Origin of the sequence: Serratia sp. UGAL515B_01, from assembly GCF_033095805.1 — a bacterium.
In the GTDB taxonomy this organism is placed as follows: domain Bacteria; phylum Pseudomonadota; class Gammaproteobacteria; order Enterobacterales; family Enterobacteriaceae; genus Chania.
The window spans coordinates 2,995,018-3,052,688 of the sequence record NZ_CP109901.1 but is presented as its reverse complement, the minus strand read 5'-3'; the positions used below and the strand labels follow the sequence as shown (position 1 = coordinate 3,052,688).

At 47.2% G+C, this 57,671-nt stretch carries 57 protein-coding genes and 1 pseudogene (2 of these 58 only partly in view); 39 read left to right on the top strand and 19 right to left on the bottom strand.

From position 1 onward, the window contains the following. Nucleotides 1–720: the 3' portion of a glycosyltransferase family 4 protein gene (locus OK023_RS13745; RefSeq protein WP_317693270.1), read on the top strand. It extends 504 nt beyond the left edge of the window; only the last 720 of its 1,224 coding nucleotides appear in the window; its start codon lies beyond the left edge, outside the window; it ends in the stop codon at nt 718–720. Nucleotides 721–1,200: 480 nt separating this feature from the next. Beyond that, nucleotides 1,201–1,605 (top strand): WbuC family cupin fold metalloprotein, encoded by a 405-nt coding sequence (locus OK023_RS13740; protein WP_317693269.1) that lies wholly within the window; start codon nt 1,201–1,203, stop codon nt 1,603–1,605. A gap of 297 nt (nt 1,606–1,902) precedes the next feature. Here the strand turns inward: OK023_RS13740 and OK023_RS13735 are convergent, their stop codons facing one another. The 5 genes from OK023_RS13735 to cysG all read right to left on the bottom strand — a co-directional run bounded on the left by OK023_RS13735 (nt 1,903) and on the right by cysG (nt 6,790). Next, on the bottom strand, nt 1,903–2,220 hold the full coding sequence (locus tag OK023_RS13735) for a DUF3561 family protein (RefSeq protein ID WP_317693268.1): 318 nt from the start codon (nt 2,218–2,220) through the stop codon (nt 1,903–1,905). 145 nt (nt 2,221–2,365) lie between these two features. After that, nucleotides 2,366–3,061, bottom strand: a complete 696-nt coding sequence (gene cysC / locus OK023_RS13730) for an adenylyl-sulfate kinase (protein ID WP_317693267.1) — start codon at nt 3,059–3,061, stop codon at nt 2,366–2,368. After that, nucleotides 3,000–4,430 (bottom strand): sulfate adenylyltransferase subunit CysN, encoded by a 1,431-nt coding sequence (gene cysN, locus OK023_RS13725; RefSeq protein ID WP_317693266.1) that lies wholly within the window; start codon nt 4,428–4,430, stop codon nt 3,000–3,002. Before cysN ends, cysC begins: the two co-directional genes overlap by 62 nt. A gap of 11 nt (nt 4,431–4,441) precedes the next feature. After that, nucleotides 4,442–5,350, bottom strand: coding sequence for a sulfate adenylyltransferase subunit CysD (gene cysD, locus OK023_RS13720; protein ID WP_317693265.1), 909 nt, complete (start codon nt 5,348–5,350; stop codon nt 4,442–4,444). A 9-nt stretch (nt 5,351–5,359) separates the two neighbouring features. Further along, nucleotides 5,360–6,790, bottom strand: a complete 1,431-nt coding sequence (gene cysG / locus OK023_RS13715; protein ID WP_317693264.1) for a siroheme synthase CysG — start codon at nt 6,788–6,790, stop codon at nt 5,360–5,362. A 1,047-nt stretch (nt 6,791–7,837) separates the two neighbouring features. Between cysG and OK023_RS13710 the strand changes: the two genes are divergently transcribed. The 18 genes and pseudogenes from OK023_RS13710 (at nt 7,838) to OK023_RS13625 (ending at nt 21,952) form a co-directional block, all read left to right on the top strand. Next, entirely contained in the window at nt 7,838–8,239 is a 402-nt protein-coding gene (locus OK023_RS13710) for a hypothetical protein (RefSeq protein ID WP_317693263.1), read from the top strand. Between the two features lie 184 nt (nt 8,240–8,423). Next, nucleotides 8,424–8,672 (top strand): hypothetical protein, encoded by a 249-nt coding sequence (locus OK023_RS13705; RefSeq protein ID WP_317693262.1) that lies wholly within the window; start codon nt 8,424–8,426, stop codon nt 8,670–8,672. 87 nt (nt 8,673–8,759) lie between these two features. Continuing rightward, complete coding sequence (locus tag OK023_RS13700) at nt 8,760–9,062, top strand: urease subunit gamma (RefSeq protein WP_317693261.1); 303 nt, start codon at nt 8,760–8,762, stop codon at nt 9,060–9,062. A gap of 34 nt (nt 9,063–9,096) precedes the next feature. Then, on the top strand, nt 9,097–9,537 hold the full coding sequence (gene ureB, locus OK023_RS13695; protein ID WP_411569361.1) for an urease subunit beta: 441 nt from the start codon (nt 9,097–9,099) through the stop codon (nt 9,535–9,537). A 30-nt stretch (nt 9,538–9,567) separates the two neighbouring features. After that, nucleotides 9,568–11,286 (top strand): urease subunit alpha, encoded by a 1,719-nt coding sequence (locus tag OK023_RS13690; protein ID WP_317693260.1) that lies wholly within the window; start codon nt 9,568–9,570, stop codon nt 11,284–11,286. 39 nt (nt 11,287–11,325) lie between these two features. Then, a pseudogene (ureE, locus tag OK023_RS13685) lies at nt 11,326–11,971 on the top strand (urease accessory protein UreE). Beyond that, nucleotides 11,955–12,665 carry an urease accessory protein UreF gene (locus OK023_RS13680; protein ID WP_317693258.1) on the top strand — a complete coding sequence of 237 codons (711 nt, stop codon included), beginning with the start codon at nt 11,955–11,957 and terminating at the stop codon, nt 12,663–12,665. Before ureE ends, OK023_RS13680 begins: the two are co-directional and overlap by 17 nt. 17 nt (nt 12,666–12,682) lie before the next feature. After that, on the top strand, nt 12,683–13,306 hold the full coding sequence (gene ureG / locus OK023_RS13675; protein WP_317693257.1) for an urease accessory protein UreG: 624 nt from the start codon (nt 12,683–12,685) through the stop codon (nt 13,304–13,306). Between the two features lie 8 nt (nt 13,307–13,314). Next, complete coding sequence (locus tag OK023_RS13670; protein WP_317693256.1) at nt 13,315–14,265, top strand: urease accessory protein UreD; 951 nt, start codon at nt 13,315–13,317, stop codon at nt 14,263–14,265. Nucleotides 14,266–14,788: 523 nt separating this feature from the next. Continuing rightward, entirely contained in the window at nt 14,789–16,378 is a 1,590-nt protein-coding gene (locus tag OK023_RS13665; protein WP_317693255.1) for an ABC transporter substrate-binding protein, read from the top strand. A gap of 11 nt (nt 16,379–16,389) precedes the next feature. Beyond that, nucleotides 16,390–17,388, top strand: a complete 999-nt coding sequence (locus OK023_RS13660) for an ABC transporter permease (RefSeq protein ID WP_317697718.1) — start codon at nt 16,390–16,392, stop codon at nt 17,386–17,388. Further along, nucleotides 17,388–18,200 carry an ABC transporter permease gene (locus tag OK023_RS13655; RefSeq protein WP_317693254.1) on the top strand — a complete coding sequence of 271 codons (813 nt, stop codon included), beginning with the start codon at nt 17,388–17,390 and terminating at the stop codon, nt 18,198–18,200. The genes OK023_RS13660 and OK023_RS13655 overlap by 1 nt, the downstream gene beginning before the upstream one ends. After that, nucleotides 18,194–19,000, top strand: a complete 807-nt coding sequence (locus tag OK023_RS13650; protein WP_317693253.1) for an ATP-binding cassette domain-containing protein — start codon at nt 18,194–18,196, stop codon at nt 18,998–19,000. Before OK023_RS13655 ends, OK023_RS13650 begins: the two co-directional genes overlap by 7 nt. Then, nucleotides 19,000–19,593: an ATP-binding cassette domain-containing protein gene (locus OK023_RS13645; protein ID WP_317693252.1), complete on the top strand. Its 594-nt coding sequence runs from the start codon at nt 19,000–19,002 to the stop codon at nt 19,591–19,593. Before OK023_RS13650 ends, OK023_RS13645 begins: the two co-directional genes overlap by 1 nt. A 61-nt stretch (nt 19,594–19,654) precedes the next feature. Further along, nucleotides 19,655–20,041, top strand: a complete 387-nt coding sequence (locus tag OK023_RS13640) for a lysozyme inhibitor LprI family protein (RefSeq protein ID WP_317693251.1) — start codon at nt 19,655–19,657, stop codon at nt 20,039–20,041. Nucleotides 20,042–20,074: 33 nt separating this feature from the next. Beyond that, on the top strand, nt 20,075–20,242 hold the full coding sequence (locus tag OK023_RS13635; RefSeq protein WP_411569360.1) for a hypothetical protein: 168 nt from the start codon (nt 20,075–20,077) through the stop codon (nt 20,240–20,242). A gap of 169 nt (nt 20,243–20,411) precedes the next feature. Beyond that, entirely contained in the window at nt 20,412–21,599 is a 1,188-nt protein-coding gene (locus tag OK023_RS13630) for a hypothetical protein (RefSeq protein ID WP_317693250.1), read from the top strand. A 2-nt stretch (nt 21,600–21,601) separates the two neighbouring features. Continuing rightward, nucleotides 21,602–21,952, top strand: coding sequence for a hypothetical protein (locus tag OK023_RS13625; RefSeq protein ID WP_317693249.1), 351 nt, complete (start codon nt 21,602–21,604; stop codon nt 21,950–21,952). 237 nt (nt 21,953–22,189) lie between these two features. On the opposite strand, the gene OK023_RS13620 is transcribed toward OK023_RS13625, so the two are convergent. Then, nucleotides 22,190–22,375, bottom strand: coding sequence for a hypothetical protein (locus OK023_RS13620; protein ID WP_317692802.1), 186 nt, complete (start codon nt 22,373–22,375; stop codon nt 22,190–22,192). After that, entirely contained in the window at nt 22,375–23,187 is an 813-nt protein-coding gene (locus OK023_RS13615) for a hypothetical protein (protein ID WP_317693248.1), read from the bottom strand. Before OK023_RS13615 ends, OK023_RS13620 begins: the two co-directional genes overlap by 1 nt. A gap of 664 nt (nt 23,188–23,851) precedes the next feature. On the opposite strand from OK023_RS13615, the gene mutS reads away from it, so the two are divergent. Then, nucleotides 23,852–26,407, top strand: coding sequence for a DNA mismatch repair protein MutS (gene mutS / locus OK023_RS13610; protein ID WP_317693247.1), 2,556 nt, complete (start codon nt 23,852–23,854; stop codon nt 26,405–26,407). A 192-nt stretch (nt 26,408–26,599) separates the two neighbouring features. Further along, entirely contained in the window at nt 26,600–27,037 is a 438-nt protein-coding gene (gene tnpA / locus OK023_RS13605; protein ID WP_317697714.1) for an IS200/IS605 family transposase, read from the top strand. An 81-nt stretch (nt 27,038–27,118) separates the two neighbouring features. Here tnpA and rpoS read toward each other — a convergent pair whose 3' ends face one another. From rpoS to ftsB, 8 genes are all read right to left on the bottom strand, one after another. Beyond that, entirely contained in the window at nt 27,119–28,117 is a 999-nt protein-coding gene (gene rpoS, locus OK023_RS13600; RefSeq protein WP_317693246.1) for an RNA polymerase sigma factor RpoS, read from the bottom strand. Nucleotides 28,118–28,171: 54 nt separating this feature from the next. Then, the gene (nlpD, locus tag OK023_RS13595) at nt 28,172–29,146 is read right to left on the bottom strand and encodes a murein hydrolase activator NlpD (RefSeq protein WP_317697712.1); all 975 of its coding nucleotides are present in this window, start codon (nt 29,144–29,146) and stop codon (nt 28,172–28,174) included. A gap of 425 nt (nt 29,147–29,571) precedes the next feature. Then, the gene (locus OK023_RS13590) at nt 29,572–30,198 is read right to left on the bottom strand and encodes a protein-L-isoaspartate(D-aspartate) O-methyltransferase (RefSeq protein WP_317693245.1); all 627 of its coding nucleotides are present in this window, start codon (nt 30,196–30,198) and stop codon (nt 29,572–29,574) included. Continuing rightward, entirely contained in the window at nt 30,192–30,953 is a 762-nt protein-coding gene (surE, locus tag OK023_RS13585; RefSeq protein ID WP_317693244.1) for a 5'/3'-nucleotidase SurE, read from the bottom strand. Before surE ends, OK023_RS13590 begins: the two co-directional genes overlap by 7 nt. A gap of 664 nt (nt 30,954–31,617) precedes the next feature. Further along, the gene (truD, locus tag OK023_RS13580; protein WP_317693243.1) at nt 31,618–32,664 is read right to left on the bottom strand and encodes a tRNA pseudouridine(13) synthase TruD; all 1,047 of its coding nucleotides are present in this window, start codon (nt 32,662–32,664) and stop codon (nt 31,618–31,620) included. A gap of 3 nt (nt 32,665–32,667) precedes the next feature. Continuing rightward, complete coding sequence (gene ispF / locus OK023_RS13575) at nt 32,668–33,141, bottom strand: 2-C-methyl-D-erythritol 2,4-cyclodiphosphate synthase (RefSeq protein ID WP_317693242.1); 474 nt, start codon at nt 33,139–33,141, stop codon at nt 32,668–32,670. A 9-nt stretch (nt 33,142–33,150) separates the two neighbouring features. Next, nucleotides 33,151–33,858, bottom strand: coding sequence for a 2-C-methyl-D-erythritol 4-phosphate cytidylyltransferase (ispD, locus tag OK023_RS13570; RefSeq protein ID WP_317693241.1), 708 nt, complete (start codon nt 33,856–33,858; stop codon nt 33,151–33,153). A gap of 3 nt (nt 33,859–33,861) precedes the next feature. Then, on the bottom strand, nt 33,862–34,182 hold the full coding sequence (gene ftsB / locus OK023_RS13565; RefSeq protein WP_317693240.1) for a cell division protein FtsB: 321 nt from the start codon (nt 34,180–34,182) through the stop codon (nt 33,862–33,864). A gap of 334 nt (nt 34,183–34,516) precedes the next feature. Between ftsB and OK023_RS13560 the strand changes: the two genes are divergently transcribed. From OK023_RS13560 to OK023_RS13540, 5 genes are all read left to right on the top strand, one after another. Continuing rightward, on the top strand, nt 34,517–35,431 hold the full coding sequence (locus OK023_RS13560) for a LysR family transcriptional regulator (protein WP_317693239.1): 915 nt from the start codon (nt 34,517–34,519) through the stop codon (nt 35,429–35,431). Nucleotides 35,432–35,687: 256 nt separating this feature from the next. Next, entirely contained in the window at nt 35,688–36,185 is a 498-nt protein-coding gene (locus OK023_RS13555; protein WP_317693238.1) for a TspO/MBR family protein, read from the top strand. A 347-nt stretch (nt 36,186–36,532) separates the two neighbouring features. Continuing rightward, on the top strand, nt 36,533–37,516 hold the full coding sequence (locus tag OK023_RS13550) for a glycosyltransferase family 9 protein (RefSeq protein ID WP_317693237.1): 984 nt from the start codon (nt 36,533–36,535) through the stop codon (nt 37,514–37,516). 276 nt (nt 37,517–37,792) lie between these two features. Further along, nucleotides 37,793–38,914: a cupin domain-containing protein gene (locus tag OK023_RS13545; protein ID WP_317693236.1), complete on the top strand. Its 1,122-nt coding sequence runs from the start codon at nt 37,793–37,795 to the stop codon at nt 38,912–38,914. A 307-nt stretch (nt 38,915–39,221) separates the two neighbouring features. Further along, nucleotides 39,222–39,800 carry an ATP-dependent Clp protease proteolytic subunit gene (locus tag OK023_RS13540; protein ID WP_317693235.1) on the top strand — a complete coding sequence of 193 codons (579 nt, stop codon included), beginning with the start codon at nt 39,222–39,224 and terminating at the stop codon, nt 39,798–39,800. Between the two features lie 250 nt (nt 39,801–40,050). On the opposite strand, the gene OK023_RS13535 is transcribed toward OK023_RS13540, so the two are convergent. The 3 genes from OK023_RS13535 to OK023_RS13525 all read right to left on the bottom strand — a co-directional run bounded on the left by OK023_RS13535 (nt 40,051) and on the right by OK023_RS13525 (nt 43,285). Beyond that, a complete protein-coding gene (locus OK023_RS13535; RefSeq protein WP_317693234.1) occupies nt 40,051–41,199 on the bottom strand; it encodes an NDP-sugar synthase in 1,149 nt (382 codons plus the stop codon). A gap of 19 nt (nt 41,200–41,218) precedes the next feature. Further along, nucleotides 41,219–41,566, bottom strand: a complete 348-nt coding sequence (locus tag OK023_RS13530; RefSeq protein ID WP_317693233.1) for an STAS domain-containing protein — start codon at nt 41,564–41,566, stop codon at nt 41,219–41,221. Nucleotides 41,567–42,352: 786 nt separating this feature from the next. Then, nucleotides 42,353–43,285, bottom strand: a complete 933-nt coding sequence (locus tag OK023_RS13525; protein ID WP_317693232.1) for a LysR substrate-binding domain-containing protein — start codon at nt 43,283–43,285, stop codon at nt 42,353–42,355. 423 nt (nt 43,286–43,708) lie between these two features. On the opposite strand from OK023_RS13525, the gene OK023_RS13520 reads away from it, so the two are divergent. The 7 genes from OK023_RS13520 to OK023_RS13490 all read left to right on the top strand — a co-directional run bounded on the left by OK023_RS13520 (nt 43,709) and on the right by OK023_RS13490 (nt 52,245). Next, nucleotides 43,709–44,314 (top strand): ankyrin repeat domain-containing protein, encoded by a 606-nt coding sequence (locus tag OK023_RS13520; protein WP_317693231.1) that lies wholly within the window; start codon nt 43,709–43,711, stop codon nt 44,312–44,314. A 59-nt stretch (nt 44,315–44,373) separates the two neighbouring features. Beyond that, nucleotides 44,374–45,228 carry a DUF2877 domain-containing protein gene (locus tag OK023_RS13515; protein WP_317693230.1) on the top strand — a complete coding sequence of 285 codons (855 nt, stop codon included), beginning with the start codon at nt 44,374–44,376 and terminating at the stop codon, nt 45,226–45,228. Continuing rightward, nucleotides 45,206–46,753 carry an acyl-CoA synthetase FdrA gene (fdrA, locus tag OK023_RS13510; protein ID WP_317693229.1) on the top strand — a complete coding sequence of 516 codons (1,548 nt, stop codon included), beginning with the start codon at nt 45,206–45,208 and terminating at the stop codon, nt 46,751–46,753. The genes OK023_RS13515 and fdrA overlap by 23 nt, the downstream gene beginning before the upstream one ends. Continuing rightward, entirely contained in the window at nt 46,753–48,171 is a 1,419-nt protein-coding gene (locus tag OK023_RS13505) for a DUF1116 domain-containing protein (RefSeq protein WP_317693228.1), read from the top strand. Before fdrA ends, OK023_RS13505 begins: the two co-directional genes overlap by 1 nt. 123 nt (nt 48,172–48,294) lie before the next feature. Further along, nucleotides 48,295–49,845 (top strand): xanthine permease, encoded by a 1,551-nt coding sequence (locus OK023_RS13500; RefSeq protein WP_317693227.1) that lies wholly within the window; start codon nt 48,295–48,297, stop codon nt 49,843–49,845. A gap of 41 nt (nt 49,846–49,886) precedes the next feature. Next, nucleotides 49,887–50,837: a carbamate kinase family protein gene (locus OK023_RS13495; RefSeq protein WP_317693226.1), complete on the top strand. Its 951-nt coding sequence runs from the start codon at nt 49,887–49,889 to the stop codon at nt 50,835–50,837. Between the two features lie 13 nt (nt 50,838–50,850). Further along, nucleotides 50,851–52,245 carry an amidohydrolase family protein gene (locus tag OK023_RS13490; protein WP_317693225.1) on the top strand — a complete coding sequence of 465 codons (1,395 nt, stop codon included), beginning with the start codon at nt 50,851–50,853 and terminating at the stop codon, nt 52,243–52,245. 103 nt (nt 52,246–52,348) lie between these two features. Here the strand turns inward: OK023_RS13490 and OK023_RS13485 are convergent, their stop codons facing one another. Then, nucleotides 52,349–53,209, bottom strand: coding sequence for a MurR/RpiR family transcriptional regulator (locus tag OK023_RS13485; protein ID WP_317697710.1), 861 nt, complete (start codon nt 53,207–53,209; stop codon nt 52,349–52,351). A 224-nt stretch (nt 53,210–53,433) separates the two neighbouring features. On the opposite strand from OK023_RS13485, the gene murQ reads away from it, so the two are divergent. The 5 genes from murQ to OK023_RS13460 all read left to right on the top strand — a co-directional run. Next, the gene (gene murQ, locus OK023_RS13480; protein ID WP_317693224.1) at nt 53,434–54,342 is read left to right on the top strand and encodes an N-acetylmuramic acid 6-phosphate etherase; all 909 of its coding nucleotides are present in this window, start codon (nt 53,434–53,436) and stop codon (nt 54,340–54,342) included. 2 nt (nt 54,343–54,344) lie between these two features. Then, nucleotides 54,345–55,796, top strand: coding sequence for a PTS N-acetylmuramic acid transporter subunit IIBC (gene murP, locus OK023_RS13475; protein ID WP_317693223.1), 1,452 nt, complete (start codon nt 54,345–54,347; stop codon nt 55,794–55,796). 603 nt (nt 55,797–56,399) lie between these two features. Continuing rightward, nucleotides 56,400–57,002 carry a lipid IV(A) palmitoyltransferase PagP gene (pagP, locus tag OK023_RS13470; RefSeq protein ID WP_411569359.1) on the top strand — a complete coding sequence of 201 codons (603 nt, stop codon included), beginning with the start codon at nt 56,400–56,402 and terminating at the stop codon, nt 57,000–57,002. 57 nt (nt 57,003–57,059) lie between these two features. Next, nucleotides 57,060–57,329, top strand: coding sequence for a DUF333 domain-containing protein (locus tag OK023_RS13465; protein WP_317693222.1), 270 nt, complete (start codon nt 57,060–57,062; stop codon nt 57,327–57,329). Between the two features lie 269 nt (nt 57,330–57,598). After that, nucleotides 57,599–57,671: the start of an ABC transporter ATP-binding protein gene (locus OK023_RS13460; protein ID WP_317693221.1), read on the top strand. It continues 182 nt past the right edge of the window; the window shows 73 of its 255 coding nt (coding positions 1–73); its start codon is at nt 57,599–57,601; its stop codon lies beyond the right edge, outside the window.

The following is a 57,671-nucleotide window of genomic DNA, read 5'->3' as shown; positions in this document are numbered from 1 at the left end:
GGCTTGATGTCAGAAAAAAATCTAGAACTATTTAGTACCAAAAATCAGCATTATTCATGCGAAGTTTTACGCAACTGGACAAGTATTTCCCCTGTATTTAGCCAACATGTTGATTATACTTCTATCCGAGAACGCCTTAGCCTTCAAGATAAAATTATTTTTTTCTACGGTGGCAACATTGGCCATGCACAAGATATGGCCAACCTAATGCGTTTAGCTAGAAATATGCAAAACCATGAGAATGCCCATTTTCTGTTTGTTGGCCAGGGTGATGAAGTTGAATTGATTAATTCATTAGCGACTCAGTGGGGATTGAAAAACTACTCCTACTTACCATCGGTGAAGCAAGAGGAATTTAAGTCTATCCTCGCAGAAATTGATGTTGGCTTATTCTCGTTATCTGCACAGCACAGCACACATAATTTCCCTGGTAAGTTACTAGGTTATATGGCGGAGTCATTACCTATTCTCGGTAGTGTAAATTCAGGAAATGATTTACAGGACTTGGTAAATAACCATGGCGCGGGATTCATACATATAAACGGTGAGGATGAAAAATTAGTTTTATCTGCTGAGAAACTTTATTTTGATGAGTTATTACGCCACTCCATGGGCGATAATGCCAAGCAACTGATGATTGATAAATTCTCAGTTAAATCTGCCGTACAGCTTATAACTGCCCGTTTAAAGGAACTCACGGAAAAGCCTCATAATGCCTAATTGCGTAGATAACAATGTGACTGATTTGAAAAAATCTTTCTGGGAAAATTTGTTAGCAACAGATTGAATACCACAAAAATAGTGGCCCGAAGGGAATTACAGTGATGTTATTTCTAGGCTGTGTCCTTTAACTGTCCGTGGTGCCGTCGCAGACCCAAAAGCCCGTTATCAAGGCGGACGGGGAAGGGCAGAGTGGTCCTCTGTTCAAGCCCGACAACACAGAGAATGGGCTTTTTGGGCGAGACCCTACGGGTTGACGTCATTGGCGTGCATTGCTGCGTTATTGGGTCCACCCAACCTCTCGGCTCACGCCCTGCTCTGCGCGCACGGCGCTCGCGTACAGTTAAGGGACACAGCCTAATAGCTCCTTGTCAGTCCTTCCAGAAAGGTCACTCGTTCGGATAGGCTGAGTCACAGACTAGCAATTTGAAGCATTATGGTGAGTCTACAACAAATTTAACCAATTGAAGACATTAAAAAATGCGATTAATTGATAAAGATTTTATTAATAACCTCTATAAACAAGCTTTTCTTTCAGAACGAAAACGCTCGCATCATCTACTGCACAACTCTCATGATGACAAAGTTCAACGTATACTGATTGCTTTAGTCAAAGGTAGCTACGTTGAGCCTCACTGTCATAAACTTCCACATCAGTGGGAGATGTTTAGCGTCACTGAGGGCCGCATTAAGGTATGCATTTATGGTAAAACAGGTGAGATTATAAATGAGTTCTTTGCTGGCCCAGAAGATCGTAGTGGACTTGTCGAATTTTCTCCAGATGAGATCCACAGTGTCGAATGTGTTTCAGATAAAGCTTTAATGCTTGAAATCAAGGAGGGGCCTTTCGACCCTAATTTTGCTAAATCCTTCCCACAATGGTGAATAAACTATAGGGAAACGAGGCTATGTCTCTTTATTGCACGTAATTGCCACTGGCGTTCATTTGAGAATAAAGCGGAAGCCATGCGATTTGGTGAACCAAATAAGTGCTGAGCAACGTCGAATGCGATCCAATGGCCTTGGCTGTATGGACTGCGTTTTTTATCGTTCAATGGACCGTTCAGAAAGAATGGCACACGCCAGAAATCCCCACCTAAGCGTTCGGCGTATTCAGACATTTTTGAGTGACATTTAGCATTGTGTTCTATCAGCCACAGTTCAAATTTTGTGTTTTATTCTCTACCAGCCGCTAAGAAATCTGAATACTAGCCAAAACAAGAAAATCACGCTGGCACTGGTTACAAACAGAGTAGGAATCAAACGATCGTGCAATAGAACGCTGATGATAACGCCTAAAATTACGGAGACTGGCATCAAAGCGAGGAAAAGTGGCCACGTATAGAGCAGGAAAAACAACGTATTAGAACCATAAAGAATGAAGGGGATCAAGAGTGCCAGCCAGTAGAGCACAAAGCCGCTAACCCCACCGAGAAACGAGTAGGAAGGGTCATCTTCCTCAGGTTGAACATCGAAACATGTTGGTGTGATATTTTGCATAGCTGTCCCTGTTGTTCAATTTTTATAACCAAATAAACATCAGGTTGTAGCTTGTTATTCATCATGAGTAACAAGCTACAACCCACGCGATAAAGCGCACTTGGCATAAAAGGTGCGTGCTGAAAAACACCACACGCTTTTTAACTCAGGATCCGATAATAGCCCGACCACGCAAAACATCTAACAATTGTGCTGTCAAATTTGTTACTAATTGTTCACCATCCAAGCACACATCGGGGTGTTCTGGTGCCTCGTAAACCGAGTCAATACCAGTAAAATTGCGCAGTTCTCCGGCTCGTGCTTTCTTGTAAAGCCCCTTAGGGTCCCTAGCTTCACAAATTGCCAACGGTGTATCGACAAATACTTCGATAAACTGGCCTTCATCGAGCATGTCTCTCACCATTTGCCGTTCAGCACGATGGGGGGAGATAAACGCTGTCAATACCACCAACCCTGCATCCAACATCAGTTTGGCAACTTCCCCCACCCTGCGGATGTTCTCGCGCCGGTCACTCTCCGAAAATCCCAGATCATGACATAAGCCATGGCGCACATTGTCCCCATCCAACAAATAAGTACTCACACCCTGCTGATACAAAGTCTGTTCCAGTTCTCCGGCAATCGTCGATTTGCCTGAACCCGAAAGGCCGGTAAACCACAGCACCACGCCCTTGTGGCCATTAGCTGCTTCACGCTCTACACGGGTTACTGCATGCGAATGCCATACCACGTTTTCATCATCCACCCCGTCCGGGCGTAACGTAACCTTCGCCACACTATTATTCCCCTTTGAGCAAATCACGTACTCCCCAATGGGGAAAATGTTTGCGTACCAACGCATTGAGCTCTAGTTCAAACGCACTGAAATCCTCTGATACTCCTGGTTTATCGCTATACAAAGCCTCTCGAACCAGCCCTGCGCCGACAGTTACGTTGCTTAAGCGATCAATAAAGATCAAGCTACCGGTCTCATGATTCTGTTGATAGCTATCCAGTAGCAGCGGCTCGTCGAAGGTCAGTTCCACCAATCCGATACCATTCAATGGCAAAACATCAGCACGATGCTCAGCTAATGAGTTGATCTCCATCTGATGACGAATACTCTCAACACGAGCACGCGTTTTCTTACCCGCGATTTTTATGTCATAACTTTGGCCCGGTAATAGCGGCTGCTCAGCCATCCATACAACATCAACCAAGGCACTCTGTGCTGACTGTAAAGTTTCACTAGCCTCTACCAGCAAATCACCACGGCTAATATCTACTTCATCTTTCAGCACTAGCGTGATTGCCTCACTAGGCCCCGCTTGCTGCAGATCACCATCAAAAGTCACAATACGAGCCACCGTTGACACCACTCCAGACGGCAACACTTTAATCCGCTGCCCAACACGAACAACGCCAGAGGATAACGTACCGGCATAGCCACGAAAATCAAGATTCGGGCGGTTGACATACTGAACCGGGAAACGCAGAGGCTGGTTTTCCCTGTGCGTTTTCACATCCACACTCTCCAGAACTTCCAGCAACGTTGGGCCGCTGTACCAGGGCATTTTCGTACTCTGTGCAGCCACGTTATCGCCATCCAATGCGGAAAGTGGGACAAATTTAATATCCAAGTCGTTTGGCAATTGCTCAGCAAACGTTAGGTAATCCTGTTTGAATCGTTCAAATACCGTTTCACTGTAATCCACCAGATCCATTTTATTCACCGCTACAACCAGATGGCGAATGCCAAGTAAAGTGGCGATAAAGCTATGACGACGAGTTTGATCCAGCACACCTTTACGTGCATCAATCAGCAAGATCGCCAAGTCACAGGTGGAGGCACCGGTAGCCATGTTACGGGTGTACTGCTCATGCCCCGGCGTATCTGCAATAATAAACTTACGTTTTTCAGTCGAGAAATAGCGATAGGCAACGTCGATGGTGATGCCCTGCTCTCGCTCTGCCTGCAAACCATCGACCAGCAACGCCAGATCGAGTTTCTCGCCTTGAGTGCCTATGCGTTTACTGTCGGTATGGAGTGTCGATAGCTGGTCTTCATAAATCTGGCGGGTATCGTGCAGCAACCTGCCAATAAGCGTACTTTTACCGTCATCAACGCTGCCGCAGGTCAAAAAACGCAGCAAGCTCTTATGCTGTTGCGCGTGCAGATAAGCCTCTACTCCACCCTGTTCAGCGATTTGTTGTGCAATAACCTTGTTCATCTGGCAACTCCTTAGAAATACCCTTGGCGCTTTTTCAACTCCATAGAACCAGATTGGTCACGATCGATCATCCGCCCTTGACGCTCACTGGTTGTAGATACCAGCATTTCTTCAATAATTTCCGGCAGCGTCTGCGCCTCAGAATCTACCGCCCCGGTCAATGGCCAGCAGCCTAGGGTACGAAACCGCACCATGCGTTGGTTAATCACTTCATCTGGTTGCAAATCGATACGATCATCGTCCACCATCAACAGCATCCCGTCACGCTCAACCACAGGGCGCGGTTTAGCCAGGTACAACGGGACAATGTCGATCTTTTCCAGGAAGATGTATTGCCAAATATCCAGTTCTGTCCAGTTTGAGAGCGGAAACACACGTATGCTTTCGCCTTTGTTAATCTGGCCGTTATAGTTATGCCACAATTCAGGGCGCTGGTTTTTAGGGTCCCAACGATGAAAGCGATCGCGGAAGGAGTAGATACGTTCTTTAGCGCGGGATTTTTCTTCATCACGGCGAGCCCCGCCAAAAGCGGCATCAAAACCGTATTTGCTCAGCGCTTGCTTTAGACCTTCGGTTTTCATGATATCGGTGTGCTTGGCGCTGCCATGAACAAAGGGGTTAATCCCCATTGCAACACCTTCTGGGTTTTTATGTATCAGTAATTCAAAACCATACTCTTTGGCCGTGCGATCGCGAAATTGATACATTTCGCTGAATTTCCAGCCAGTATCGACATGCAACAACGGAAATGGCAATGTGCCTGGGTAGAACGCCTTGCGTGCCAGATGCAGCATCACGGAAGAGTCTTTGCCGATGGAATAGAGCATCACCGGATTGCTAAATTCAGCGGCGACTTCTCGGATAATATGGATGCTCTCCGCTTCCAATTGCTGCAAATGAGTGAGTCGTTTTTCGTCCATAACAGATCCTTAAGCCAAATTCACGACGGCCGGGCGCACTGCACTCGCCATCTGCTGTTGATGCCCAAACCAGGCGATTTGATGATGTAGAGCCACCACTTCACCGATCACCAATAACGCCGGTAACGGAGCCTGCTGAGCTAATTGATCGAGTTGTTGCAAGTTACCTGTCTGAACCCATTGGTCCATTCGCGTACCGCGGCTGATAACAGCCACCGGCGTATTAGCATCACGACCATGGGTAATGAGATTACGGCTAATATCGGCCGCTTTCATGGTGCCCATATAAATCACCAATGTCTGACGTGCCCGCGCGAGGTTTACCCAGTCCAAACCGTCGCTATCCGTGCGGCAGTGGCCGGTAATAAAAGTCACGCACTGTGCATGGTCACGGTGCGTTAGTGGAATACCGGCATACGCTGTAGCTCCTGCCGCTGCGGTCACTCCTGGTACTACCTGGAAAGGAATTCCGGCAGCAGCGGCCACTTGCAGTTCCTCGCCACCACGGCCGAATATGAAAGGATCACCACCCTTAAGCCGAACCACCTTTTTGCCTTGTTGCGCCAGCGCTACCATCAGGCGATTGGTTTCATCTTGAATCACAGAGTGTGCACCTGCGCGTTTGCCCACGCAGATACGTTCAGCATCACGGCGAACCAAATCCAATGTTTCTTCACTCACCAGAGAGTCATACAGCACCACATCAGCCTGCTGCATCACCTGCAAACCCCGTAAGGTCAGCAAACCGACATCGCCAGGGCCTGCACCAACCAGTGCGATTTCGCCTTGGTTCGCCTCTTTTCCCTGCGCAAAGGTGGTTAAATCCTGTTCCAATTGCTGCTGTGCCTTTACCATTTGATCACTGGCTACCAACGAGGCAAAACGACCACTGAACACTTTCTCCCAGAAACGGCGTCTCGCACCGACAGATGAGAGTTGCTGCTTCACCTTACTGCGGAATCCACCGGCTAAGTCAGCCATCCTCCCAATGCTAACCGGAAGTAATGCCTCCAGCTTTTCGCGCAGCATCCGCGCGAGCACCGGAGCCTGGCCGCTGGAGGAAACAGCAACTACCAACGGTGAACGATCGATAATTGACGGAAAAATAAAGGAACAGCGAGGCTGATCGTCCACCACATTAGCCAACACGCGGCGTTTGTCTGCCTCAGCATACACCTCTGCATTCAGAACATTGTCATCGGTGGCAGCAATAACCAAAAAGACGTCGTCCAGTTGCTGTGGCTCAAAAGCCCGACAGAGCCAATGAACCCGAGCTTCCTGGTGAAGGTTTTCAAGTTCCGGGGAGAGTGCCTGCGCAACTATCCGTATTTCAGCTCCGGCACGTTGAAGAAGGTCAACTTTGCGTGCAGCCACTTCACCGCCACCAACAACCAGCACCGGGCGTTGCTTCAGATCAGCAAATAAAGGTAGATAGTCCACAACGGCCTTTTCATATAACCAAAAGATAGAGTGACTATACGGGGTGAAATATGGCCTCTGAAATGACGAAAAGGCATGAGTAGTTACTTTCTGGAATATAGGCCACAGTTACTAACGCTAAAGATGACCAGGCTGTGTCCCTTAACGGTACGCGAGCGCCGCTGGCGGCCATTTGCGCGCAGAGCAAGGCGTGAGCCGCGAGGTTGGGTGGGCCCAATAAGCGGCTAACAACGCAGCATTTTGTTAACAATATGAGCCCGCTGGGCACTTAAATTTTTAATATATTTAAGTAACATTCTTTTTTGACTTTTTCATGTTTCTTACAAGACGTTTTTATTTTTCCTAACAAAACCTCTGATGAGGATAATCAACTTTGCCATTAGAGAGGGTATGCTCCGTGGGAGTATACTTTTAGCTTCTTGCATCTATTACCGTACTTTTGGTCAGTAGTTTTCAACGGGGAACTATAATAATTTAACATCTGCGAAACTTGTCGAATCCAAACCAGCTTCATTGAGTTATAAGATTTCAGTCAGCGCCAAAGATTCATAATAGACACAGCTAATACCCGTACAGATTAATCAAGTGTTAATGTTTTTAAATAATTTACATTTGAAATTAAATTAATAACATTATCATAACAAAGGTATCTTGAGCAAAATACCTTAGATAAGGCGTCACCATCGCTTTAACTCATACTAATGTATTAAGGAAAATATGAACATGTGAAAACAACACCGTTTAACAAGCATGTCACTGTGAATTTTTTAATATGTTATGGTTGTAATTTATTGATTTATAATTACTTTATCTCAACACCAACCTTGAGGCATGAAGGGGAATGCTTTATTTTTTGCTTTATTTTGTAATTTTTTATTTGAATATTTATATAAAAGGAGTAAAAAAACAACACACTTCACGTCTAGGAAGTCTATCCTATTTGGATATAAGAAATTGGGCGTTGTGTGATTTCTATTCGTCATAACTCCCGGAGAGTGTGCATTCTGAGGAGTTATTAGTGCTTTAAAAGACGGTAAGGAGAGCGATATGGATCATGGACTTTTAGCCATTCAATTATTAGATGTTCCAAATACGATTTTTATGCTGCTCTGTGTCTGTCTTATTATGCTAATAACGCCCAGTCTTGCATTTTTTTATGAAGAACTGTTATCCCGCAGAGGCATTGTGACAATAACGTCCCAAAGCTTTTTCTCTATGGTATGGGCAGCAATCCTCTGCTTTGTTGTGGGTTACTCGCTTAGTTTTGGTCCAACGATGAACGGTATTATCGGCGATCCGTTCTATTATGCCTTTTTGAATAACAGCTATCTGCAAACTACCCTTATAGGTAAACCTAAACGGGTTGGCTTTCTAACAGGCGCAGTTTCAGGCCTAGCAAACCATAACACCTGCCGTGGGTTATGGATCCATTCAATCAGTAGCGCTTAATTGATATTGTCGTCAGCATCGTCTGTTATTACGTGTTGCTACTTGTAAGGTGCCATCTTGACGATGCATTGGATGTGTTTCGCGTTCATGACGTCGATGAGATAAACGGCTCAATTCTGTCGGGCTTTTTGCCTCTACCGCCTGCAATACTAAAGATCCTGATAGCTTGCTGGAGGATAATGGAATGCAAATCGTTAAACAATTAACCGCTGTTATATTGACCAACGACTGTTCGTTTATCTTTGCGCTCACTATCTTGTGGCTAATTAATCATTTTATGCCAGTCAACGTTGAACAGGAAAATATCGGGCAGAGCGGGATTATACACTTTTCAGCAAGGATACTTATTCTGAGCGGAATTAATATCGCTAAATATCTTTTATTCGCAGGGACAGTCTGGCGGCGATACTGCCATAACCCTGAGATGACATAAGCTTCGGGGTTAATATTTTAAAGGGCATAACTGGACTTTGTAGCCCGGCAGAAATCAACGTTAAAGAGAGTTAGAAATGGAGAACTTATGCAACTCACACCCAGAGAAATCGAAAAGCTAATGGTTTACACGTTAGCTGACGTTGCCTTGAAGCGGAAAAATAAGGGACTGAAACTTAATTATCCAGAGGCTGTCGCCATTATTACCGTCACCGCAATGGAAGGGGCCCGCGAGGGAAAAACCCTGGAAGATGTTATGGCAGAAGCGCGTACAGTTCTCACCAAACAAGATGTGATGGATGGCATTGGTGATTTAATCCCTAATGTGCAGGTTGAGGCCATTTTTACTGATGGCAGCCGACTGGTTACAGTTCATGATCCGATTCAATGAGTAAAGGACGCTTTTGAACTACGAAGGATTGTTTATGAAAAAGAAATCCAACATGACGGAAACCTTGTCTGAAATCAATGAGATAGCAGTGCCATTCGGTGGTTATGTCTTGGCTGATACGCCTATTACCTTTAACGAAGATCGTCCCATCACCAAAGTGAGTGTTAAAAATACAGGCGATCGCCCAATTCAGGTCGGGTCTCATTTTCATTTTTTTGAAGCCAATAAAGAACTGGAGTTTGATCGCAAAAAATCGTTTGGCAAGCGGCTTAATATCACCGCAACTACCGCGATACGCTTTGAACCAGGCGATGTGATTGCGGTGGAGCTGATTCCTTTCACCGGAAAACAAACGGTCTACGGATTTAATAATTTGGTTGATGGCTGGGTCGGGAATGCTTATGGCAAACAAGATGATGTGCCTGTTGGCATTCTCGAAAATGCCATCAAACGTGGATTTAAATCCTCTCATTAAGATCCCGAATGAAACGCAATTGGGGGAAGCATGCCAACAATTTCAAGAAAAGAATATGTCAGCCTGTTTGGACCAACGGTCGGTGATAAAATTCGCCTTGGCGAGACTAACCTATATATTGAAATAGAAAAAGATCTGCGCGGTTACGGCGAGGAATCCGTATACGGCGGTGGTAAATCGCTACGTGATGGAATGGGCGCAGATAACACATTAACGCGCGAAAACGGCATTCTAGATTTGGTTATTACCAACGTCACTATTGTTGATGCCAAACAAGGAGTGATTAAGGCCGATGTGGGCATTAAAGACGGCTTGATTGTGGGCATTGGTAAAAGTGGCAACCCGGGAATAATGGAAAATGTGATGCCAAATATGATTGTCGGAGTTAGTACCGATGCCATTTCCGGCGAGCACTTAATCCTGACCGCTGCTGGTATCGACACTCATATTCACTTTATCTCTCCCCAGCAGGCTTATGCAGCGTTGTCCAACGGTGTTACGACCTTCTTTGGCGGTGGCGTTGGTCCAACAGATGGTACCAACGGCACCACGGTAACACCTGGTACCTGGAATATCCGCAACATGTTGCGTGCCTTTGAAGGACTGCCTGTCAACGTAGGGCTGTTGGGTAAAGGCAGTTCTTCAGGCCGAGCCCCTTTGGTGGAGCAAATTATTGCCGGTGTCGCGGGGTTTAAGGTGCACGAAGACTGGGGTGCTACGCCAAACGCGATACGTCATTCATTGCGCATCGCGGACGAAATGGATATTCAGGTATCTGTGCATACCGACAGCCTTAACGAAGCGGGTTATGTAGAAAACACGATTGAAGCTTTCGAGGGCCGTACAATCCATACCTTCCACACCGAAGGTGCAGGCGGTGGACACTCGCCGGACATCATCAAAGTCGCCAGCCAGTTAAATGTGTTGCCAAGTTCTACCAACCCGACGCTTCCTTTTGGCATCAATACGCAAGCTGAACTATTCGATATGATCATGGTTTGTCACAACCTGAACCCGAACGTAGCGGCAGATGTTTCCTTCGCGGAAAGTCGCGTACGTCCGGAAACTATCGCTGCGGAAAACGTCCTTCATGACATGGGGATTATCTCTATGTTTTCAAGCGACTCTCAGGCAATGGGGCGTGTTGGGGAGAACTGGTTGCGTGTCGTACAGGCGGCTCATGCTATGAAGGAGACACGCGGTAAATTGCCGGAAGACAGTGACAGTAACGATAACTTCAGGGTATTGCGCTATGTCGCCAAAGTGACCATTAATCCAGCAATTACGCAAGGCGTAAGCCATGTTATTGGTTCAGTTGAAGTAGGCAAAATGGCTGACCTGATACTGTGGGAACCGCGTTTCTTCGGCGCGAAACCAAAGCTTGTGATTAAAGGGGGAGTGATCAACTGGGCGCTGATGGGTGATCCTAATGCGTCGTTACCAACCCCGCAGCCAGTCTTTTACCGTCCGATGTTTGGTGCGATGGGTAAAACTCTGCAAGACACCTGTGCCACGTTCGTTTCTCAGGCCGCTATGGATGATGGCGTCAAAGAGAAAGCGGGACTGGAACGTCAGGTTATTGCTATCAAAAACTGTCGTTCAATTACCAAGCATGATTTGGTGCGCAACTCGGCCACTCCGCATATTGATGTCAATCCAGAAACATTCGCCGTAAAAGTTAACGGGGTGCATGCAACCTGTGAACCGATTACTACCGCGGTAATGAACCAGAAGTACTTTTTTGGCTAAGCGTACTACCCACGCATTCTGATGTAAGGCGATTACAACATGATACTGATTGAAAATATTATTGGTAACGCAAAGGATGATCCATCTTGGCTGGAGAAAACTAAGGGATATCAGCACGATGTGCTAGCGCTTGAGCAGTGGGAGGCTCAAAAGAGTCGTTGTCGTAAGCAAAGTGAACAGGGGATTGATATTGGTATTGCGTTGGATCGCCACGTGCGATTAACGGATGGGGATATTTTGTTATGTGATGATGAAAAAAAGTATCTGTTAACCATTCGTATCAACCTGCGCGAGGTAATGGTTATCCATCTGGAAAGCCTGGAAAAAGTCAGTTTCGAAGCTTCTATTAAGCGCGTGTTTGAACTTGGACATGCCTTAGGTAACCAGCACTGGAAGTCAGTGATTAAAGGCGTTCAGGTGTATGTGCCTTTAACTGTCGAAAAGAAAATGATGAATTCAGTGATGAAAACACATGGTTACAGTGAGTCTGAATATCGCTTTGTTTCTGGTGAAACGGTACTACCATTTCTTACCCCTTCTGAGTCGCGTCTGCTATTTGGCGGTGCGGAAGATTCCCATGTGCATGTCAGCGTTGTCCGCGAGCATTCACATGACGATCGTGCTCTCCCTAATGAGCATTACGACCACGTGCATCCTGGAAAAGATGCATGAGCATAAGCATTGATGAGCCACATCGGCTTCTTCATTTAGCCAGGGTGCTTCAATTCGGTGACTCTGTACTACCGGTGGGGGCATTTTCCTTTTCCTGTGGGGTTGAATCAGCCATTCAGGTGGGATTGGTTCACGATGTTGTGACGTTAAAAACGTTTGTCGAAACCTCGCTGAATCAGGCCGCACATTGCGATGCCATCGGCTTGGCTCATGCTCATCGGGCATTACTTGATGGCAACTTTGACCAAATTCTGGTTGTTGATCGTGAAATTATTAATCGCAAACTCAACGATGAGTCGCGGGTTATGACTCAGCGTATGGGCAAGAAACTGGTGGAGATGACCATCAAAGTCTTCGAGTCTGAACTGCTGGAGCGGTGGGTTGATAAAATCAAGGGCGGTGAAACGGCAGGCACCTTTCCGGTAAGCCAAGCATTAATTATGGGATTACAAGGTGTTAACGCCCAGGAAACCGTCGCCATGCATCAGTATGGCGTTGCCATGACAATCTTAAGTGCTGCCCAACGGTTAATGCGAATAACGCATTTTGATAGCCAGCGAATTCTATTTGAGGTTAACAAAAGCATTCCCGAATTTTGCCAACAGGCCGTCAACGCAGATATCAGCGAGATGGCGTCGTACACGCCTCTCATCGATATTCTGGCTGCCGTACACGTTGATGCGCATGTGCGTTTATTTATGAATTGATGAAAAAGGACGTAATAATGAAAAAAATAACTCGCTTAGGGATAGGCGGCCCGGTCGGTTCAGGTAAAACGGCCATTATTGAAGTGATCACGCCAAAATTAATCGAGCGGGGTTATAAGCCGCTTATCATTACCAATGATGTTGTGACCACCGAAGATGCCAAACAAGTAAAACGAACACTGAAAGGCATTCTCGACGAGGACAAAATTCTGGGTGTTGAAACCGGTGCCTGCCCGCATACTGCCGTGCGCGAAGATCCCAGCATGAATATTGCTGCGGTTGAGGAAATGGAAGATAAATACCCTGACAGTGACCTGATTATGATTGAAAGCGGCGGCGATAATTTAACGTTAACCTTTAGCCCGGCGCTGGCTGATTTTTATATCTATGTTATTGATGTGGCCGAAGGGGAAAAAATCCCACGTAAAAATGGGCCTGGTTTAGTACAGGCCGATATTCTGGTTATCAATAAAATTGACTTAGCCCCTTACGTAGGCGCTAGCCTCGAGGTCATGGAGCACGATACCAAAATTGTGCGTAGCGGCCGTCCCTATATTTTAACGAATTGTAAAACCGGTGAAGGCGTTGATACCTTGGTAGACATGATCGAAAAAGACTTCCTGTTTACGCACTCTAAATAGGTGTCACGATGCAGAACAATGATGAAGGGCCTCTGGCACTCGATTCTCTCTCTCTGGGTGCGTTAGCGCCAGAGTTGTCGAAATATCAACAAGAACCACCACAAATGGCCAGTGCCTCCGTTGGTAAACATGGTTATTTGCGACTGAGATTTGCCCATAGTGGAGCCAAAAGTATCCTGCATGAAATGAAAAGAAAGGTTCCGTTACTGGTGCAAAAAGCGCTCTACTGGGATGAGGAAATGCCATTTTTACCCTGTGTGCCGATTATTTCCACCTCCGGATGCATTTTGCAGGGGGATCGTTTAACCGTAGAGATCATCGTTGACGCTGGAGCATGTGCCCACGTCACTACGCAATCCGCGACTAAAATTCATTCAATGGATAATAACTTCGCTGCGCAAACACAGCATATACGCACCGGAAAACAGGCTTATCTTGAATTTATGCCAGATCCGGTTATTCCGCATCGCGATTCACGGTTTATCAGTGATACTGTGATTGAATGCGACAGGACAGCGACCGTCATTTATTCGGAAATTTTAATGTCTGGGCGCAAACATCATCATCAGGATGAACGCTTTGGCTTTGATGTCTACTCTTCCCGCATCACGGTGAAAAATGAAATTGGTAGTATCCTGTTCACCGAAAAACTAGTTTTGACTCCTAAGCAAAAGCCGCTGGATGTGGTGGGCGTGATGGGGGTATTTGACGTTTACGGCAACGCCATCGTATTAACCCCTAAAGCGAATCAGGATGAAATTATAGCCTTGTCCCCGTCATTTTATAGCGAGCAGTTGTGCTATGGCGTCAGCCGTTTACCCAATGAGTCAGGGCTTATTTTCAAAGCGCTTTCGTGTGACAGTACTGGTGTAAAAAGTGCTATCCGCGCATTCTGGGAAAAGGTTCGTAAAGTCTCGACAGGGTATTCATTACCCACGCCATTTCTTTGGAAAATATGACCGTTACTTATTTTTAATAATCAGTTTGATCGTGTGGTTATGTACTGTTTCATCGACCCTGACGGGCAGGGCGCAAGACAATTATCAGGAAGGATGGCTAGCATGCATGTCTCATCAAATATATCACCTAAGTGGAATTATTTTACTGATTAAAATAGCGCGATTAAATTTATCGACGTCATCTTGCGCGGATACGCGCAGGTAACGAAAGGGAGATCAGAAACATGATCAGCGAGGAGTTTTTACGTGATTTTGAACAGAAGAATTAAGGTATGAAAAAAGATATACCCTAAATAATTCGAGTTGCATGTAGGCGGCAACTGAGTGAAGCCCTGGGAGCATAGATAAACTATGTGACCAGGGTGAACGATAGCAGCCAACACCCATGCAACTTGAAGTATGACGGGTATAGAAGCTCCATATTTGATCTCATCGTCCAGGGATACATTGTTTCAGTTTCATTAGGTGTTTTTTATATTTTTCTCTTTTTTGTCATACAAGTAACGGGGGGCAAGGACATTACATGCCACTAAATTTGAAAACACTCGCTTATGCTCTGGCTTTTATCGTAAGTACATTGCCGTTTTATTCCCATGCCGATAATTCGGCATCATCCCAGCGCTTGCTCATGTTGGCGATTGGTGATGAACCAACCGAAGGCTTTGATCCGTTGTTGGGCTGGAGTCACGGGAGCTACTTGCTGTTACACAGTCCGCTGCTAAAACAACGAATCGATTTAAGTTGGGATAATTTACTGACCGAAAATGTAGTTAATGAAGCTGACGGAAAAACCTGGGCAATAACACTAAAACCCGATTTAAAATTCTCTGATGGTTCCCCTCTTACGGCCAGAGATATTGCTTTCACTTATAATCAGGCTGCGCAAGGTGGCGGTAAAATTGATATGGGTAATTTTGCTTCAGCCAAAGTTTTAGACGATCGTCACGTTGAAATTTCCTTATCGGCCCCACAAAGCACATTCGTCAATGTATTAGGGTCGTTAGGGATCGTTTCTGAAAAAAAATATGATGCTAAAACCTACGCGCAGAATCCTGTCGGCGCAGGCCCGTACCGTCTTGTCGATTTTCAGCCGGGGCAACAACTCATTGTCGAAGCTAATCCTTATTACTCAGGCCACAAAAACGATTTCGACAAGCTGATATTCGTCTTTTTAGATGAGGACAGTGCGTATGCGGCAGCACAAAGTGGTCAATTAGGGGTAGTCAAAATTGCGCCTTCTGTATCTGTAACACCGCAGCAGAGTTTAAAACTGTGGGTTCGTCCGAGCGTAGAAAACCGAGGGATTGTTTTCCCCACAACGCATGCCGGAAAAAAAGACGCGAACGGTTACCCAGTCGGCAACGATATTACTGCTGATGTTGCTATCCGCCGTGCCATTAACTACGCCATTGACCGTCAACTGCTCGCCGACCAACTGATGGAAGGCCACGCCACCCCAGCTTACACCGCGGTGCAGGGTTTGCCCTGGGATAACCACCAGGCATCATTTCAAGATGGTGATATTGTCCGAGCGAAACAGATCCTGGATGATGCGGGCTGGAAAGTCGGCGACGACGGGATCCGTCTCAAGAATGGTCAAAAAGCGCAGGTAACGTTGTGGTACGCCAGTGGTGACAGTACACGTCGCGATTTGGCACAGGCCGTTCGTGCGATGTTGAAGCCCCTGGGTATCGCTATGGATCTGAAATCCGGCAGTTGGGAAACTGTCGAGCGAAATATGCACGCCAATCCAACACTGTTTGGATGGGGTAGCTTGGATCCAATGGAACTTTATCATCATTACAGCAGCAAAGCCGCTGGTGTTGGGTATTACAATCCGGGCTACTACAGCAATCCAACTGTTGATCAGCACCTGCAACAGGCATTAGACGCTCCAACATGGCAGCAAGCGCTTCCTTTCTGGCAGCAACTGGAATGGGACGGTAAAACGGGAGTCGGCGTACAGGGCGATGCGGCCTGGGCCTGGCTACTTAATTTACAACATATTTATCTTGCCAATCCTTGTGTCGATTTAGGCAACGCTGCGCCTGAAATTCATGGCAGTTGGTCGGTACTGAACAATCTGCAAGACTGGAAATGGACGTGTCACTAATACGGTTGGTCATGGCAAGACTGAGCGTGGCCCGGTTTAACGGACTACGGCAAGTGTCGTATTTATTATTCAGGCTAGCACTCCTGCTAATTCTGGTATCGGCAGGAACTTTCACGCTACTCAGCTTTTCCCCGGTTGACCCCATTCGTGCCTACATCGGTAACGATTTGCTGTATGTTCCCCCGCAACAGTATGCATTGATTGCCGCTCGTTGGGGATTAGATCAACCCTTATGGCTACGATTCTGGCACTGGTTCTCGCAAGTGTTAAAGGGCGACCTCGGTTATTCGATGTTGTATAACGCTCCCGTCGCTGAAGTGATTGGTCAGCGTTTCTCCCTCTCTTTTGCCTTGTTAAACAGTGCGTGGTTGCTGTCGGGCATATCAGGTATCCTGATGGGATTTACCGCCGGGCGTTACCTGAACCGCTGGCCGGATCGTTTAATTTGCCGCATTAGCTATTTGTTATCTTCGCTACCAACGTTTTGGGTGGGATTATTATTACTGGTGATTTTTGCTGTGCGTTGGCAATGGTTTCCAGTTTGCTGCGCTTGGCAACCGGGCAGTAACGCGCAGGACGCCAGTATTAGCGACCGCATCCATCATTTAATTCTACCAATGATTGCGCTGAGCTTGATGGGCTTCGGACAAATCGCGCTACATACACGGGAAAAAATTGCTGAAGTAATGAGCAGTGATTTTGTGCACTATGCTCGGGCTCAGGGCGATAAAGGTTGGTCATTATTACGCGTGCAAGTATTTCGCCACGCGCTGACTCCTGCTTTGTGCCTGCAGTTTGCTTCGATAGGTGAATTTTTCGGCGGATCTTTACTGGCAGAAAAAATATTTGCCTATCCCGGCTTAGGGCAAGCCACTATTGACGCAGGGCTACGCGGCGATATTCCTCTGCTAATGGGGATCGTGCTGTTTAGTACCTTGTTGGTATTTTGTGGCAATACTCTCGCCACGCGGTTATTGGCAAGAATGAACCGCATCTTGGAACATAAATAATGTTAAATAATCCCGTTCCAGCCTTGCTACGCGTTACTTTGTCCGCCTTACTGCTCTGTCTGTTGACCGCATATGGTATTTCTTTGCTGTCAGCAGACATACCGATCGATCTTCTAGCGCGCTATCAGCCACCGAGTGCTGCGCACTGGTTTGGCACCGACAATATGGGACGTGACCTGTGGTTGCGTTGCTTTCAGGGCACATTGACCAGTTTGCAAATTGGTATTGGCGCAGCATTATGCAGCGGGATCATTGCGATGTTGGCCGCCAGCCTTACCTTAATCCATCACTCTATCGATCAGACGCTACGGTTAGTTATCGACACTTTGCTTTCATTACCTCATTTATTATTACTTGTCTTAATCTGCTTTACCGTTGGTGGCGGTAAGCAAGGCGTGGTTATAGCCGTCGCCTTAACCCACTGGCCAAAGCTGGCGTTAATACTTCGTGCAGAAGCACAACGCATTCGCACCAGTGATTACATAACGCTGGCTCAGCGGATAGGGAATAGTCGTTGGTACTGTTGGCGAACTCATTATCTACCGGCGTTATCGGCGCAGTGGTTCGTTGGCACTCTTCTGATGTTCCCTCATGCGGTCTTGCATAGTGCCGCGCTAAGTTTTCTGGGTTTCGGGCTGGCTCCTCATGAACCATCGCTGGGGATTTTGCTGTCAGATGCTTTGCGTTTTCTCAGTAATGGGAGCTGGTGGTTGGCTGTGTTTCCCGGCCTGATGCTTTTGTTGATTGTTTTACTGTTTGATCAATGTGTTCGTGCGATCCACTACCTGTGGTTGAGGAATCAATCATGTTAAATTTCAGGCATGTCTCTGTTGAAAATGTTTACTACAACTGGTTCGGACATAAACAGCTATCACCGATCCTCAGCGATATTAATCTGAGCTTAGAGCGCGGTGAAATTACAGCCTTGGTGGGCGGCAGTGGCGAAGGCAAAAGCCTCTTGCTGCAAAGTGCTTTGGCCCTACTGCCGGAAAATTTGCGTATGAGCGGAGAGATCAGGCTCGAAGGTAAATTACTTAATTTGGAGCAGTGTAAAAAGCTACGTGGAAACACGCTGTGCTACGTACCACAAGGGGTAAGTTCGCTCAATCCTTTACTGAAAGTGGGCACCCAGTTGAAGCGTAGTCTGCAATTGAGCGGAAAGCATTCTTGCGTGCTAGCGCTTGAGCAACAGATCAAACACTTTCAGCTTCAGACAGATATTCTGCTGAAATATCCCAAGCAGTTATCCGGTGGAATGGCAAAGCGTGTGTTGGCCTGTAATGCAGCATTAGGTGGCGCGCACTACATCCTGGCGGATGAAATTACCGCATGGCTTGATGAACCATTGGCATGCCAGCTATTACAACAACTACGCGATCTGAGTGCTCAAGGGGCAGGCGTATTATGGGTAACACATGATTTGTCATTGGCGGCGCGTTATGCCGACCGCATCGTCGCGCTCAATGGAGGTCGGATTAGCGATGATATCTCGATTTCTGAATTAAAAAACGGAGGCGGAAGTGTGACGCTACGTCGGCACTGGTTGGCCCTACCGGAATACTACAGCTTGTTTCCTGATGAGAGCCTGTCAGGTTGTGCAGGGAGTACGTAATGTTTTGTGTTTCTCAACTAACAATTGAGCAGGATGAACGCCTGCTCTGGCAAAATTTTTCTTTTAGTTTAGCAACCGGTGAGCGGTTAGGTATTTCCGCACCGAGCGGTTACGGAAAAACAATTTTAGGCCGCGTGTTAGCGGGCTGGCAGACATATCGACAGGGACAAATTACTCTGGATGGTCTCCCTTTGCCGAAGCAAGGTTATTGTCCCGTCCAGTTAGTACCCCAGCATCCTGAACAGACATTTAATCCCTATCGCACCACAGGAGAGGCGCTAGGCGACGCCTGGCATCCAGATGAGAAGCAGATGGGATATCTCCATGTCAAACCAGAGTGGTTGATGCGTAAACCCGCCCAGCTTTCTAGCGGTGAACTGGCACGCATAGCGCTTTTGCGTGCACTTGATCCGCGTACGCGATTGCTGATTGCTGATGAAGTCACTGCGCAACTCGATCCCCCTATTCAAAAAGACATCTGGCAGCGATTGATTATCGAATCCCAGCAGCGCAAGCTGAGCATAATTATTTTCAGTCATCAAATGGCATTAATGAGGCAGATCTGCTCACGCATCATTGTTACTCCGGTTTGAGTACGCTACCACTAAATGATGAACCGGGAAGGCAAAGAATTAAATACTTGGAGAGTATGAGATGAAGAAATTTATAATTATATGCTTTTTTTCCTTTGGGGTTTACGCTCAAGACGATTGTAATAACATTACTGATTCCAATCAGGCTTATGTATGTTCTTATCAAAAAAAAGATGAGGTTAGTTTAAAGCTAAAAAAAGAGTACGAGTTATATATTAGTGAGATAAACAAAAGCTATTCTGCGGATATTGTTTTAGGAAATAAATTACTGGAAAAAGTTAAGATGTCACAATCAAAATGGATTGAATACATGAATTCCACATGTGATGTTTACGCTTTTCATATAGAAGAAAACAGCCGAACTCATTCATTTGCAATAAACAACTGCATTTCTGACATGACTGAAAAAAGAATACATGAGATATCACAGATGATTGGTAATATATAATAAAACTCTACATATCAGAACATACGCCGAACAGTGCGTACTGGCTTGGCACGTCTTGGATGTCCCAGTGAGGTCGCTGAAGCCGTTTTAGGCCATTCACGTAAGGGTATCGAAGGCACTTACGATCTCTACCGCTACGAGGCTGAGTGTAAGGTTTGGCTGCAAAAATGGGCGGATTATCTCGATACGTTGAAAAAGTGATTTTGTGTTGATGTGTTTAAGTCAATGAGTTAAGAAGGTCATTGACTCGCAGCAGGACTAATGACAGCGTGTTACTACCTGATACCCTAACGATGTTTTATGATTTTCCAGGCTTTCTGAGTGTGCTAGTGTTAAGTCCATTTTACGAATGCTTAACACGGAGGTAACAGTGAGCCTGAGTTTGCCCGGTATCTATTTGTACTATCTACCGAACGATAATCTTGCCCCTGAAGAGTTTGAACGCATAATCAGTGCTCATAGGGCTTGGTCACGGATTTGTCGAGAGTATGTGTTTGATGAGGGTTATGGTACGGGTCGCTATATCATCAATATGCGTGAAGATCGTACTGTTCAGCACCGCACTGCTTCACGCGGCCTACGTGAAAAAGAGAAACTGGAAAAAATGGTGTTTTCCGGTGATGTGGTGATGTTGAGTGATATCTACGGCCCGGCAAACCTGTTTTATATCAATGAAGGCGGTAAGCTGGTTTGCACTGACCCTATGGCTTTTCGTTTTGAGGGGACAAAAAAGATTATTGCTCAATACGATCAGTCAGTCCTTAGGCGAGACTACCGGACAACAAACGGAAAACCGCGTCCAACACCAATGAATCAATTCAGGCGCGGAGAAAGCCCAGTACAAGCACAAGCGCCGTTGAGAACGATAAACAGCGCTAATGCAGGTCGCTTACTGGCTGCTGGAGGCATTTATAACCAGAACCCTGAAATGTTTGCAGATACTGCTAAAAAGCTGGGGGGTGATGCTGCTAAAGGGTTCGATCAGGTACTGAATGAGAAAACGGCAGGTGCTGCAGTGGCTGCTAGTGCCCTACTTGGTGCAAGGCGCATGGGTTCAAAGCTATCACTCACCAAGAATGCCGATGGGATTAATGAAACAAAAATAAACTCCACTCCTCTGGAAAGCCAAAAACGCTTGAATACACCAGATATAAATGGCAATGGGAAGTACAATCCAGCAGAAGCCGCGGCTGCGGCAAGACTGGAAAATAAGCTAGGGCCCCTAGAAAGAGCACCTGATACTGGGGGGAAAACTGCTGATTTTATTATAAGTAGTGGTCCTAATGCAGGAAAAACTGTTGATTTTATGTATACAACAAAGAACTTATCCCAAAAAGAAGTTGATGGACTAAACAAGTTCTTTGAGAAAAACATGACTGTGACGAGAACTGATGGGGAAATCCCAATTGGTCAAAAACAAATCCTTGACCATTTAGGGAAAGCGGACATAGTTCCTGTTGATTTTAGTGTATTGACACCATCTAACCAGAAAGTGTTTATGGATTACATAAAAACATTACCTAAAAATCAACAAGAAAAATTTATTATTATGAGGTGATTATGGGTTCTTTTTTTGATATAGGGTGCAAGGCATATAATAACAACTATGGTGAAAGGGGTCTTACGGTAGGACTTAACCGAACGGCCTCTAATGCTTTAGAAACATTGTTCGATGAGGCATTGCAGGCGAATCATCCGGATATACACGAAAAGATAATGATGTACCTACCCTTGGATCAGATAAGTTTTAGTGAGTTGAGTAAAGAAGAGTTTAATTTGGCTGTAAAAGCGATTAAGGACTGTATTCATAACCGAACAGAGCCAACGGAGGGACAATCATATCAGAAGCGTATGTGGGAGGAAGAAATACAACCACTTATTTTACAAGATGAGCGTTATCAACAACTTTAAAGTAAAAGCCCGGTAAAAACTGAATTGACCGGGGTTATGGCTTTTAAATCTTTCCTTTTTCCTCTGTAATTAGGGCGGATAGGTGCTTTGTCGGGAAACGAGTTTAACACCGCTTGCAGTGGCACCTCCCCCAAAGGTACTAGGCCCTTGGATAGGCCAAAAATGCAGCCAAAACCCCTGTAACTTGTAGTATGACGGGGGACAGCGATCTAGTCGTTGCTCATCCAAGGTAAATTGCTACGATGCTTGATTTTTCAAGACAATCTTCAAATATGGATGCCGCCAACTTTCATCAATCAAGCGGTAAGAAATAAACCCATCGTGCTCTAACGCGCATATCAGACCTGGATGATCGCGTACAAATTGGTAGACCGCCAAGCTTTCCAACCCTTGCAGCATATGAGCCAGCAGCTTGCGGCGCATTACATCACTCTTCCGCCGTGTACCTGTTGCCACGCACTTGTAAGTACATTTGAAGGTCTGCCCCACCGCATTTGTAACACACTTTCCATAGCGGTTAGTTTTACCAGTAGCTTCATAAACGTCCAGTAACCTAGCCAGATCGTGCTTGAGTGGCTCCAAGTGTTCAAGCCAGCGCAGGAGAATAGTTTGGCTTTAGAGCGTCCGAACTCCTTTCTCAGCAGGCGGACAGTCGCACTTCTGAAGGAAAGGCTGACATAACCAGAGTTGAACACACTGGCATACCTAAACTGCTTAACCAACGCTTCATCTACCCCTAAAACCTTGCAGATCACTTTTGAATCCAGAAGCCGTAAGTTACGGTCTGAAACGTCGATAGACTGTAGTTCATGGCGCAGGATCTCAAGCTGGCACCTCTTTATATCGTAGTTGTAACCACGAGCAAGACACGCCCATTTCATCTTGGAGGGCAAACTTTGGAAGCTAGTGCCGATTTCGAACGAGCGACCACCTATTTTAGCTGATTTATATGACTGCCGGTACGCAACAACCAGTGGCGTGTCTGAAATCAGATCTACGCCTACCTCTGCCAAATGAGACAGGAAATTGCGGTAGAACATCATATTTTTAGCTGAGTGGTGAGTGTCCACATATTGCCGCAACGCATCAAGGTTGATATGCAGCGGTTCTAGATTGCCCCATACTGTTTTCAACAAGTTTCGGAATGGCTTGTTTGGTATATCGCGTTTTGACCATTGATGCTTCACCTGACAGCCACGGTTGATCGCCTGCCCGATCATGTCATCAAAGGTCATACGTTTACGTTTGTTGAAAATGTTGGTCAAGTAACTTACACGGTCAGTTCGACTGAGATACTTGGTACGATCTCGGGTGAATAAATCGTGCAGGAACTGCTTAGATACCGCGAATGGCTTTCCTCTAACAGCCTTTGCTTCCTTTCTTTCAACTCAGTGGCCGGACAGCGTCCTTCATTTCTGATTTGCTTCAGTTCTTGCAACCTAACTTGAGCCGTTGCAAGCGTAGTTGCGGGAAGCTTCCAATTTTTACCTACGACAGCCTATTGCTCACTGGGCTAGTATAGCGTTAGAAAAAAGTCGTAATGATCGTAGTGAAAATAAGCAAGCCTCGATTTTCACTGATATCAGTTTGGCTTTTGTCCGTTGGCTTCATCATTTTTACTGCTTTGAATGCTAAAGATTTGCCCTACTCTGCGTCTGCTATCCATTTTTATGGTCAATATATTGATCTTATTAGTTATAAATCCATTTTTAGCTCGTTAGGCGTAGGTTTTGAGTTTGAGTGGAGACATTATACGATAGCCAACATAGCAGCCTGCGTTCAGGCTTGTGCTAACAGCAAGCAACGTTTAGTGGTTTTTAATGAGACTAAGTGATACCTAATGATAACAATCAGAATCACAATGAAATTTAAATTCAATGGATTAGAAGCGGTAGCGTTATGACAAAAACCGAAACTTTCGATTCGCATACGCCAATGATGCAGCAATACCTGCGCCTTAAGGCGCAACATCCAGAAATCTTACTCTTCTATCGTATGGGGGATTTCTACGAGCTGTTTTACGACGATGCTAAACGTGCATCCCAATTGTTGGATATCTCTCTGACCAAGCGCGGTGCTTCAGCAGGGGAACCTATTCCAATGGCAGGCGTTCCGCACCATGCCGTGGAAAACTATCTCGCCAAGTTAGTTCAACTTGGTGAGTCGGTTGCGATTTGTGAACAGATTGGCGATCCTGCTACCAGTAAAGGTCCGGTAGAGCGTAAAGTTGTACGCATAGTGACGCCAGGCACGATCACCGACGAAGCCTTGCTGCAAGAACGCCAAGATAATTTGCTGGCAGCTATATGGCAAGATAGTCGCGGTTTTGGTTATGCCACTTTGGATCTCAGTTCTGGCTGTTTCAGAGTTGCCGAACCGGAAGATCTCGAAACTATGTCAGCTGAATTGCAACGCACTAACCCGGCTGAATTACTATATCCAGAAACGTTCGAACAAATGGTGCTGATTGAACAGCGCCATGGCCTTCGCCGTCGTCCACTGTGGGAGTTTGAGCTGGAAACTGCACGCCAACAGCTGAATCTACAATTTGGTACCCGTGATCTCAACGGATTTGGTGTCGAACAGGCCGATCTTGCATTACGTGCAGCGGGCTGTCTATTGCAGTATGTCAAAGACACTCAGCGCACTTCACTGCCACATATCCGTGGTATCTCCATGGAGCGCCAGCAAGACGGTATTATCATGGATGCGGCAACACGTCGTAATTTGGAGATTACTCAAAACCTTTCCGGGGGAAGTGAAAATACTCTAGCTGCGATACTTGATCGCACCGTTACCCCAATGGGTAGCCGAATGCTCAAACGCTGGCTGCATATGCCTACGCGCGACATGGCTGTACTGAACAATCGACAGCAGGCGATCATCACACTGCAGAATCTAAGCGCTGACCTACAGCAACCGCTGCGTCAGGTTGGCGATCTTGAGCGAATTCTTGCACGATTGGCATTGCGCACCGCGCGTCCTCGTGATCTTGCCCGTATGCGCCATGCCTTTCAGCAATTGCCGGATATCTGCGCATTGCTGAAAAGTACAGAAACGGCCCATGTACAAAAACTTCTGTCTCAGATCGGTGATTTTGATGAACTGAAGACGCTACTTGAACGTGCTATTGTTGAAGCGCCTCCTGTTCTGGTTCGTGACGGCGGTGTAATTGCCCCTGGCTATAACGAAGAACTGGATGAGTGGCGTGCACTTGCAGACGGCGCCAGCGATTATCTTGACCGCCTGGAGATCCGTGAACGTGAGAAGTTGGGCCTGGACACCCTTAAGGTCGGTTTTAACGGCGTGCACGGTTATTATATTCAGGTCAGTCGCGGGCAAAGTCATCTGGTCCCGATCCACTATGTTCGCCGCCAAACTCTGAAGAATGCGGAGCGTTACATCATTCCTGAGTTGAAGGAATATGAAGACAAAGTGCTGACGTCAAAAGGGAAGGCACTGTCGATAGAAAAAGGGTTGTATGACGAACTGTTTGATTTGTTGTTACCTCATCTTGAGGCATTACAGCAGAGCGCAGGGGCATTGGCGGAACTGGATGTACTGGTTAATCTTGCCGAACGTGCGGAAACGCTGAATTACGCTTGCCCAACCATCAGTGAACAACGGGGTATCCACATTGTTGATGGTCGTCATCCAGTGGTCGAGCAGGTTTTGAGCGAGCCGTTTATTGCCAACCCGGTTTCACTTTCTCCGCAGCGCCGTATGCTGATCATTACCGGACCCAATATGGGCGGAAAAAGTACCTATATGCGGCAAATTGCGTTGATTGTCTTGATGGCACATATTGGTAGTTTTGTGCCAGCAGTCAAAGCGACTATCGGTCCGGTGGATCGTATTTTTACTCGCGTGGGCGCTGCTGATGATTTAGCCTCTGGTCGCTCTACCTTCATGGTTGAGATGACCGAAACTGCTAATATCCTTCACAATGCTACTGAGAACAGCCTAGTGCTAATGGACGAAATTGGTCGCGGTACTTCAACTTATGATGGGCTTTCCCTTGCTTGGGCTTGTGCCGAAAATCTGGCGGGCCGGATCAAAGCGATGACATTATTTGCTACCCATTACTTTGAACTGACAACGCTGCCAGAAAAAATAGAAGGCGTGGTCAATGTACATCTAGATGCTCTGGAACATGGTGATACGATTGCTTTTATGCACAGTGTGCAAGATGGCGCAGCCAGTAAAAGTTATGGATTGGCAGTTGCGGCATTGGCCGGTGTGCCTCGTGATGTGATTAAGCGTGCGCGCCAGAAGTTACGTGAACTGGAGACGATGTCCAGCCAAGCTGCTGCCGGTAAGGCGGATACTACTCAGATGACGCTACTGAATGAAGAGGTTTCCCCGGCATTAGAAGCATTGGAGGCATTAGATGCTGACGCTCTGTCGCCACGGCAAGCACTGGAGTGGATTTACCGACTGAAAAGTCTAGTTTAGGTTAAATCAGGCATAAGAAACACAAATTTCCCGCAAGATAAGGGATAAACAGTTTTGTTTGGTATTAAGTGTTGTCAGCCCTAAACCACCTCCTTGGGAGGTGGTGATTGTTCCTGTGAGGCTCTAGCCTGAAGAAAGCCCATGCCAGAAAATTCCAGCTTACTCACCACAAGTAAGAAGGAAATCACTGACATGAGCAGTTATAGAAGTTCAGCACATGTGTTCTGGCGTTGTAAATACCACTTGGTTTGGACGCCAAAGTATCGTTACAAAATCCTCACAGGAGTAGTAGGGAAAGAGTTTTATCGTTCAATTTACATACTGTGCAATATGAAAGATTGCGAGATATTGGAATTGAATGTGCAATCAGATCATGTTCATCTGGTTGTGATGGTGCCCCCTAAACTCTCGATATCCACGTTAATGGGCGTCCTGAAAGGACGCAGTGCAATTCGCCTTTACAACAAATTCCCACATATACGGAAGAAACTTTGGGGGAATCACTTTTGGGCAAGGGGCTACTTTGTTGACACGGTTGGTGTGAACGAAGAAATTATAAGGCGTTATGTGAGGCATCAGGATAAGAAGGACCAAGAATACGAACAGCAGATGGGGTTGTTGCGGGATTAAAACGGACAAGGCTCCCTTCTAGGGAGCCCCATTTAAAGCCACCTCTTCAAGAGGTGGATTTTTACTTTGGCTAAGGAAAGTTTATTCGCGGAACAGTGCCTCGATGCTCAAACCCTGCAGTTGTAAAATTTCACGCAGACGGCGTAAACCTTCAACTTGGATTTGGCGGACACGTTCACGGGTTAAACCGATCTCACTGCCCACATCTTCCAGCGTTGCCGCTTCATAACCCAACAGACCGAAACGACGAGCCAGCACTTCACGCTGTTTGGCATTCAATTCGAACAACCATTTAACGATGCTTTGTTTCATGTCGTCGTCTTGAGTCACGTCCTCAGGCCCATTGTCTTTATCATCTGCTAGAATATCCAACAGCGCTTTCTCTGAATCACCCCCCAGCGGCGTATCAACAGAAGTGATACGTTCGTTCAAGCGCAACATACGGCTGACATCATCAACCGGTTTGTCGAGTTGCTCCGCAATCTCTTCAGCACTTGGTTCGTGATCCAGCTTGTGAGAAAGCTCACGCGCGGTGCGTAAATAAACATTCAGCTCTTTAACGATATGGATTGGCAAACGAATAGTCCGGGTTTGGTTCATGATTGCCCGTTCTATTGTTTGACGTATCCACCAAGTTGCATAAGTAGAAAAACGGAAACCGCGTTCTGGATCAAACTTTTCAACCGCACGTATCAGGCCGAGATTTCCCTCTTCAATGAGGTCCAGCAGTGCAAGGCCGCGATTGCCATAACGACGGGCAATTTTCACTACCAGTCTCAGGTTGCTTTCTATCATGCGTCGGCGTGATGGTACGTCTCCGCGCAGAGCGCGCCGTGCAAAATAGACTTCTTCCTCTGCAGTCAGTAGAGGTGAATAACCAATTTCGCCCAGATAGAGCTGCGTTGCATCCAATACGCGTTGGGTAACACTTTGAGACAACAGCTCATCATCAGCTAAATCGTTCTCGATGGTGTCGTCTTCTACCAGTTCTTTTTCGTCGAGTGATTCGGCTTCCATGGCATTCTCGTCGAAATCTGCATCGTCATGTAACTCGTTAACTTTCAGCGTATTTTGGCTCATAAAGCGGCTCCTACCCGTGATACTACAAGCAGAATGCAACACACTCTGCCCAATCTATCGCTGCGGAAGATAACGCAGCGGGTTTACGGATTTCCCCTTGTAGCGAATTTCGAAATGCAAACGTACTGAACTGGTTCCGGTGCTTCCCATCGTTGCTATTTTTTGCCCCGCCTTCACTTCTTGTTGTTCCCGGACCAGCATTGTGTCGTTGTGGGCGTAGGCACTCAGGTAATCATCATTATGCTTAATGATGATTAGGTTACCGTAACCCCGTAAAGCGTTGCCTGCATAAACTACACGACCATCGGCGGTAGCAAAAATAGGCTGCCCACGGGTGCCAGAGATATCGATACCTTTGTTCCCTCCTTCCGATGAAGAGAAGTTATCAATGATCTTACCGTCAGTTGGCCATCTCCAACTACTCACTGGAGTGCTGTTGCTGGCGGTGCTGCTCACCGGAGGTGCCGCAGCTGGCGCGGTAACAGGAGCGGCGGCAGAACCTGTCACGACCGCACCTGATGAAGGTAACATTTTACCTACATTCTGTTTACCTGAGTTACCAGAATACGCGTTAGTTGATTGAGAATCAACCGTTGTAGTTTGTATCTGATGACTTGAAGGTGGCTTTGGTACAGTCCCGTTGCTCGAATTTGTCGAAGCCAGCATACCGCCACTACTCCCGGCAGAGCCATTACCAATTTTAATGGTTTGACCTACTTCCAGGTTATACGGCTGAGGAATATTGTTGCGCTGTGCTAGATCTCGAAAATCGTTACCGGTGATCCACGCAATATAGAATAGTGTGTCTCCACGCTTAACGGTATAGGTGTTACCGCTGTAGCTCCCCTTAGGGATCTCACTATAACTACGATTGTAAACAATACGCCCCGCATTACTGGATACTGTTGCAGCGTCGTTACCGCCGCTACCAACGCTGCTAATAGGTGCCGAGGTAGAATTATTATTCGAACAACCTGCCAACCACAAACTTAATACCGTACACACCGCAACCCGGCCTAAAGTAATCATTGGGCTTCCCGTATTCATGCTTCCCCCATGACAGCAATATCAGTGTTATTTCCAAAAAATACCCTTACAGCGTAGCTGAGCATTATACCAAGTGCTTTTAAAGCCCTAGCGTATTGGAGGATGGCGATAACATGCACCCAATTGCCTCTCGCTACAACTTCAAATTCTTGGAGTACAGTGTTACCTCAGCTTCAAGAAGAAGGGTTTCCCTGACCGATCACTGAATACCAGTAGATTTCCCGTCAGAGATTCAAAAGCAGTGCCAATTGTGTGACCATATTGGTACTGCTACATAATAAAACAATTACTACCCATCGTTTTTAAACCATACCTGCGATATTTTAGGTTCTGTGTTTATGGGGTCTGTTACTTGGCGGTGCCGCTGAATTTCAGGTAACTTGGGCACAGCCCGGATCGAATCGTTTTTAAGCCAGTTCACCTTTCACCAGGGGAACAAAGCGCACGGCCTCAACAGAATTAACAGAAAAATCATCACCACGCCGTTGAATACATTGAAGTATCTGCGTCTGTTCGCCAACAGGCAACACCAAAATACCACCGTTATCTAACTGTTGCATTAGTGCTTGGGGAATTTCAGGGGGAGCGGCTGTTACGATGATTGCATCAAAAGGGCCACGCGATGACCAACCTTGCCAGCCATCACCATGGCGGGTAGAGACATTGTGCAAATCAAGTTGCTTCAAACGGCGCTTTGCTTGCCACTGAAGCCCCTTAATCCTCTCAACAGAGCAGACGTGCTGTACCAGATGTGCCAAGATAGCAGTCTGATATCCAGAACCTGTACCGATTTCGAGAACTCTGGAAGTCGGCTGCAAACTTAGCAGTTCGGTCATGCGCGCTACCATATAAGGCTGGGAAATTGTCTGCCCCGAACCAATAGGCAATGCCGTATTTTCGTAGGCTTTGTGGGCTAACGCTTCGTCAACAAAACGTTCGCGGGGGACTTCTTCAATTGCCTTAAGCAACAGTTCATCCCTTATCCCTTGCTGACGTAACTGCGTCAGCAATTTTTGCATGTGTTTTTTTAACATTCCCCGAAAACCTCTGCCTCGGCTAACCAAGTTGCTAACACATTCTGTGTCCCATAAGCTGTTAAATCGACCTGTAAGGGCGTTACGGAAACGTAGTCTTGGTCCACTGCTGCGAAATCAGTATCTGGACCTGCATCAAATTTCTCTCCTGGAGGGCCTATCCAATACAATTTCTGACCGTGTGGGTCCTTCTGGCTGAATACCTTGTTGGCGGGATATCGGCTTCCACAGCGAGTCACGCGTATTCCTTTCAGTTGCGTCAAAGGCAAATCGGGTACGTTAATGTTGAAGATTCTACCTGAAGGCAATGGGTTGCGCTGTAATGCGCGCAGCAAGCGGCAGGTGATCACCGCCGCTGTATCATAGTGGTGATCACCATTAAGTGATACGGCAATAGCCGGCAAGCCCAAATGACGGCCTTCCATCGCGGCAGCCACAGTACCGGAATAGATAACATCATCCCCCAAATTAGGCCCGGTATTGATTCCTGAAATCACCATATCGGGTTTTGGGAGCATCAAAGCATTAACTCCAAGGTAAACGCAGTCGGTGGGGGTTCCATGCTGGACTGCAATATCGCCATTAGGAAAAGACTGGGTACGCAGTGGTGACTCCAATGTCAGCGCATTAGAGGACCCACTACGGTTACGATCCGGGGCTATAACCTGCACTTCGGCAAACTCACGCAGTGCCGCTGCCAGTATCTGGATACCCGGTGCGCTGACGCCGTCATCATTACTCAATAATATTTTCATATTGAATGTAAAAGATTTTTTATCATAATAAAAAAGAAAACTACATTCCGAACTGTATTTACATATGTATCTGTTTTTATTGTTCTTTTCAAGAGTGAGTCCAATATGTCCTTTTCTTTATTGTGATGAGGTTGGGGCAGCAAGGCAAGCGTTGTAGTTATTGTGGCATTGAAGCTATGTAACCAACATGATTGAGTCGGTATCAATCTTTGTTTTTTTTATCAAAGAGTTGGTAACGACGACATCTCTAGCAAAGAACGAGATTTAAGAGAAGCCTTTAGTCGTTCATTTGACGACGTGAAAAAGTACGATTCAGTTGAAGAGACTTACGTTAATACGCTTTCTCGTATACTGGTCAAGTTTAACGTTCCAAGTAGGCCCAATGGCCGGCTATCCCAGACATGAAGAAATGAGCTCAAGACAGGCTCTAACGCTCTTAATCGTTACCCGTTTAAAACGCTATTCGCTCATACAGATGTGCTCGAACTGAATAACGCCACATAACTGCGAAGGTACTTTTGTCCCCGACAGATAGCGTGCATGCAGATGCGTATCATGCAAATGGACGCCTAAAATTTGCCTTTGCAGGTTAAAGGAATGACGATGAAAAATTTCGTGCTCATGTTTAATAACGCCTATCACCACATCAATAACATCAACTAAATTATTCCGTAATATCCGCTTCACCATTGTTCTGTTGTATGATTTCGCGCACTACGCTGGTGGCAAAACTGCCTGCTGGTAACCAAAAACGCAATTCAACGGTGGCATCATCCCACCAGTTCCACAGCAGTTTCTGCGGTTGCAACAACAGTGCACGGCGAGCCGGCTCAACGCGCTCGCGCTTTAAAAGCGCGAGTAATTCTGGCTGTTGTAATAAGCACTGCTGTTCAAAGTTAAGTGCTTCCGCTGCGGTTCCTGGCTCACCGTCTCCAGGTAACGGGGCAGTAATCATCAGTTCGCCAGCTTCTAACCGCTGTTGCAAGTTGTTCAGTTCTTCCGTTTTGGCCACAAACCAACTACCACGCCCAGCCAGTTGCAAAACATCCCCATCCATCAACGTTTTTTGCTGATTATTGGCCAGGCGCTGGCTGGTGATAGCGTTAAACAGCGCGCTACGGCTGGCTGAAAGATAGAAACTGCGTTTGTTGCGCTCTTTGACGCGGATCTCGTCTTTAGCCCAGCGTCTCGCTAAGGTCAGGTTATTTCCACCGTGGCCAAATCGCTGACTGCCAAAATAATTGGGTACACCACTTTTAGCAATGGCTTGTAGACGTTGTTCAACCTCGTTGCGGTCGCTGATATGTCGCAATACCACGGTGAAATAATTACCTTTCAACGTGCCAATACGCAACTTGCGTAAATGGCGGGCAGCTTGCAGCACTTCACAACCTTCGAGCACAAACTGTGTAAGATCCGGTGAATCTTTACCCGGTAAGTGGAGACAAAACCATTGCTCTGTTACCGCATGACGATCTTTCAATCCTGCGTAGCTGACCGAACGGGGATGTATACTGGCGAATTTAGCCAGAGCGTCGGCGACAAACTGGGTATTGCAGCCGTTTTTTCGGATATTCACCAGCAGATGTTCCCCTTTACCATCTGGTACGAAGCCTAAATCCTCAACGACGAAAAAGTCTTCTGGTTTGGCTTTCAACACACCGGTGGCTTGTGGCTTGCCATGTAGCCAGGTCAGATTTGCCATATCCATCTGTTACTCCTTGATTAGCAAGGCTACTGCCTCACAGGCAATGCCTTCTCCACGCCCAGTGAAACCCAGTTGCTCGGTTGTGGTCGCTTTTACGTTAATATCATCCATGTGGCACTGCAGATCCTCTGCCAGGAAAATACGCATTTGAGGGATGTGCGGTGCCATTTTCGGCGCCTGAGCAATGATGGTGACATCCAGATTTCCCAGACGATAGCCCTTTGCCCGAATGCGTTTCCACGCTTCGCGTAATAACTCGCGGCTATCCGCTCCTTTGAATGCCGGATCGGTATCTGGGAAAAGTTTTCCTATGTCACCCAATGCCGCGGCACCGAGCAGGGCATCGGTAGCTGCATGAAGTGCGACGTCGCCATCAGAGTGTGCCAGCAAGCCTTTATCGAAAGGAATGCGAACACCACCGATCACCAGAGGCCCTTCGCCACCAAATTTATGTACGTCAAAACCGTGACCGATACGCATATGCGCTCCTTAATGATTCAACTGAGTTAAATAGAACGCCGCCAGTTTCAAGTCCTCTGGCCGCGTCACTTTAATGTTGTCCGAACGTCCGGCTACCAGCAGTGGATGATAGCCGCAATGTTCAAGCGCTGAAGCTTCATCGGTGACTGTCGCCCCTTCATCGAGTGCACGCTGCAGACAGCATTTCAGCAACGCGAGTGGAAAAAGCTGTGGTGTCAGTGCATGCCACAGATCCTGGCGTTCAACGGTGTGTGAGATGGCACTTTGGCAGGCTTCTGAACGCTTCATAGTATCACGCACCGGCGCAGCAAGAATGCCTCCGACTACACTGTGATCGGTGATCGCCAATAAACGTTCCAGGTCGTCAGCATGCAGGCAGGGGCGTGCTGCGTCATGGACCAGTACCCATTCGGCATTGCCTGCCAGTTTTAGTCCGGCCATGACAGAGTGTGCGCGTTGATTTCCCCCCACGGTAACGGTCACACGTGGATCTTGTGCGATAGGCAATGACTGAAAATGATGATCTTCGGGGCTAATAGCAACGATCGCTTGGGTAATACGCGGATGGCGCAGCAAAGCGTGGATCGCGTACTCGAGGATAGTTTGATGTCCGATAGTTAAATACTGTTTTGGGCAATCAGCCTGCATGCGGCTGCCTATACCGGCAGCGGGCAAGACGGCAATCACCTGGGGCAAGGAGTCTACTGAATGTTTCATGCGTTATTTTTTTAGGTTATTTTGCGATGGGGACGCACTGTTACGTCTGGATTGTTCAGGAACCAGGCGATAGAAAGTTTCACCGGGCTTAATCATTCCCAGCTCATCACGTGCGCGTTCTTCTATCGCTTCCAAGCCGTCATTCAAGTCATCGATCTCGGCAAACAGTTGGTCGTTACGCGCTTTTAGTTTGGCATTATTGCTCTGTTGAGCCACTACGTCTTCATGGACTCGCACATAATCGTGAACGCCATTTTTCCCCAACCACAGTGAGTACTGCAACCAGCCGAGCAATATCAGCAATAGCAGCGTAAGTTTTCGCATCTCCGCCCCCTAAAAAGCTGGCTAATCATCCCACAACTTTCCGTTGGACTCCACACTGGGAGCGGCTTTTAACCACCAGATGTATAGCAAAATAAGAACTTACTGAGTTTAGCTCCTGATTTTCAAACGAGTGAGGCAGAAATAGTCTCTTTTGAGCTGCAAAAATCACCCGTTTCCTCCACTTATCAGCAATGTTATACAGCAAAAATAACCAAGGAGTGGCTATACATTGCTCTGTGCTCAAATCGCTACCTGCAGCGTTCAGTTGGAACTAAGCTTAGATGACTTGTTATAATTCAAAAAATAAAAATATTTCATTCAAGGCATTAAAAAAATGAATATTTCTAACAAAGATTTTAACCTGTTGCTGTTTTTTCATGTGTTGTACCAGGAACGTAATGCCTCTCAAGCTGCGGTTCGGATGTCACTTAGCCAACCCGCGATGAGTCACAAGCTCAGTAAATTACGTCATGAGTTCGGCGATCCTCTATTTGTCAGAGCCGCTCGTGGGTTGACCCCCACGCCACGAGCGCATCAGCTTGCGACTCAGGTTCAAAAACTGGTTGAAGATATCGAGACCTTCTACGAGCAGTGTGAAGGACAGGATTTTCTTACGCGCCCGGAGCGCATACATATTTACACTACCGACTATATGGAACAGATCCTGCTGCCGGGTTTATTACCGATACTGCGCCATGAGGCACCCAATCTAGTGTTGATAACCCATAACACACGTGGATTGCTGCCGCGCGAAGAACTTGAAAAAGGGACGTGTGACCTGGCTATTGCGGGTTTTTATGACCAATTACCGGACACCTTTCATCAACAGCGCCTTCTGAGTGAGGATTTTGTGGTATTGGCTGCGATAGGAAATCCTCTGCTGAAAGGAGGATTGGATCTGGATACCTATCTCACTTGCGACCATGTTTTGACAACATTGACTGGCGATTTGAACGGACGCGTTGATCGCGAACTTCAGCGCCAGGGGCTGGTACGTAAAGTGGTTGCAGGGCTGTCTAGCTTTCTTGCGCCAAGCCGTCTAATCAGAGGCAGTGATTTGCTGTTGACTTGTTTGCGTTCAGTCGGGGAGGACGCTATTGCCCGCGATCCTGAGCTATGTCTTTACCCATTACCACTCTCCTTACCGCATATCGACATGATGCAGATCTGGCATGAACGCACGCATAATGATCGTTTACGCCGCTGGTTACGCCTAAAAATTCAGCAGCACACGCAGGCGATGTTTTAAAAATCGTATCGCTATGCTTATATGTTCATTGGCATCCAATCCGCAGTGGTGTTGGTTACGTTACTCTGTCTGTCCGTAGGCTTCGCCCTTCGGGGCCGCTGCAAGCAGCATTTAAATCTGCTCCGGCAGATTTGTCGGTTACCCTTGAGTAAGCTACTCGGGTTTCGTTCCGTTGCCGCCTAGCCGCAATTTGAATGAACTTGGGTATAAAGCATGTTTGAGACTTCATTTAATAAGGCAATTAGGAATTGTTCATATGACCCATGCAGTAAAAAATGCCAGCAAACGGTCGGCTGATTTTCTTATGCTGGTCTATTTTTTGGTTGTGGTGATCGGGGTAGGGTTTGTGCTTGGTTTTTTAACTGGGCCTGACGCATGGTATGCCAATTTGGTCAAACCGTCCTTCAATCCGCCTAATGCCGTGTTTGCTCCTGTCTGGACGATACTCTATATCATGATTGCGGTTGCTGGCTGGTTGATCTGGCGAGTGGCACCAAGAAGCATCGCCATGGGGATATGGGCGCTGCAAATGGCACTGAACTGGTTATGGTCCCCGGTGTTTTTTGTGGCGCATCAACCAGGAACGGCGTTGGTGATTATCACGCTATTGTTGGTCACCGTACTACTTTTCATCATTCAGGCGCAGAAGTTCGACAAGATAGCTTCACGGCTGTTTATTCCTTATGCCGTTTGGATTGGATTCGCCACGATACTGAATGCGGCGATTTTTTGGCTCAACCAGCCAATGTCTTAATTGCCCATAGGCTCCTTTCTGGGCTGGATCATTTGAGCGCATGAGTGCTTTGTCCAGTGCTTGTTTGGTCCATATGATCGCGCAGTGGATGCATTCGCCGTGCGCAAATGGCCGCCAGCAGTGCTCGCTGGCAATTAAAGGACACATATCTAATGTGCAGTCAAAGAATACCACCTGGCTGTAATATGCTTGGTCTCTCAAGATCAGAAAAATTCACCAGTGGTTCTCAGACTGTTTATATCACTGTGCTTTGCCGGCAAAAAGACCTTTGTTTTTCATCCACTACCCAAAAACAATCAACTCATGAATAATAGCGTAGACATTCTTCTTTAAAGAGTCCGATTCAAATGTTACGTATCTTGGTTGTCCGGATTGATTTTCTTGGCGATATGGTCTGTACCACCGCCTTTATCCATGCTCTTAAGCAACGTTGGCCTGAGGCTGAAATCCACGTGTTGGCTAACAAATACAACATGTCTGTACTCGCTCATAATCCAGATATCACAACCGTACACACTTATGTTTACAGTAAGCAGTGTGAACGCAACCAACGTCCCGGACGACTTAATGCACTCATCGACCGTATTGCTCTGATTTGGCGTTTGAGAGGATTACATTTCGATATGGCTATTATTCCCAATGGTGGGATGAATAAAAATAGCATCCAGTTTATCCGGCAACTGAATATTGCAGATTCTCGTTGGCACAATGAGCAGAGCGAATTTGACGATCGGGTGGCTTCACATGTTGCCAACCGGCCAATAAAACACGAAGCTTTGTCAGGTTTTTCTCTGATGCCTGAACTGGCCTCAGTAGATCCGAGTTCATTACGGTTGCATGTATACCCCTCGCTACCGTTACAGCATAAATGGTGTGAATGGTTTGGCGAAAAGAGTAAACCTCGCGTAGGCCTGTTTATTTCTAATAAATCCGCCGATCGTCGTTGGGATTGGCAAAAATGGCTAGACACGATGAAAGCTCTTCAAGAGAAAGCCGAGCTGTACATCTTCCATGATCCTGCAGAAAAACCAACCGAGGAACAATTAGCCCATCTTCCTGTCCGTTGTCTTTCTACGCCAACGGTTAACGACCTCATTGCGGCAATGAGCCAGTTGGATTTGGTCATATCGGCAGATAGCGCACCTGTTCATCTAGGTGCTGCCTTGCGCATTCCGACGGTGGCGTTATTTGAAAACCGTCCAGAAAAATATTTGCGCTGGTATCCGCTGGGCGTACCTCACATCTTATTGCATGAAGGTACTCAAGTGGCTGATATAAAATCTCAATCTGTTATCGACGCGGCTACGCACCTATTAGACTGTGTCGCTTAATTGCCGATGATGCCTGCTATCACAGCCCCAAAAACCGCAGGGTGGAAGGCGTGCACCTTGTTCAAACCCGACAACGGCGATGTCAGGTTTTTAGGGGCACTTCTTGCTTTGTGCTCAAACGATCGCCTGCGAATGGCGCAAAAATAAAACCCATTCCATCGGGATGTGAACCACTAATCCGTAACTGTGCAAACAAACTTTTGACCAATGACAAGGCGGTGTGGGCGTTAGCCTACCTATAATCAAGCCCATTTATCTTCTCAATGGTGTGAAAGTATGTCTTATCGACTTGACCTTAATTGGCCTGAATTTTTAGAAAGATACTGGCAAAAGCGTCCCGTTATTTTAAAGAATGCTTTCCCTGATTTCGTCGATCCTATCACACCGGACGAATTGGCGGGGCTGGCAATGGAAGCCGAGGTGGATAGCCGTCTGGTAAGCCAGAGAAATGGTCAGTGGCATGCCAGCAATGGGCCGTTTGAGCATTTTGATAATCTGGGGGAAACAGGGTGGTCGCTGCTCGCCCAGGCTGTTAACCATTGGCACACTCCCTCTGCTGCGCTGGTGCGCCCATTTCGAGTGCTGCCAGATTGGCGTCTGGATGACCTAATGGTCTCTTTTTCCGTCCCTGGTGGGGGAGTGGGGCCACATATTGATCAATACGATGTGTTCATCATACAGGGAATGGGGCGTCGCCGTTGGCGCGTTGGAGACAAACTGCCGCTCAAGCAGTTTTGCCCACATCCTGCGTTGTTACACGTTGAACCGTTTACACCGATCATTGATGAAGACCTTGAACCGGGTGATATTTTATATATCCCACCGGGGTTTCCACACGACGGTTTGACTCACGAAACTGCGCTTAACTACTCTGTAGGTTTCCGTGGGCCTAATAGTAGGGACTTGATCAGTAGCTTCGCTGACTATGTGTTGGAAAACGATCTCGGTAGTGAGCATTATAGCGATGCCGATCTTACCTGTCGCGAACATCCGGGGCGAGTTGAAGATGATGAGCTCGAGCGTTTACGTACGATGATGATCGACATGATTAATCAGCCAGAGGATTTTAAAAATTGGCTTGGTTGCTTTGTCACAACACCGCGCCACGAGTTAGACATTGCCCCAGTGCGCCCCCCTTTTGAACAGCACGAGATTGCCGATGCTTTGATGAATGGCGAAGTGCTGACACGGCTGAATGGTCTGAAAGTGCTGCAAGTTGGTGGTGGCTTTTTCATCAATAGCGAACGGTTGGAAATTCACGATCCTGTAGCGGCGGATTGCCTGTGTCGTTATGCTGTTATCGGTAAAAAAGAGTTGGGCAATGCATGCCAAAATCCACGGTTTATTGCTGAGTTAACCACGTTGGTCAATCAAGGCTATTGGTTCTTCGACGAATAATCATGCGGTCAAGCGTTGTCTGTGAAGTCTGCTATCCTTGAGCGACATGAATCCAATCTCTATTGAGTTCGATTCAATTTTATTGTCTCCGTTTTATACCCGGGTTCATTCAAGTTGCAGGCAGATGGCCAGTGTGTCAGTCCTCAGAAACCAGCTACAGGGGGCAACCTGCCGAGGGAGGGCATGATGCTAGCTGCGGCCTTTCGGGAGGCGTCCCTCGGATGGGGCGAGTAACCTTAGCCGACACCGCAGTTGTTTGAATGGCGAGGGTATATGGCGGATTTGCACTGACTAGCTGAGGTATAAAATGGAAGAAAAAACGGAAACAAGTTCTCCTCAACGGGATGCCTTTCTGGATGAGAAAACGTTCAAGTCCCGCACGGTCCTGCTATTTGGGCAAATAAACGATACCGTGGCGTACAACGTCGTCAAACAACTGGTAGCATTGTCCGACGAGTCGTCTGCGCCGATCAACTTCTTGATTTGTTCACCCGGTGGCCACGTGGAATCCGGTGATGTGATCCACGATGTTGTCCGCTTTATTGAAGCGCCGGTTAATATGATAGGCAGTGGTTGGGTGGGGAGCGCGGCTGTTAACGTGTTCCTTTCTGTACCCAAGGAGCGCCGATTCTGCTTACAGAATACGCGTTTTCTGATCCATCAGCCTAGTGGTGGTATCCGTGGTCAAGCTACCGATGTGGCGATCCAGGCACGAGAAATCATCCGTGTTCGTGAAAGAATAGGGACCTTGATTGCCAAAGAAACCGGACAAAAACTGGAGAAAGTGATGAAGGATATTGACCGCGATTTCTGGATGCCGGTCGCTGAAGCGATCGATTACGGTCTGGTATCAAAATCCGTAGTGAGCAGTAAAGATATTGCCTAAACGATATTCTGGGTTGCTTGAGTGCTAAGGAACGGCCTAGAGAAGGAGAGGGCAAAATAAGCGGCAATACGCTCACACTCACCATACTTTAATTAAGTTGTATGTGTGTCGGCTTTCTCGCTTACCCCAGTCGCTTACTTGAGTAAGCGACTGGGGATTCACTGCGTTGCCGTCTCCAATGCAACTTGAATGATTTAGAGCATGTATGCTCCAACAATCTTGTGTTCTTGAGGCAGTTAAGAGCTTTTTATCAGGAGAGAAATTCATTAAACAATGATTTCTCGGCGGCAATAATGTCTTTACGCCGTTTATCATCAATCAACCAGTTCAAACCTGCTTCCGATAAATCGATCGCTGTCCCATCTGGTGAAATCACCTTACCAGCAAAAATCATTTGCTGGTTTAAATTCGCAATACCACCGACACGGGTATAATCAGCAATAAAACTCTGTTCTACAACGGCCCCTTCTTCCAACAGACACCCAGCACCGATAATCGAAGGCCCTCTAATGGTCACTCCGGGTTGTATTTCGGTACTGCTACCAATATACACCGGGCCTTCAATATCCAGGTTGGCGAAGTCAGCTTTAACGTTTAAACCACACCAGATTTGCGGCGCAATCTGGATCCCCGGCATGGGGTAGTCAGGTAACTCCCGATTAAGGATCATACGGTTTACATGCCAGAAATCCTGCAGAGAGCCAATATCAACCCATTGGAAAGGCAGAGCAATACCATAGAAAGGAACGCCTGCTTCTGCCAGTTTAGGGAATAACTGGCTACCAATGTCATATTCAACACCGTCAGGAATATAATTAAAGATCTCAGGTTCAAAAACATAGATACCGGTATTAGCATTGTTAGACAATGCCTCTGCCGTGTTCGGTTTTTCCTGGAACTTACTGACCCTGCCTTGTTCATCGGTGACGACAATGCCGTACTTACTGACCTGATCCTGTGGAACCGGGCGCATAATCAGGGTCGCGACACTTTTTCTTGCCCGGTGGAAAGCCAGTACCTGATCGAAATCGACATCAATCAGTGCATCGCCACACACGACGACGAAGGTATCATCAAAAAAGCCCGAAAAATTTTGGATATGCTTCATTCCACCTGCTGAACCTAGTACGTTGTCGACGAAGGTATTACCTTCCATCACACCTTCGTAGGAGTATCCCATTTCTACTCCCCAGGCATGGCCATCACGGAAATAGTCTTCGATATCGGCGGAAAGATAGCTGGTATTCACCATTAACTGATTAAAACCATACTTTCTTAAATGCTCAATGATCGACTCCATAATAGGTTTGCGAATTAATGGGATCATTGGCTTTGGCACAATCGTGGTCAATGGTCTGGCTCTGGTTCCTTTTCCTGCTGCAAGGATCATGGCTTTCATAATTAATATACCTTATTAATCAAATTGATACTGAGCGCATTTGTTGTAGTGTCGAATTTTGATCCACGCCGATAGTAAATATTTTATCCATCCTGGTTAACTTGAACATGCTCTGGATATTGTTGTTGAGTGAGCATACTGCGAGTTCACCTTTTCCGTGCAAGGTTTTCAAAACAGAAACCAGGGCCCCTAAACAGCTGCTGTCAATAAATTCTACCTGGCTAAAATCCAGTAAAATATTGTGAGTGCCCTGAGAAATGACGGTTTGCATATGTTCTTTAAATGAAGAAGAGACCGAAGCATCCAACCGTCTGTTCAACGGTTTTACAACCAAAACATTGCCAATTGAGTGAGTTTCAAAGTTCATTATTTCATCCTTACAATGCCGTTTGGAGGAGAGCCGATATGTCTATCACCATTCAAGCTGCGTGGTTTGGCCATCCGTGAGCCTCTCCCCTTCTGGGCCACTGCCAGCTGCGTATAAATCAATTAGAAGTCACATCTTGGTGATTTCCCCTTCGGGCTGCCGTTTTGCAGCATTCAAATCAGTTCCCGACAGATTTATCGTGCAGTTGCCGCCTACCTGCAACTTGAATGAACTTGGGTATATGTCAAGCACTCCGGTAAAAAATAGCCTAGGCAGCCTCCCGCCATGTCATATGAGCGTGAAACCCGAATCGGCCTGTTTCTCTTAATGGTGACGAGAATTCGGAATGCAGGAAAGCGACAAAAAACATGGCTTTTGAGACGCCTTCTTCTGTGTTGGCAAGGCGGCGTTGTTACGTTGTTTGCCACTTACTTGTTACGTCTTGCCTTGTGATAAATGAGCATCAGTGACGCCTACGCTTAATTAAGGGCCCCCTGATTAGGGACGATTCCAGGTACGGAGAAGATCTGCCATCCCTGAGTTTCTCGACATCGGCAAACATGACGCTCTTGGCTGTCAATGACGGTATTAAGCGTAGCACAGAGTTTTAACCTTTCAATTTGACTTAGGCTGTGTATACGAAGGTCGCTAGCGACCATTTGAGTGCAGTACAAGGCGTGAAGCATGGGGATAGAAATGGCATGATTGGCTATTAAGGAACACAAACCCTATGCGCGCAACATGCTCTGTTTCCCCTGAACCAACGCGCTTTATTGGCAGGCAGCGCTATTCGTTCCGGTACAGTAGATCCGCGTAAATCCCACTCAATAAGCCGCCTGGCACGAACTCTTTTTTAATCCACTGAGTAACCTGCCCGGTTGCTGCGTGCTGCGTAGCCAGTAACATGCGAGAATCCTGACGCGGGTTATGAATGGTACGTATGATCAGAAAACCTTCAGCTACTGCTTCGCGCGCCATATACTCTGGCAGAAAACCAATTCCCTCCCCCAAGATCTGGCATTGGCACTTAGTATTAAAATCTGGAACCAGTATTGCTTCTTGCCCATGCAACAGCCAACCTACTTTCTTGTTAATAGTATGAGCTGTGTCTTCCACCATAATGTTCGGATAGAGCCGTAATTGGCTTTCGGATATGGGTTCCGGCATCAATGCCAGTGGGTGATCGGGCGCAATAGCAAACACCCAACGGATAGCGCCAATCTCCGTGTAATCTATGCCGCCACCGTCCAACAGCGTGTCTGGTGCTCCAATCGCAATGTTGGCTTGGTTGTTAATGATAGAGTCCCATACACCGTTATAAACCTCGGTCGTCACCGTGATATGGCAGGTGGGAAATTGTTTCTTCAACACCTGTAGCAGTCGGGCGGTATGGCGTGGGGTATAAAGCAACTGGTTTATGCAGATGCGTACTCGTGCCTCAATGCCTTGGGCGATGGTATCGATACCGCGCTTGATGGCATGAAAGTCGTTAAGTAGATCTGTGGCCTTACGATAGAAGTAAAAACCGGACTCGGTAAGCTCAATATTTCGAGTATTGCGGGAGAACAGCACCACATCCAATCCGGTTTCCATGCGTTTGATAGTATAGCTGATCGCTGAGGTTGTCAGGCCCAACTCTTCAGCAGCTTTGCTAAAACTGCTAAAACGCGCTGCGGTTGTAAAGGCCAGCAGATTTTCTTCGGTAAAAATAGAGTTCATATGCAGGGGGATCCGAAGCGAGCCCCTTTATATGTTGATGCGCCAGAGGAGGGGACAATACCCTCTGCCGTATTGTTGAATGTATTTGTAATTCTTGTAATGAGCAACCAGTATTGAATGAATTTTAACACTAAGCTTACAACTGATTTGAGGAACATCACATTTCTGATTTTTTATTGCAAGCCAGATGTGGCCTGAAGTAAATGCGGGTTCGCTGAGAAGATCTTTATCGCTTAAAAAGAGCGAAAATAGGGGGAGGAACACTGCGCCGTCGCACATTTTGCTTTAATTATTGAAAACTATTCAATAATGTGTCCTTTTGCGATGAATGATTTTTAAACGGATGTTTTTCTATCGCGTCTGTTGCTATTCTGGCAATCAATAAAATACAGCAAAGCCCACTAGCAAAGAGAGAGCCAGAATATGTCAGAAAACGAATTGGTGAGCGAGTTTCTTTCCGCTGCTGAAAAAGGCGATGCCGATGCACTAAAAAAATGTTTGGTCAGAGGCGTCGATATTAATACCACCAATCGGCAGGGCCGAACGGCAATAACGCTTGCTAGCCTGAATAAACACTATAATTGCGTGAGCTTATTGATTTCTGCCGGTGCAGATATTGATAAACAAGATCAGACCTGCTTTAACCCGTTCCTATTGAGCTGCCTTAATAATGATTTAACGCTATTACGTCTGGTATTGCCGGCGAATCCTGATTTGGAACGTCTAACACGTTTCGGCGGTGTGGGTATTACGCCAGCCAGTGAAAAAGGCCACGTTGAAATTGTGCGTGAATTATTATTACGCACCGATATTAACGTTAATCATACCAATTTTGTCGGTTGGACGCCTTTGTTAGAAGCCATTGTGCTTAATGACGGCGGTGCCAGACAGCAGGAAATTGTCAAATTGCTGCTCGAACATGGTGCTAATCCTCATATGACTGACAAATACGGTAAATCACCGCTAACGCTGGCACGTGAGAAAGACTATCACGAAATTGCTGAACTGCTGATAGCTGCAGGCGCATAAAAAGGAGAAATGCCATCGCACAGCCATTACGGCGGTGCATTAAAGCGCTTTCGGCTGATATGGCCTTCCCTCGTCAAAGGTTAGTCGGGCATGTCGAACAGGTTTTTGATAGAGCGGTAAACCTGTTCGTCCCAGAACAGAAAATGCTCTACGCATTACTCAGCGATGGGTATGATAATGCACCAAATAGTTGCCGAATAGCGCTTAAGCACTGCGAAAAAGTATTTAGCCCTGGTGAACCGGTTCAGTTTTTAACGGACGGTATTGAGATTGGCCAGAATAAATGGATAGATCTCTCCCGTTGCCATTTGTGGCAATGTTCGGAGAAATATTTATTTGAAGAGAGTATAACTCATATTAATTGGTTTAAATGGAGTCAATGGATTAATCAGCATGCATTATCTGGTAATTCGCTTTTTGATTACCTCGGTGACAATATCTTTTATCAAGAAATGGCTCGGTTATTACAGAGTAACCGCTGTGCTTTATTGAAAGCAATAAGCCGGAATGAAAATATTGATAAGGAAATAAACGCTCTGATTGGATTGGGTATTGGTTTAACCCCTTCCGGTGACGATTATCTGGTAGGGTTATGCAGTATATTGATGCTGTCAGGCAATCCTCTACGAAAATATCGTGAAATTTTTCTCACTGCATTGAATAAAGCGAAAGAGAAAACGACGCTGCTGAGTGCAATTACGCTAGAGGAGGCAATCAATCAGCGTTATCGGCAGGTTATTGGGGAATTGATAGAAAAAATTGTACAAGACGATAGTGACTTAATTATTCATACCATTAACGAGATAAAGAAAGTCGGCTCAAGTTCAGGATGCGACATGCTATTTGGCATGGCGGATGCCTGCCTGTTGACCGCATATTTTGGAGAACATAATGCCAATCAGGATCATTGTTAAAAAGAACACTTGGTTTGATTCCGTTTCGCTGATGTCGATTTCGACCAAAGCAAATAAACTGGCAGGGGTTGAACAGGCGTTTGTGGCTATGGCCACGGAAATGAACAAAAGCGTGTTGCAGAACTTGGGGTTATTGACGCCAGAGCTGGAGGCGGCCAAAAACGGCGACCTGATGATTGTGATTAAGGGCGCCAGCGACGAAGCCAACGACGCTACGCTGCAGGCCATTGAAGCCTTGTTTACTAACAAAGATAAAGGCGCTCGGCACGAAGCGCGTTATGCCACTGTTGCCAGCGCAAAAGCCAATATTCCAGAGAGCAATCTTGCAGTTATTTCAGTTAATGGCCTCTACGCAGCGCGCGAAGCGCGTCAGGCGTTGGAAAACAATCTAAACGTGATGCTGTTTTCCGATAATGTCTCTATTGACGATGAGCTGGCATTGAAACAGTTGGCGCATGAAAAAGGGTTGCTGATGATGGGGCCCGACTGCGGTACTGCCATCATCAATGGCGCGGCCCTCTGTTTTGGTAACGCGGTGCGCCGTGGCAACATTGGCATCATCGGCGCATCTGGAACAGGGAGCCAGGAACTGAGCGTGCGCATCCATGAGTTTGGCGGTGGTATTTCACAACTGATTGGCACCGGTGGGCGCGATCTTAGTGAAAAGATCGGTGGCCTGATGATGCTTGATGCGCTGAAAATGCTGGAGGACGATAGCCAAACTGAAGTCATCGTGTTGGTATCAAAACCACCCGCGTCGGCGGTGGCACACAAGGTGCTTGAACGTGCTCGTGCATGCCGTAAACCGGTGGTGGTCTGCTTCCTTGGGCGTAATGCACCACCGGCTGATGAGCAAGGATTACAGTTTGCCCGTGCCACCAAAGAGGCGGCATTAAAAGCCGTGTTACTCACCGGTATCAAACAAGAGTCCCTCGATCTTCATCCTCTCAATTGGCCGCTGATTGAAGAAGTGCGTGCACGTTTGACACCACAGCAAAAATACATTCGCGGTCTATTCTGCGGCGGTACGCTGTGTGATGAAGCGATGTTTGCGGCTTTGGAGAAATACAGCGATGTTTACAGCAATATTCAACCCGACCCGTCCAAACGCTTAAAAGATCTCAACCAGAGCATAGCGCATACTTTTCTCGACTTTGGTGACGATGACTTCACCAATGGTAAACCGCATCCAATGATCGACCCAACCAACCGTATCAGTCGTTTATTACAGGAGGCGCGTGATCCTGAGGTTGGTGTGATAGTGATGGATTTTGTGCTTGGTTTTGGTGCGCATGAAGATCCTGTGGGCGTAATGATTGAAGCAATCAAAGAAGCCAAGGCGATTGCCGCACGCGAGAAACGGCCACTGGAGATCCTTGGCTATGTGCTGGGGACCGATCTTGATACGCCATCACTGCAGCAACAGTGCCAGATGCTCACGGACGCGGGCGTCATTTGGGCAAGTAGCAGCACCAATACCGGATTACTGGCGCGTGAATTTGTCTGCAAAGGGGAGAAAGCCTGATGAGCCATTCATTCTTTAACCAACCACTGAATGTGATCAATGTGGGTATTGCCATGTTCAGTGATGACCTTAAAAAACAGCATATCCCGGTCACTCATCTTGACTGGACGCCGCCAGGGCAGGGCAATATGGCAGTCGTTGAGGCTCTTGACCAGATAGCGTCTCCGGCATTTGCTGACAAGATTGCGGCAGCGAATAAACTGGCGCTGGAGCGCATTATCAAGTCACATCCGGTTCTGGTGGGTTACGATCAGGCTATTAATGTGGTACCGGGTATGACCCGCAAGACCATTCTTCACGCTGGCCCACCGATTAGTTGGGAAAAAATGTGTGGGGCGATGAAAGGGGCGGTAACCGGTGCGCTGGTGTTCGAGGGATTGGCTGCCAACCTCGATGAGGCGGCTGAACTGGCGGCTTCCGGTGAAATCACCTTCTCCCCCTGCCATGAGCATGACTGTGTCGGCTCAATGGCTGGCGTGACCTCTGCGTCAATGTTTATGCACATCGTAGAAAACAAAACCTACGGCAACCGTGCCTATACCAACATGAGTGAGCAGATGGCGAAGATCTTGCGTATGGGAGCTAATGACCAGAGCGTTATTGACCGCCTGAACTGGATGCGTGATGTGCAGGGCCCGATGTTGCGTGATGCCATGAAATTGGCGGGTGAGATCGACCTGCGGCTGATGCTGGCGCAGGCGCTTCACATGGGCGACGAGTGCCACAACCGCAATAACGCAGGCACCACCCTGCTGATCCAGGCACTGACGCCGTGGATCATCCAGGCCGGTTACTCGGTGGAACAGCAGCGTGAGGTCTTCGATTTTGTTGCCAGCAGTGATTACTTCTCCGGCCCTACCTGGATGGCGATGTGCAAGGCGGCAATGGATGCTGCACACGGTATTGAATACAGTACGGTGGTGACAACCATGGCGCGCAATGGCGTCGAGTTTGGTCTGCGCGTCAGTGGACTACCGGGGCAGTGGTTTACCGGCCCGGCGCAACAGGTTATCGGGCCGATGTTTGCTGGTTATAAAGAGGAAGACTCTGGGTTGGATATCGGCGACAGCGCGATTACTGAAACCTATGGGATTGGCGGTTTTGCTATGGCGACGGCCCCGGCCATTGTTGCGCTGGTAGGGGGGACCGTCGAAGAGGCGATCGATTTCTCCCGTCAGATGCGGGAAATCACCCTTGGCGAAAACCCTAATGTCACCATTCCTTTACTGTCCTTTATGGGCGTCCCAACGGCTATCGATATTACCAAAGTGGGCAGCAGCGGCATCCTGCCGGTGATTAACACCGCGATAGCCCATAAGGATGCTGGGATAGGTATGATCGGTGCCGGGATTGTTCATCCGCCGTTTGCTTGTTTTGAGAAGGCGCTACTGACTTATCGCGATCGCTACTGCCAATAACAAGATACTGGGCTAACTTCGCGTTAGCCCCACAGTAGCAAAGCCTGAGCATTGTTCACCTGCAGGACCGATGACGATCTCTGGATCGTAAGGCGTGTTTTAACGACCTGTGAAGGACATTCCATGAACAGAATAAAATTAGAGTGGAAATGCGGTGACTGGGCAGCCTATTTTGGGCTGATGACCAATAACCTGACTAATCTACTCACCATGATGGGGTTACTGATTTTTGTAGTCGGTATTCCCAAAGAAATTGTCTACGGCCGCATTGCCCCTGCCTTTGGCCTGGCAGTGCTGATGGCCAGCGTCTGTTATACCTGGTTTGCACTGCAGATGGTGCGCCAGACCGGACGTACCGATGTGACCGCGCTGCCCTCCGGCCCTAGCGCACCGTCAATTTTTACTGTGACCTTCCTAGTATTGATGCCAGTTTACCAGCAAACCGGTGATGCCGATTTTGCCATCCAGATTGGCCTGGTGTGGTGCTTTGTTGAAGCACTCATTTTGGTAGGTGGCTCGTTCCTGGGGGAAACTATCCGTAAGATGATCCCGCGAACCGTTTTGCTTTCCTGTCTTTCTGGTCTGGGGCTGCTGCTGCTGGCGATGAATCCGATGCTGCAGGCGTTCGAAGCACCTACGGTTTCATTCATTGTTCTGCTGCTGATCTTCATCAACTGGTTTGGTAAAAAACCCATCTTCGCGCGTATCCCCACCGGTTTGCTACTGCTGGTTGCTGGCACGGTCCTGGCGTGGATTTCCGGTCTGCAAAGTCCAGAGGCGATCAAGGCTTCAATGTCTTCTTTCGGGTTCAATCCGCCTGGAGTGCATGTCGACGGTTTTATTAATGGATTGCCGCATGCACTACCCTATCTGGCTTCAGCCGTTCCCCTTGGGCTGGCGAACTATATTTTCGACTTGGAAAACATCGAAAGTGCGCATGCCGCAGGAGATAACTACGATACCCGTAAAGTCATGATGGCGAATGGTTTCTCCTCAATGATTGGCTGTCTGTTGGGTAACCCATTCCCTGTGACCGTTTATGTTGGCCATGCGGGCTGGAAAGCGATGGGGGCAAGTATTGGTTACACATTGGCTTCTGGCGTGACCATGTTCGTTGTACCGTTATTTGGTCTTGGTGCCTTTATGCTTGCAGTGATACCGATGACCGCTATTGTGCCAATTCTGGTGTTTATCGGTGTGGTGACGGCCAATCAGGTAGTGAGGGAAACGCCGAAAGTGGAAGTGCCGGTGATCTTTATCTGCCTGTTCCCGTGGATCGCCAACTGGGCCCTGACCATGGTCAACAGTGTCATGGGGGCCGCGGGGACTTCCGCAGCCAAACTGGGTACAGAATTGCTGTACAGCAAAGGGGTATACTACCAAGGGCTGGTGCACTTGGGGAATGGGGCGCCGCTTGCCAGCATGTTATGGGGATGTATTGCTATTTTTGCCATTAACAATAAACCACTGAGGGGGGCAGTTGCGGCGGCAACGGGCGCACTGTTGTCATTGTTCGGTGTGATCCACTCTCCCACAGTTGGCTTTGCATTGGGTAGCTCGATGATGTTTATGTTGGCCTATCTGATGATGACAGGGATGTTTGTGGTGAAACATTTACTCGATAGCCGTGAAAACGCCCCAGTATCCGTGCAGGAATCAACCGAGACTACGTAACCTAAAACGGGCTTTGCCCCATCTCTTATCGGATAAAGCAGATGAAAGAACTTGTAGTAGTGGCCATTGGTGGTAACAGCATTATTAAAGATAACGCCAGTCAGTCTGTTGAACATCAGGCCGAAGCGGTAAAAGCGGTAGCGGGATCGGTGCTTGAGATGTTGGCCTCCGATTATGACATTGTGCTCACTCATGGTAATGGCCCTCAAGTGGGGCTTGATCTGCGCCGTGCAGAGTTGGCCCATCAATATGAAGGATTGCCGCTGACTCCACTTGCCAATTGTGTAGCGGATACTCAAGGAGGGATCGGCTATCTGATCCAGCAGGCGCTCAATAATCGGTTGGCGCAGCGTGGTGAGCAGAAAGCGGTAACTGTTGTCACGCAGGTCGAGGTGGATAAGAACGATCCTGGTTTCACCCATCCCACCAAACCGATAGGTGCCTTCTTTAGTGAAGCGCAGCGCGACACGTTGTTACAACAACATCCGAACTGGCATTTTGTGGAAGACTCTGGGCGTGGCTATCGCCGGGTGGTTGCCTCACCAGAACCCAAGCACATTATCGAGGCCGATGCCATTAAGGTACTTACGCAACAGGGCTTTGTGGTTATTGGCGCAGGTGGCGGTGGCGTACCGGTGGTTCGTGGCCCACAGGGAGACTATCAGGGCGTTGATGCGGTAATAGATAAAGACCTTTCGACTGCCTTGCTGGCTAGGGAGATTCGCGCAGATATCCTGGTGATCACCACCGGGGTGGAAAAGGTGTGCATTCATTTTGGCAAACCTAACCAGCGTGAACTGGGACGCGTCACTGTGCCAGAGATGACACGTTATATGGAAGAAGGGCACTTCCCTCCCGGCAGTATGCTACCGAAGATCGCTGCCAGTCTGGCATTTTTGCACCATGGAGGAAAACGTGTGGTGATCACTTCGCCGGAATGCTTACCGGCAGCGTTGCGCGGTGAGACCGGTACGCATATCGTCAATGTCTGAGAGGGAAGAAGCGATGAATGAGAATAAAAGCCGCCGTGATTTCTTGAGTCATAGCGGCAAGGCAGCCGCTGCTTGCGCACTATTCGGTGTGACTACGTCCGTTGGTTATGCTGCCCAGCCAGTAACAGACAAATGTGAGGTGTCACAACACATGCGGATCACAACCTCGCATTATTATCTGGATAACGTTCTGCTCGAAGCGGGTTTTGAGTTTGAGGGGGGGATCCCGGTTGCTACCCGGACAGAACTTAAAAGCCTGGAGATCAAACAAGGGAAGATCGTTGCTTTACACGGTAATCGGCAACACCCAGACAGCAATTTGCCGGTGTATGACGCTGGTGGCAAGCTGATGCTACCCACCATGCGTGATATGCATATTCATCTGGATAAAACGTTTTATGGTGGTCCTTGGCGTGCGCTAAATCGTCCGGCAGGCACCACAGTCCAGGATATGATCGCGCTGGAACATAAATTGTTGCCAGAACTACGGCCCCATACGCAGGAGCGAGCAGGAAAACTGATCGATCTTCTACAGTCACACGGTACCACCATTGCTCGTAGCCATTGCAACGTGGAACCCGTCTCCGGGCTAAAAAACCTTGAGGACTTACAGGCAGTGCTGGCCCGCCGTCAGTCCGGTTTCGACTGTGAAATTGTTGCTTTTCCACAGCATGGCTTGCTGCTTTCAAAGTCGGAGCCACTGATGCGTGAGGCGATGCAGGCTGGGGCGCACTATGTGGGCGGTCTGGATCCGACCAGTGTCGATAACGCAATGGAGAAATCTCTCGATACTATGTTCCAGATAGCTCTGGATTATGGCAAAGGGGTTGACATTCATTTGCATGAAACCAGTCCGGCTGGGTTGGCCGCGGTGAAATACATGCTAGATACCGTAGAGAAAACCCCTCAGCTGAAAGGCAAGCTGACCATTAGCCATGCCTTTGTACTGGCAACGCTGAATGAACAGCAGGTGGATGAATTAGCAACCCGTATGGCAGCCCAGCAGGTAACCATTGCCTCTACGGTGCCTATTGGTACGCTGCATATGCCGCTCAGTCAATTGCGTAATAAAGGCGTATTTGTCATGACGGGTACGGACAGTGTGATCGACCATTGGTCGCCGTTTGGTTTAGGTGACATGCTGGAAAAAGCCAATCTCTATGCACAACTCTACATTCGCCCGAATGAGAAAACTCTGTCGCGTGCGTTGGCGATTGCGACGGGGGATGTGCTGCCGCTGAACGATAAAGGTGAACGCATTTGGCCAAAAGCAGCGGACGACGCCAGTTTCGTGCTGGTTGACGCTTCCTGTTCCGCTGAAGCGGTGGCGCGGATTTCGCCCAGAACAGCTACCTTCCACAAAGGGGAAATGGTCTGGGGCAGTGTTGTACAAAGTCATCAAGTCTAGTGAGTCTTTTGGGGCCAGACCTGTGGCCCCATCTTACGGTCCATGCCGTGTTCTGCAATCAAATGACCGCCAAGGGTGCTCGTTTGCAATTGAGGGGCGTAGCCTAATCATCGAGGTTGTTAATAGCCATACTGGTATTGAGAAGCAGAGGTTTGGCAATGTCTTTTCGTTGTTGCATCAAGGCAAGGAAAATTAAATCTGTGAGGGTATTCTGTGCCGTTCTTGATGAAATCGAAGAGCTTCGCCACTCATTTTCGTCAGAGACACTTTCCAACACGTAATCTGCCATCTTGGCCAGTGGGTTTTCTTTACTGCCTGTTATGGCGATCACCGTTGCACCTTGTGCTTTTGCCATGCCGGCTGCGGTACGCATATCTTTCCTTCTGCCGCTGAAAGAAAGAACGATTTGCACGTCTTTGGGCGTTAGGCAGTGCGCAGTGGCTAACTGAACATGAAGGTCGGCTTCCACCAGGCTGATGATTCCTATTTTCTGCAATTTGTAGCTAAGATCTTTCGCCGTCAGCCCTGACCCCCATATTCCAATAATCTGTACCCGCTGGGCGTTATTGATAATATCTATCACTTTCCGGAAAACCTCAAAATTCAGCCTCCTTGTCGTTTCTATGATCGCAGCCGTTTTCTCGCTAGCCAATTTTTGCGCGATGACGCTCAATGAGTCTTCCGATGAAATCGCGTTATGTAAGGCTTTATGTGGGTATGATTTTAAGCGTTCATTTCTGCCCAATTCTTCGCTGATGGCAATTTTTAGCGCGGGAAAACCCCTCATGCCTATTTTTTGGCTAAATTTCACGATTGCAGACTGACTGACTCCGATGCTTTCTGCGAAGCGAGAAGAGGATAGCGTAAGTACAGACTCCGGTTTCTCAATAATGTACTTTGCAATCTTTTGCTGGTTTTCAGCGAGGTTAGGTAGCAACCAGGTTATTTCATTTAGAATCGACATCAATAATATCTCCAGCGAGTGTTATAGATTATTCCAGCTATGCTGGTTTTTATCCCTCTTTTTTAATTTATTGAAATTAAAGGATTAGTCATTCTTTGCCATTTTTGTTCGATGTTTATTCCTTATCGGAGCACCACATGGAATCGTTTTACCGTGATATGTGTCACATATGAGGAATAAATAATTCCTTAATATTGTCAAAAGCCTGAACGACTGGAAACACGATGAAAATTAATTTAAGCAAGATGGTAACAGAAAGCCGCAACCCTGCCAGCGCTGAAATCGATACTCTGTCAACACTCGATATGCTCGCATTGATTAACAGGGAAGATCAAAAAGTGTCCCTTGCAGTAGAGGCAACGCTCCCTGAAGTGGCAAAGGTTGTCGATCTTCTGGTAGAGGCTTTCGCTCATGGTGGCAGGCTGATTTACTGCGGTGCTGGTACATCAGGGCGGTTGGGGATACTTGATGCCAGCGAGTGTCCGCCAACTTATGGGACACCTCGCGAACAGGTTATCGGTTTAATTGCCGGTGGCAATACGGCAATATTACAAGCCGTTGAAAATGCTGAAGATAACGAAGAAATGGGCGCGCAGGATTTGCGCGACATTGATTTTAATGCACGTGACGTATTGGTTGGGATTGCAGCAAGTGGTCGTACTCCCTATGTCCTGGGGGCGATGGGATATGCACGTAGCGTAGGCGCTAAAGTAGCGTCAATCTCTTGCAATCCGGGGAGCGAAATGAGTAAGGCGGCAGATATTGCCATCGAACCACGAGTTGGGCCGGAAGTTGTCACAGGTTCATCGCGGATGAAAGCGGGAACCGCGCAGAAATTAATCCTGAACATGATAACAACCGGGGCAATGATCCGCAGTGGCAAGGTTTACAGCAACCTAATGGTGGATGTTGAGGCAACCAACGCCAAACTATTGCAGCGACAGGTCAATATTGTCGTCGAGGCAACGGAGTGTAGCCCAGAAGAGGCAGAGAAGGCGCTCAATGAGTGTAATCGCCACTGCAAAACCGCGATCGTGATGATCCTTGGCAACCTTTCTGCACAGGGTGCCAGTGCGATCCTGGCTAAAAATAATGGATTTATTCGTAAAGCGCTGCAAGGGATAAAGGTATAACCATGGCGAAAATAACCGTTTCTATGATTGAGCAGATTTTACTCCTCATCGGCGGCAGTAAAAACATCATTGTCTGTGGTAACTGCATGACAAGGTTGCGTCTGACGCTGAAGGATCGCCAAAGCATTCAGATGGATGACATAAAGAAAATCCCTGGTGTAATGGGGGTGATTAATGGTGATGACCAACTGCAGATTATCCTTGGCCCAGGCAAAGCTCAGACTGCCAGCGAGATGATGAATGCGCTGCTAAATGCTGAGCCGCAGCAGGGGCAGACGACAACTGAACAGACCGATTTGCGGGCGTTGGCTAGCCAGAACAAACAACAGAGGAAGGCGGGCCAAAATAGTGCGATTCATAACTTTCTGACTAAATTTGCCACTATTTTTACCCCACTGATTCCTGGATTTATCGCCGCAGGGTTGTTATTAGGCATAGCAACCCTGTTGCAGCAAACGCTGGTAACCGACGGCGTGGTTCAGGCTGCATGGCTAAAGGGGCTGATTGCCTACATGAAAGTGTTTAGCGTCGGTTTGTTTACCTTCCTGAGCATCTTGATTGGTTTTAACACCCAGAAAGCCTTTGGTGGCACCGGCGTCAATGGTGCGATTATCGCTTCGCTATTTATTTTGCGTTATGTACCTGAAGGGACCAGTGGTTACTACGCGGGGTTCAGCGACTTTTTTGGTCTGGTGATAGATCCACGTGGCAATATTATTGGCGTTCTCCTGGCCTGTATATTGGGAGCTTGGATTGAACGGCAGGTACGCCGGTTTATTCCTGACAATCTGGATATGATCCTGACTTCGACTATCACCTTATTGATTACGGGCGCGATTACGTTTGTGGTGATTATGCCGGTCGGTGGCGAGTTGTTTAAGGGGATGTCTTGGCTGTTTATGCATTTGAATGGTAACCCGTTCGGCACCGCAATTTTGGCTGGGTTGTTCCTGATCGCCGTAGTTTTCGGTATTCATCAGGGTTTTGTACCGGTTTATTTCGCTTTAATGGATGCGCAAGGTTTTAACTCCCTTTTCCCTATTCTGGCAATGGCTGGTGCAGGACAAGTAGGCGCGGCACTGGCACTTTTTGTCCGTTCACCCAAAGGCTCAGTGTTACGCACTCAAATTAAAGGCGCTATATTCCCTGGCTTTTTGGGTATCGGTGAACCACTTATTTATGGCGTTACGCTACCGCGGTTAAAACCCTTTGTGACTGCGTGTGTAGGCGGAGCTGTAGGTGGTTTCTTTATCGGTCTGGTCGCCTGGATGGGACTGCCTGTAGGGCTTAACACCGTGTTTGGCCCATCAGGTTTAGTCTCTATTCCTCTGATGACCTCGGCACAGGGTATTTATGCCGGTATGTTGGTTTATATTGCCGGCATTCTGATTTCGTACACCGCAGGGTTTATTTTGACCTGGCTGTTCGGCAGCAAGAATGTCGATTTGAATTGAATTTACGGTTTCAGGCGTGAGAAGGCCCTGCATGGCAGGGCCAATTTGTATCGGTATACTTGCCACTTGCATGTATGTTGCATGTGCTTAGTAACTCTGCCCATCTGTGTGCCCCATCCTTTATAGCTCGTTGCAAGCATCGTTAAAACCGATGAGAAACATCTTAGCGATTTCTCCTTCGAGCTTCTTTTCTGCATATTTCTCATTGGTTACAGGCATATTTGTCACCCCAGTCATCTGCTTTAGGTACGATAAGTCTTATTCATAAGATTTATCCTATTTATCAGCACAAGCGTTGTTCAACTCTGTTCCCGGTAGGTTTTGCTGCCTATGTGCGGCTTGAATCATTAAAATATATACCCGTCATTCTTCAAGTTGCTTGGGTGTTGGTGACGTCCGTTCGCACCCGTCACATAGTGGGCTATGCTCTTGGCGACTCGCGGTCTTGCTGCCTACAAGCAACTCGAATTATTTTGGGCATATATCGACTGACTTAGAAAAATCTCAAATGTACGGATATATGCATTGGCTAAATAAGATACAGCTTGATTTAGGTGGAATGATCGTTAAGAATCGCCCGCTGTATTTTTACCGGGGTTTATAATGGCTTTTATAAGAATTTCTATTGTATGTTTATTGGTATTAATATTTCCTGCATCACCTGTAAATGCTGAAACGGGTAGAGAAAACAACAACGTCAAGCATGCCAAAGATCAAGGATTATGGGCGCACTTTAAAAACAATGTGGCGGAAACCTGGAATAACTCCCCTAATAAGGAGTTCTATCTACCCGTAATCACCTGGCACAACCGCTGGACTTACGATCAAGAAAAACTCGACAATTATAACGAGCGACCGTGGGGCGCGGGTTACGGTATTTCTCGCTTTGATAAAAATGGCAACTGGCATGCTGTTTACGCAATGGCGTTCAAAGATTCGTTCAACAAGTGGGAACCGATTGGCGGCTATGCTTATGAAAAGATCTGGCGCCCTATCGAGAGGAAAGATTTTCGGTTTGGGTTAGGTTTCACCACTAGCATAACCACCCGTGATAATTGGAACTACATTCCTATCCCTGCACCGCTACCGTTGGTGTCGATTGGGTACAATCAACTGACTTTCCAGGCAACCTATATTCCTGGTACTTATAATAACGGTAACGTATTCTTTGCTTGGTTACGCTGGCAGCAACAAAACTTTTCTTGAATAAAAGTAATTTGTTGGGATGTGCCGCTGTTTAATCTCACTGTAGAGTCAATGCTAATGAAAAAATTCCTGATGCTTTTCCTTTTTCTCGGTGTCACCTTGTTACAAGGGTGTGCTACAAAGACTAAGAATGATGCACCATTCCCACCTAAAGTGAATCAAAATGTTGGTTTGGCGAATCCGGCCGATGTTTACTGCACCAAGTTGGGTGGCAAACTGACCGCTAAGCAAAATGCCCAAGGTCAGTATTCCACCTGTACTTTGACTGATGGGAAAGAAATCGAGAGTTGGGAGCTTTTTCGTCGTGACCATCCAGTAAAAAAGTAACCCTATAAGCCCACATCTGAAATCAAGGGACACGGCCTTATAGCTGCGCTAATGGCGTTTCACGGCGAGTGGGATACTGGAACGCCGACACGTAGGCGCTTATGTTGTGCATTTCCTGTATTACTCCCACTGCAACCCGATTACGTACAGCGACGTAGATAAGAAAGGGAGAGAAATGTGTTGTAATTTACGTTTTTTTACCGTCAATGCGATTGAAGGTTGAATAATATTCCCATTTATAATGACCTGTTAGCTAACAAGGAGCGCGTATGGGAATCAGTGAAGAAGAGTCTATCCGGCGTTTAGCCTTAGAGAAGAATTCCGTGGGGAATTCGGCAAAAT

Bases quoted from the DNA above. Each gene is read 5' to 3' on its own strand.
- OK023_RS13625 (WP_317693249.1), top strand. From the start codon at position 21,602: ATGGGTTCTTTTTTTGATATAGGGTGCAAGGCATATAATAACAACTAT.
- OK023_RS13515 (WP_317693230.1), top strand. From the start codon at position 44,374: ATGGCCTTCCCTCGTCAAAGGTTAGTCGGGCATGTCGAACAGGTTTTT.
- OK023_RS13535 (WP_317693234.1), bottom strand. From the start codon at position 41,199: ATGAAAGCCATGATCCTTGCAGCAGGAAAAGGAACCAGAGCCAGACCA.
- ureB (WP_411569361.1), top strand. From the start codon at position 9,097: ATGAAAAAGAAATCCAACATGACGGAAACCTTGTCTGAAATCAATGAG.
- OK023_RS13540 (WP_317693235.1), top strand. From the start codon at position 39,222: ATGGAAGAAAAAACGGAAACAAGTTCTCCTCAACGGGATGCCTTTCTG.
- OK023_RS13465 (WP_317693222.1), top strand. From the start codon at position 57,060: ATGAAAAAATTCCTGATGCTTTTCCTTTTTCTCGGTGTCACCTTGTTA.
- OK023_RS13490 (WP_317693225.1), top strand. From the start codon at position 50,851: ATGAATGAGAATAAAAGCCGCCGTGATTTCTTGAGTCATAGCGGCAAG.
- tnpA (WP_317697714.1), top strand. From the start codon at position 26,600: ATGAGCAGTTATAGAAGTTCAGCACATGTGTTCTGGCGTTGTAAATAC.
- OK023_RS13485 (WP_317697710.1), bottom strand. From the start codon at position 53,209: ATGTCGATTCTAAATGAAATAACCTGGTTGCTACCTAACCTCGCTGAA.
- OK023_RS13550 (WP_317693237.1), top strand. From the start codon at position 36,533: ATGTTACGTATCTTGGTTGTCCGGATTGATTTTCTTGGCGATATGGTC.
- murP (WP_317693223.1), top strand. From the start codon at position 54,345: ATGGCGAAAATAACCGTTTCTATGATTGAGCAGATTTTACTCCTCATC.
- ispD (WP_317693241.1), bottom strand. From the start codon at position 33,858: ATGAAACATTCAGTAGACTCCTTGCCCCAGGTGATTGCCGTCTTGCCC.
- truD (WP_317693243.1), bottom strand. From the start codon at position 32,664: ATGGATATGGCAAATCTGACCTGGCTACATGGCAAGCCACAAGCCACC.
- OK023_RS13495 (WP_317693226.1), top strand. From the start codon at position 49,887: ATGAAAGAACTTGTAGTAGTGGCCATTGGTGGTAACAGCATTATTAAA.
- ureG (WP_317693257.1), top strand. From the start codon at position 12,683: ATGAAAAAAATAACTCGCTTAGGGATAGGCGGCCCGGTCGGTTCAGGT.
- OK023_RS13700 (WP_317693261.1), top strand. From the start codon at position 8,760: ATGCAACTCACACCCAGAGAAATCGAAAAGCTAATGGTTTACACGTTA.
- OK023_RS13705 (WP_317693262.1), top strand. From the start codon at position 8,424: ATGCAAATCGTTAAACAATTAACCGCTGTTATATTGACCAACGACTGT.
- OK023_RS13500 (WP_317693227.1), top strand. From the start codon at position 48,295: ATGAACAGAATAAAATTAGAGTGGAAATGCGGTGACTGGGCAGCCTAT.
- OK023_RS13660 (WP_317697718.1), top strand. From the start codon at position 16,390: ATGGCAAGACTGAGCGTGGCCCGGTTTAACGGACTACGGCAAGTGTCG.
- cysC (WP_317693267.1), bottom strand. From the start codon at position 3,061: ATGCGTTGGTACGCAAACATTTTCCCCATTGGGGAGTACGTGATTTGC.
- OK023_RS13710 (WP_317693263.1), top strand. From the start codon at position 7,838: ATGGATCATGGACTTTTAGCCATTCAATTATTAGATGTTCCAAATACG.
- OK023_RS13555 (WP_317693238.1), top strand. From the start codon at position 35,688: ATGACCCATGCAGTAAAAAATGCCAGCAAACGGTCGGCTGATTTTCTT.
- OK023_RS13545 (WP_317693236.1), top strand. From the start codon at position 37,793: ATGTCTTATCGACTTGACCTTAATTGGCCTGAATTTTTAGAAAGATAC.
- OK023_RS13655 (WP_317693254.1), top strand. From the start codon at position 17,388: ATGTTAAATAATCCCGTTCCAGCCTTGCTACGCGTTACTTTGTCCGCC.
- OK023_RS13620 (WP_317692802.1), bottom strand. From the start codon at position 22,375: ATGCGCCGCAAGCTGCTGGCTCATATGCTGCAAGGGTTGGAAAGCTTG.
- OK023_RS13735 (WP_317693268.1), bottom strand. From the start codon at position 2,220: ATGCAAAATATCACACCAACATGTTTCGATGTTCAACCTGAGGAAGAT.
- cysD (WP_317693265.1), bottom strand. From the start codon at position 5,350: ATGGACGAAAAACGACTCACTCATTTGCAGCAATTGGAAGCGGAGAGC.
- OK023_RS13525 (WP_317693232.1), bottom strand. From the start codon at position 43,285: ATGAACTCTATTTTTACCGAAGAAAATCTGCTGGCCTTTACAACCGCA.
- nlpD (WP_317697712.1), bottom strand. From the start codon at position 29,146: ATGATTACTTTAGGCCGGGTTGCGGTGTGTACGGTATTAAGTTTGTGG.
- OK023_RS13590 (WP_317693245.1), bottom strand. From the start codon at position 30,198: ATGTTAAAAAAACACATGCAAAAATTGCTGACGCAGTTACGTCAGCAA.
- murQ (WP_317693224.1), top strand. From the start codon at position 53,434: ATGAAAATTAATTTAAGCAAGATGGTAACAGAAAGCCGCAACCCTGCC.
- OK023_RS13670 (WP_317693256.1), top strand. From the start codon at position 13,315: ATGCAGAACAATGATGAAGGGCCTCTGGCACTCGATTCTCTCTCTCTG.
- OK023_RS13645 (WP_317693252.1), top strand. From the start codon at position 19,000: ATGTTTTGTGTTTCTCAACTAACAATTGAGCAGGATGAACGCCTGCTC.
- OK023_RS13740 (WP_317693269.1), top strand. From the start codon at position 1,201: ATGCGATTAATTGATAAAGATTTTATTAATAACCTCTATAAACAAGCT.
- rpoS (WP_317693246.1), bottom strand. From the start codon at position 28,117: ATGAGCCAAAATACGCTGAAAGTTAACGAGTTACATGACGATGCAGAT.
- OK023_RS13520 (WP_317693231.1), top strand. From the start codon at position 43,709: ATGTCAGAAAACGAATTGGTGAGCGAGTTTCTTTCCGCTGCTGAAAAA.
- OK023_RS13560 (WP_317693239.1), top strand. From the start codon at position 34,517: ATGAATATTTCTAACAAAGATTTTAACCTGTTGCTGTTTTTTCATGTG.
- fdrA (WP_317693229.1), top strand. From the start codon at position 45,206: ATGCCAATCAGGATCATTGTTAAAAAGAACACTTGGTTTGATTCCGTT.
- ispF (WP_317693242.1), bottom strand. From the start codon at position 33,141: ATGCGTATCGGTCACGGTTTTGACGTACATAAATTTGGTGGCGAAGGG.
- OK023_RS13505 (WP_317693228.1), top strand. From the start codon at position 46,753: ATGAGCCATTCATTCTTTAACCAACCACTGAATGTGATCAATGTGGGT.
- OK023_RS13640 (WP_317693251.1), top strand. From the start codon at position 19,655: ATGAAGAAATTTATAATTATATGCTTTTTTTCCTTTGGGGTTTACGCT.
- OK023_RS13650 (WP_317693253.1), top strand. From the start codon at position 18,194: ATGTTAAATTTCAGGCATGTCTCTGTTGAAAATGTTTACTACAACTGG.
- OK023_RS13665 (WP_317693255.1), top strand. From the start codon at position 14,789: ATGCCACTAAATTTGAAAACACTCGCTTATGCTCTGGCTTTTATCGTA.
- OK023_RS13690 (WP_317693260.1), top strand. From the start codon at position 9,568: ATGCCAACAATTTCAAGAAAAGAATATGTCAGCCTGTTTGGACCAACG.
- OK023_RS13680 (WP_317693258.1), top strand. From the start codon at position 11,955: ATGAGCATAAGCATTGATGAGCCACATCGGCTTCTTCATTTAGCCAGG.
- OK023_RS13615 (WP_317693248.1), bottom strand. From the start codon at position 23,187: ATGACCTTTGATGACATGATCGGGCAGGCGATCAACCGTGGCTGTCAG.
- cysN (WP_317693266.1), bottom strand. From the start codon at position 4,430: ATGAACAAGGTTATTGCACAACAAATCGCTGAACAGGGTGGAGTAGAG.
- pagP (WP_411569359.1), top strand. From the start codon at position 56,400: ATGGCTTTTATAAGAATTTCTATTGTATGTTTATTGGTATTAATATTT.
- surE (WP_317693244.1), bottom strand. From the start codon at position 30,953: ATGAAAATATTATTGAGTAATGATGACGGCGTCAGCGCACCGGGTATC.
- OK023_RS13530 (WP_317693233.1), bottom strand. From the start codon at position 41,566: ATGAACTTTGAAACTCACTCAATTGGCAATGTTTTGGTTGTAAAACCG.
- mutS (WP_317693247.1), top strand. From the start codon at position 23,852: ATGACAAAAACCGAAACTTTCGATTCGCATACGCCAATGATGCAGCAA.
- ftsB (WP_317693240.1), bottom strand. From the start codon at position 34,182: ATGCGAAAACTTACGCTGCTATTGCTGATATTGCTCGGCTGGTTGCAG.